Origin of the sequence: Microcoleus vaginatus HSN003 (genome assembly GCF_022701255.1) — a bacterium.
Classification (GTDB): Bacteria; Cyanobacteriota; Cyanobacteriia; order Cyanobacteriales; family Microcoleaceae; genus Microcoleus; species Microcoleus vaginatus_B.
On sequence record NZ_CP031705.1, the window covers coordinates 3986714 to 4043855 of the forward strand.

Below are 57142 nucleotides of genomic sequence, written 5' to 3' on the forward strand. Positions count from 1 at the left end.
AGGAATTATCCTTAGTTGAGAGCGAGTTGCTGGGAAGTCTTCACCCGGAACCGAGAATTCACAGTTAAAAGCTAGGGGGATTTAAAGACTGTAAAATACAAAAAATCACTAATTTTACAGTTGCTCAAGTCAAAAAATAAATATACGTTGCAACTACCAATGAAAACCCAACATCTGGATTTTTTAATTCGTTCCTGGGAAACGCGCGATCGCGCTGAGGCGTTCTATTTAATTAGGGATGTTTTAGCAGAGTACGGTTTAAAATGCGAACCTCACGGGGCCGATCGAGATGTCTATGATGTAGAACTACATTATCATAATCAAGGCGGTGAATTTTGGGTTGTTGAACGGCAGGATAAAATAGTGGGTACAGCCGCTTACTATCCGATTGAGCGCGGTAAGAATGCTGTGGAAATTCGCAAGATGTATATTTTGCCAACAGCAAGGGGACAGGGTTTGGGGAAATTTTTACTGAAAGAATTGGAAAGTAAAATTATCGCTCGCGGCTTTGAGGAAATCTGGATAGAAACTGCGAGCATTCTCAAAGAAGCTGTTAAAATGTACGAAAATAGCGGATATATGCCCACCACTGGTGTGGAGACGCCAAGGTGCGATCGGGTTTACGTAAAATCTCTAGGTATAAAAAATCTATAATAAGGTTTGGTTTCTGTAAACAATGATTAATTTACTCAGTTTCAATCCCCAACAGCAAATAGTTGTTCGGCGAGGCATTTCTGCCTTAATCTTCTGCCTTACTTTTGTACTGATTGGTTATTTTGTGATAGCGCTGCCCCTACCGCTATTAAATACCCCAGAGTCGCGCCTAATTTTCAGCCTTCGCTGCCAAATTTTTCCGTTACTGATGTTATTTGCCGGCATAGTTGCTGTTGGTAATGGGAGATTTAGCAGCCCAGCCATCAACCCTTTAGCAAATGCCGAATCAGAAGCAATGCGGATTCATTTGCGTTATTTAAGCAACACTCTAGAGCAATTTGTGCTGTTTTTTGTAGGCAGTTTAATTCTTTCTACCTTTTTAGATACTTACAGCATCAAGCTGATTCCCATTTTGGCAACTTTGTTTGTTTTCGGAAGAATAGCGTTTTGGATAGGCTATCTCAAAGAGCCGATCGAACGAGCTTTTGGCCTGGGAGTTACTCTGTTTCCTATTATTGCCGTACTAATTTATGATGCTTACCGCGTACTATTTTTTCCTAGCTGAGGGATTTGAGAGTTTTGTAAAATAAGACTTATGCTTTCATTACTCCTGTGAAACCCTAAAACTAGGAGAAAAACAAATGACTATCCCCACAGAAAACTCTCACTCTCAAAATCATGCTACCAACAAATTGCTAGACGGCCCTAAAGACCCTAGATTTGTTCAGACAGTGCGGGGAATTTTAAATCCTCTGTATTATTTAGATAGTAATTATCAGCGCTACGGCGACCTTTTTACCAGCATCTTCAGCAACTTTCCACCCCAAGTAATTATTAGCAATCCTTTAGCTCTTCAAGAAATTTTTACCGCCGATTCCAAACTCTTTAAATCCGGTCCTGTAAATCAGATAGCGCTACCTTTAGTAGGAGGGAATTCGTTATTTTTATTAGATGGCGAGCGACATTTGCAGCAGCGTAAACTTTTAATGCCACCTTTTCATGGTGAACGCATGAAAGCTTACGGACAAATCATCCGCAATACCACCGAAAAAGTAATTAATTCTTGGACTCCTGGTAACTCTTTTGTCGCGCAATTAACTATGCAGGAGATTTCCTTGGAAGTAATTTTACACGCTGTTTTTGGGCTGAGCGAAGGAGAACGCTACCAGCAAATCCAGCAACTTCTTGTTAAAATGTTAAATTTTTTTAGTAATCCCTTAAGCGCTACCTTTCTGTTTATCAAGCCGTTGCAACAAGATTTAGGTGCTTGGAGTCCTTGGGGAGGATTTCTGCGACAAAGACAGCGTTTAGATGAACTGCTTTATCAAGAAATTCGCGAACGCAAAACTCAGTCTGAACCATTGGGCGAAGACATTTTGAGCTTGTTAATTTCAGCTCGTGACGAAGCGGGACAGCCGATGAGCGACGTTGAATTGCGGGATGAATTAATGACAATGTTATTCGCAGGACACGAAACTACAGCCACAGCTTTAGCCTGGGCTTTGTATTGGATTCATTACATCCCAGAAGTCCGTGAAAAACTGCTCCAAGAACTCAATTCTATTGATGTCGAAAATTGCGAGCCGGGGGAAATAACTAAACTCCAGTATTTGAATGCTGTCTGTTGCGAAACGCTGCGGATTTATCCGATCCTATTTTTTGCATTTCCGCGCCTTCTGCAAGCTCCCATGCAGTTAATGGGTTATAATATTCCCAAAGGAATGATACTTTCTACCTGCATTTATTTGGTTCACCACCGACCGGATATTTACCCGGAACCAAAGCGTTTTAAACCAGAACGTTTTCTAGAACGTCAATTTTCGCCTTACGAATATTTGCCGTTTGGGGGAGGGAACCGCCGCTGTATTGGCACGGCATTTGCAATGTTTGAAATGAAGTTAGTATTGGCGAAAGTGCTGTCACGATACTCTTTAGAACTTGCAGAAAATCGTCCGGTTTTGCCAGTACGCCGGGGTTTGACAATGGCACCCGCTGGTGGTGTGCGTTTGGTGGTAAAGAGTCGGATTTGAATCCTATCAAATCTAATCTATCGCTCGGGCATTAGATGATAGCAATGCAACGGGTTTTAATTTATGTTTTGTCGCATAGGAATTTCGATCGCAAATTCGGAACCTTCTCCCAATACAGAATTGCAAGAAAGCTTGCCGCCGTGTTTTTCTACTATAATAGAGTGCGAAATGGCCAATCCTAAGCCAGTTCCTTTGCCAATGGGTTTAGTAGTGAAAAACGGGTCAAACAAGCGCTTTTTTACATCTTCGCTCATCCCCGGGCCGCTGTCAGCTATCCGAATCGCAACGCAGTTATTGTCGGTTACTTCGGTGCGAATCGTAATTGCGAGATTTTTGGCGGTGCGATTGGATTCCTTTATCTCCATTTCCAATGCGTCTAGCGCATTGCTCAACAAATTCATAAATACTTGATTTAACTGACCGGGATAACATTCCACTAAAGGCAAATTACCGTATTCTTTAATCAGATTAATTGTCCGGTGATCGGTTTTATGTTTCAGGCGGTTTTGCAAAATCAGCAGCGTGCTTTCAAGGCCCTCGTGAATGTCAACTTGTTTCATTTCGGCTTCGTCAAGTCTTGAGAAAGTCCGCAGGCTCAAAACTATGTCGCGGATGCGATCGGCTCCGACTTTCATAGATGCTAAAATTTTCGGTAAATCTTCAATAAGATAATCAATTTCAAAGTCTTCCCTTGCATCTACAATTCTTGCGCTAGGCTGCGGGTATTCCTTCTGGTAAAGCTGCAGCATTTTTAGCAAATTTTGAGTGTATTCGCTGGTGTAGCTGAGATTGCCATAAATAAAATTAACCGGGTTGTTAATTTCGTGGGCCACACCTGCTACTAACTGGCCCAAACTCGACATTTTTTCACTTTGAATTAATTGAGTTTGGGTGCGTTGGAGTTCGTGTAAAGTTTGTTCTAGCTGTTGAGTTTGAGCTTGAGCTAATCGGGCCGCTGTGCGGGTTTGGGTGTAGAGTTCGGCGTGGTCGATCGCGATCGCAATTTGAGCGACCACCGCTTGCATCAGTTCGACTTCAGAGTCGCTCCAATTTCGCATGGACAGGGTTTGATAGCACGTAATCGCCCCAATATCCCCGGAAGCAGTATAAATTGGCAGCGACAGGACTGAATTAAAATTTGAAGCCTGGAAAACTTCGCGCAATTCTACATCTTCAAAAGTGCTGACATCATCAATTCGCAGAATTTCTCGCCGCAAAATCTGTCGCACTGCGAGACTAGATTTGTCGTCTACAGGATAAGTGCCAAGCATACTCGGCAAATCTGCATTCTTCGCTTCGTAAGTTACGTCCCAAACCGGAGGAGTCGTGTTGGGGCGATACCAAGTGAAGATGCACCAATCTAGGTGCATCAAATTGCGAATTTCTTGAACGGCGGTTTCTACAATTGTGTCTAAATCTAAAGAAGTGCGGATTTGGTTGGCGATTTGATTGAGCAGTTTTTCTCGCTGAGCTTGCTGTCTTAGCGCTTGTTCCGATCGCACTAAAGTTTCTTCTGCAAGTTTGCGATCCGTTAAATCTTGGATAACTGCTTGGATGATTTTTTCATTTCCAACCTCGATGATTGTCAGCACGACTTCTGCGGGAAAATCAGTACCGTCTAAGCGCTGATGAACCCAATCAAAACGGTGGTTGCCCCGCTCAAAGGCGATCGCCAGGATTTCGTTAACCAAGCTCACAGAATCTCTGCCGTTGGGTTGAAAAGGAGGGGACAGTTGGCCGGGGTTTTTGCCGTACAACTGTTGCGCGGTAGTGCAGCCAAATAATTTTAGGGTGGCTGTGTTGGCATCGGTGATGCCATTCTCATATAACATCAAAACAGGCAAACTGGTTAATTCGTAGAGCGATCGAAATTTGGCTTCCGACTGCTGCAATGCCGCTTCTGTTTGCTTGCGATCGGTAATGTCGGCAACCATTGCCAAAGCGCCCACATAGCGTCCCTGTTTGTCGGCCAAGGAATTAGTAGAAACCATCGCCCACAAGTCGCTACCGTCTCGGCGAAGAAACTTAAAATCGAGCTGTTCGCGAATTCCTTCACGGCGGCGTTCGAGACTGAATTGTGCGATCGCGATGCCTTCTGCATCCATGAAAGCAAATAGCGACTCTCCGATCATTTCCTCTGGAGTACAGCAGAGCATATCGGCCATTTTTTGGTTGACAAAAGTAGTTTTACCCTCCGTATCTACGATCCAAATTCCTTCGTCTGCTGTCTCGACAATACACCTGTATTTTTCCTCGCTTTCCCTGAGCGCTTCTTCTGCTAAGTGGCGAGCCGTAATGTTTTGAGTCATTAGCAATCCGCCGATAATTTCTTGCCGTTCGTTTCTGACTGGCAAAGCATAACCAAGGTAAACGCGATCGCTGTAAATAATTTCTGTAACAACTCTTTTTCCTGCCAGTGCTGCCCGATAAGTTGGTTCGAGAGTACCGCCAACCTCTGGCTCAAATACCTCCCAGATTGTCTTGCCTTCCATCAACTCTTTAGAAAGCCCCACTGCGGCTAATTCTGTACCTTCTACCAGCGTGTAGCGCAGTTCTGGATCGAACAAAACTACCGCACCGTTAGGAAAGTTGCTTGCCATAGTGCGGTAAAGCTGTTCGCTTTTTTGCAGCGCAGCTTCTGCTTGTTTGCGATCGCTAATGTCAACTACAACTGCACCGATGCCGAGAGCCTCGCCATCTTTGTCTAGCAAGGGAAAATAAGAGCCTGTCAGGTGTCGGACAAACCCAGGCTTTCTGGGATTGTCACCACTCATCTCGATATTAATTAAGGGTTGTTTTGTCCTCAAAATTTGTTCGTACCAAGGCTCTATTATGGGAGCCATATTCGGCAATATTTCGCGTACAGTCTTGCCGATGTGCGCTGCTGGACTCAGGCAATTTATTTCTGCTAAAAATTGATTAATTTGCACGTACCGCAATTGGGAATCCAAAATGCAAAGTCCCGCCGGTGCCTCCTTCAAAAAAGCATCAAATAGTGCTTGTCTCTGTGCTAATTCTTGTTCTAAAGCTTTGCAAATACTGAGATCTGTTAAAGAGCCAATCATCCCCACAACTTCTCCTCTTTTGTCTTTCAATAGCGAAAGCATCAGGTGCGAGGAAAATTTCTCTCCCGATTTATGGCGTGTGATAACTTCTATTTCATGCTCGCCTTTTTCTTGTAGCGGTTTGATGACTTGTTCTAACAAAAACTCGTGCTGTTCTGGCGGGTAAATTAGAGAAACGTGCTGTCCGATAGCCTCAGTTTTTTCATAGCCGTATAACTTTTGGCAGGCTTGATTCCAAATGGTGATCGAGCCGTCCATATCTGTAGAAATCACCGCTTCGTGAATTTGGTCGATAATTTGACTTTGGAGACGCAACTTTTCTTGAGTCTGCTCCAGTTCGGCGGTTTTTTCTGCCAGTAGTTTCTGAGTTTTTTCCAGCTCGGCAGTCTGCTTTGCCAGCAATTTTTCCAGATGGGAATTGCTGTGCGGCGGCGCTGATTGCAGCGGTTCGCTATTTTCTTGCCCAGGATTAAAAATTTCTTCAGCGCTCACCCAAATCGCGCACTCTCCCCCTGTTTCAATTGCCCGCTCGGAAACTCGCACGGGTACGAGATGGTTGTTTTTATGTTTGTAGGCTGCTTCGCACGAACCCGTACAGCTATGTTTTGCTTGAATTTCTAGATATTTTTCTCGGCCCGCGCACTGCGTTTGCTGAATTTCCCAGTAGTTGAGGTGAAGAGTTTCTGCAACTGTGCGGCCGATAATACTTGCAAAAGCTGGATTTACGTCGAGAAAATTCCCGTCCGTTCGGCACAATGCCAGCCCGATCGGGCACAGTTCTAACAATTGGCGGCGGGAGCGATTGCGCTTGGCTTTTCCTAACTGGCTTTGCATCTGACCTAGCTGGACGTGGGTGATTTAATTATATCTTTTTATCTTGTTTATTAAGTAGGTAAGCGGGATTTAATAGAGCTATGTAACAGTATGTAAACCGCCCTAACTTAGCCACGTTTAGGGCATTGGGATACTTTACAATCGTTTACATAATTGTGTTTTACATCGCCTACCTACTTACTGTGACTTTTATCCTTCATTAAGGAAGAGAGAAGAAGGAAGTTCGGCAACGGATTGTATAACGGATGTAACGGATGTAACGGATGGATGCTGAGGTTCGAGGGAAGAAGGAAGAGGTTGGAGGTTGGAGGTTCGAGGGAAGTTCGGCAACGAGCCCTGTACTGGATTTAACGAATGGATGTTGAGGAAAAAGACAGGATGGGGAAACAAAAATGAGTAATAATCAACGGGGAGGAGGAAAGAGGGAAGGAGAAGAAACCAGAAAAATCACAAGAGAAGAAGTACAAAACTGGTACAAAAACCATTAATTTATACATGGTATCTTCCCTCCAACCTTCTTCCTTCTTCCTTCTTCCTTCTTCCTTCAATTAATCGCGGGCAATACCTTCGGAGCGGGCGGCCAACTGCACTGCACCGGCGACAGCAATGGCAACTCTTTCGTCAAAAACAGACGGTATAATGTGCTCTTTGTCAAGCTGGGAAGGACTGACTAAAGAGGCGATCGCATAAGCTGCTTCCAAATACATAGTGGGCGTAATCGTGGTTGCTTTGCAGTCCAAAGCACCTCGAAATATCCCCGGAAATGCCAAAACATTGTTAATTTGATTCGGGTAGTCGCTGCGTCCGGTTGCTATGATTGCCGCATCTTCCATAATTAATTCGGGCTGAATTTCAGGAATGGGATTTGCCATTGCAAAAACAATGGGATTTTCGGCCATCGAACGCACCATGGAGCGGGTGACTACGCCTGGGGCGCTGACGCCTAAAAATACATCGGCACCGGCCATCGCATCTTCCAAAGTACCGCTTGATGGCACAGCAAATTCTAGTTTTTCTGGGTTCATATCCGTGCGATCTTGGGAGAGGACGCCTTTGGAGTCGCACATGATGATGTTTTCGGCACCTGCTTTACGCAGCAAGCGGGCGATCGCGACTCCGGCCGCACCGGCTCCGTTAATCACGATACACACTTCTTCTATGGTTTTTTTGACGATTTTCAAGGCATTAATTAATGCTGCCAAACTAACAATCGCAGTGCCGTGCTGGTCGTCGTGAAAGATCGGAATATCTAAGCTTTCCCGCAACCTTGCTTCGATTTCAAAGCAGCGAGGAGAAGAAATATCTTCGAGGTTAACGCCGCCAAAAACCGGGGCGATATTCTGCACTGTGCGAATAATTTCGTCGGTATCTTGGGTGTTCAAACAGATAGGAAAGGCGTCAATACCTGCAAATTCTTTAAATAGCATGGCTTTGCCTTCCATGACTGGCAGTGCGGCGGCAGGGCCCAGGTTTCCCAGTCCCAAAACAGCGCTACCGTCGGTAACAATGGCAACAGTATTTTGTTTGATTGTGAGGTTATAAACTTGTTGCGGGTCATTGGCGATCGCCGTGCAGATGCGGCCAACTCCAGGGGTGTATGCCATTGCCAAATCTGACTGGCGTTTGAGGGAAATTTTGCTAACTACGCTGATTTTTCCGCCGCGGTGCAAGTTGAAAGTGCGATCGTACACATCGATCACTTTGATATCCGGCAGCGCTTTCACTGCTTGCAATATTTCTTCGTTGTGTTCGAGGCTGTAAGCATCGACGGTGATATCGCGAACCGTAGTGGCGCGGGTTTGCTCGATCAAGTCGATTTGACCGAAGTTGCCGCCGACAGATGCGATCGCACTGGTGACGCTTGCCAGCATTCCCGGCCGATTCGGCAGAGCAACCCGAATTGTTAAACTAAAGCTAGGGTTCGGTGTCAGTTTTACCATGATTCCTTGATTTCAGATTTGAGAATTTCAATCTTAGATTTTATCCCCAATGTTAGGCATAAAATTTAATAATTCAAATTTTCAACTAAAATTTTTAACAAATTCTATGAGCCTGTGGTACGATAGCTCTGCACTGCCAGGGCTGTCGCTGTAAAACTGATCTTTTTTTGAGTAAAGCTTGGCTCTGTTTCTAGCTTGTGACTCTTCCACAAACAGCCTATTTTTTGTCAATTTCCCAGCGAACCGCGAATATGAAGCGCGGGGCTAGAAACCGGGTTTCTGAGGTCAACCTGCGGAAGTGTTATCTATTTTTGAGAATATTTCTGCTTATTCTGAACATGAGCGGATATTTCGCAAAACTTTATGTTCCAGCGATTCCGCGTAGTTCCTGCTGCTGTGTTTTGAAGCGAGACACCGAGGAGAGTTGATGCGGCTTTTTGGTGGCCTTTATTGGGAATGTAAAAAGTAGATGCACGGCTGTTTGAGCCGGCAGGTAAAAATTTGAGCGACTGACAAGCGGGCTTTTGATATATATTTTGTCTGCTTGTTTGACACTTGCCAAGAATTGCGAGTGCAACCTTGCCAACGATCGAATTACCTACACGCTTTGCCCGATAATTCCAGGGACTGTAACTAACAGACAATCCACCCCGCGCCACCACAGGCACAGGTTCAGCCGAACCGTGTTGAGTTGCTGGTTGCTAACTGTCAATTTTATCGATCGGCCGCAGCATCGGCCCATATAATTGTAAAGAATTTGCAAGCCAGACAATCTGGGGGAACTTTTTCTAAGTCTTGCAGATCGACCGGTTGCTCTGCTTCGCTGCCGGGGGGAACTATGCACAGGGCAACTTGTCCGACTCCAGCCATAAGTTCGGCAACTCGCTCCAAAATACTGTCCATTTTTTCCATTAGGTGCTCTGCTGCATCCAGACTCGGCGCGATGATGAAAAAGGTTTTGACTCCATCGGGACAAGGGGCGAAGCCGAGGGTACACTCTCGTAATAGTGCTTGGGTGGAGAGACTGAAACCGTCGTAGAAGCGATCGATTACTGCTTGATAAAAGACTTGGGTCAGAGAGCGATCGCCAAAAATAGGTTGAGATAACATAACTGCTTCCTTTCGTAGGATTTTTGGGTGCATTGAAAAAATTTTAACATACCTTAATGTAAGGGATTTAACTAAACGATCTAGCGATCGAGATCATGGACTTGATGTGACATTTTTTAATTTGTGTAGCGATCGCAACTGTGATAAAATGTACTCTGTGCTAGCACGGCAAATGATTTTGATCGCATCAGCAGCTCAAAGCTAAGTTCAAAATTTCCTAGTAGGTGAGGAGAGGGGGAGAGGGCCAGAGGGAGAGAACCAGAGGGAAATTACCTACGTAGTAAAAGTATTATTGGCAAAAAGTGCTTAATCTAGAGTTTAAAATAAACATCCAATCAAAATATTCAAGATGAACTCGATCGCCCAACAGTTAAAAGCAAAATTTGAAAAAGCATTCACCGCTGCATTCGGCGAAAGTTATGCAGGTGCAGATCCGATGCTAGCCGCCGCCAGCAATCCCAACTTTGGGGACTTTCAGTGCAACGCGGCGATGAGTTTGGGGAAAAAGTTAGGAAAGCCCCCACGGGCGATCGCCTCGACAATCATCGAAAACCTAGATATTACAGACATCTGCGAAACCCCAGAAATCGCCGGGCCCGGTTTTATCAATTTGAAGCTGAAACCGGCTTATTTGGAAGCGCAAATTAGTGCGATCGCGGGCGACTCGCGTTTGGGGATTGAACCGGCGAAAACGCCTCAGACAATCGCGATCGACTTTTCGAGTCCGAATATAGCCAAAGAAATGCACGTCGGACATTTGCGATCGACAATCATCGGAGATGCGATCGCCCGCATCCTCGAATTTCAAGGCCACGACGTACTCAGAATCAACCACATCGGCGACTGGGGAACCCAATTCGGAATGCTGATCGCATACTTGCGCGAAGTTCACCCCGAAGCCCTCACAACCGCTGACGCCCTAGACTTAGGCGATTTAGTCGCATTTTACCGCCAAGCAAAACAGCGCTTTGACACAGACGAAACCTTCAAAGAAACCGCCCGCCAAGAAGTAGTAAAACTGCAAGCAGGCGCCGAAGACACCCGCCGCGCTTGGAAATTGCTGTGCGATCAATCGCGCCGCGAATTCCAAGTAATATACGATTTGCTCGATATCAAATTAACCGAACGCGGAGAATCGTTTTACAATCCTCTATTGCCCGCCGTAGTCGAAGATTTAACCAACTTAGGTTTGCTAGTAGAAAGTGACGGCGCGAAATGCGTTTTTGTAGACGGTTTCACCAATAAAGAAGGCGAACCACTGCCACTAATTGTCCAAAAAACCGACGGCGGCTACAATTACGCCACAACAGATTTAGCAGCAGTGCGCTACCGCATCCAAAAAGACAATGCAAAGCGCTTAATTTATGTCACCGATTCGGGACAAGCAAACCACTTTGCCCAAGTATTTGCAGTTGCGAAAAAAGCCAATTGGATTCCGGAAGATGTCGAGATTGTCCACGTTCCCTTCGGCTTGGTATTAGGAGAAGACGGTAAAAGAGCAAAAACTCGTTCTGGGGATACAGTACGATTGCGAGATTTGCTCGATGAAGCAATTGTCCGCGCCACCAAAGATTTGGAAGACAGATTAGTCACAGAAGAAAGACAGGAAACTAAAGAGTTTGTAGCTAACGTAGGTCGCGTAGTTGGTTTGAGTGCAGTTAAGTATGCCGATTTAAGTCAAAATCGCGCCAGCAACTATGTATTTAGTTACGACAAAATGCTGGCTTTGCAAGGAAATACCGCTCCTTATATGCTGTATGCTTACGCGCGCGTGCAGGGAATTCGCCGCAAAGGTGAGATTGATTTCGAGAATTTAGATGCTGGTGCGAAAGTAATCTTGCAGTCTGATGCAGAGTTGGTTTTAGCCAAACATTTATTGCAGTTGAGTGAAGTGATAAATGCGGTTGAGGGCGATTTATTGCCGAATCGAATTTGTCAGTATTTGTTTGAATTGAGTCAAAAGTACAATCAATTTTTTGAGCAGTGTCAGGTGTTGAAATCTGAGGAACCGTTGCGGACTTCGCGGTTGATTTTGTGCGATTTGACGGCGAGGACTTTGAAGTTGGGTTTGGAGTTGTTGGGGATTCAGGTGTTGGGAAGGATGTAATTTTTTACCGCTGATGAAGAAAGAGAAATCCCTTTTTAAAGATATGAGTTGAGCAACTATTGGCTAATTGATACTAGAAAAAACGTTCATAATCATCGTGGCTTCCAATCCAAAACCATGTCACGGTATCTCCTTGTAAAATCCCCACTGCTCGATAGCCCCGCGTGATTCTCGCAGACCAGATATTTTCTTCCTGGTTGATGCACTTGAAGTGCAAAGATCGATGAAAGGGATTTTCCAGCCAGAAACGATAAGCTTTTCTAGCTTGCTCTTTTACTCTACTGTCAAGAGAATTGTATTTTTCCCAAAAGGAAGGAAGGGTGGCAGATTTCATAACTCATTGAGTCTCATTTCCTGTGCCTTTCCTTCAGCAATTTCTTGTTTTGCGCGTTGGGCAGCAGCCACAAGTTGCGGTTGCGTTTTCTCGAAAGATTCTTCCCATTGAAGCTCATCTTTTAATTCTGCGATATACTCTTTCAAGTATTCTGCTACTTGCTGCTGTAAAGTTTCTGGCAGAGACTGCATCATCTCGATCGCTGCATCAATGCCTTCCCACAGTTCAGAAAGCGGTACAGTCTCTCCTGTCATTGCTTCGTGCCATCCTTGACGAAAACAGTCTTCGGCTGACTTCAGCGGTTCCTCATCCGCCAGAACAATAACGCGAACTCGGCGATCGGCAAATTTGGCTGATTGGGCGAGAATTTCTTCCCACGTTCCCTCTAGTTCTAGTAGTTGTGTTGTCATTTTTTTCATGGAATTGTGACTAAGTTTATTTTAGCGTGTGAAGAAGTGCGATCGGCCATTCCTGCGTCAAATTTCAGGCTAATGCGAGTATTTTTCGATGTTGCTAAAGAGAGTATGTTATACTTTTGGGTGGAAAGTATTGAAATTGATACTAGATAGCCGTAATGCCTGACGAAATTAAGCCGATTCAAAAAATTATCTTTGGTAGCCCAGGGACGGGAAAAAGCTACGAGATTCAGAAAATTGCTATAAATCAATTAAAAATTCCTTTCGATGAAGCTACCAAAATGCTTAGTAACACTGTCAAGACAGTGTTTCATCCAGAGTACACCTATGCTGATTTTATGGGGAAATTGTTGCCACTCACCCAAGGCAACTCGATTATTTATAAATTTTATCCCGGGCATTTTATCCGCATCTTGGGAATGGCATACAAAGGTTTAATTGAGGCGAATAAAGACCATTACCTGCTGGTAATTGATGAATTAAATCGAGGAAATGCGGCAGCTATTTTTGGTACTGTATTTCAGTTGCTGGATCGCGAAAGTGATGGCTGGTCGAGTTATGAAGTCGATATTTCTGAAATGGAGTTAGTTGGCTTACTGGAAGCAATGCGGCTAAAGCCAATTATTCAAGATGGAACAATTGAAATTAAAGAAGGAAACACTAAAATACCTTGTGAAGATTTTTGTCAACGAAGGAAAGGTGAATTAGCAGCAAATAATTCTGATGGTAGTAGAGTATTTAGCCTTCTACAGCAACGTCGAATTAATATTCCACCTAACTTGTCTATTCTCGCGACAATTAACACTTCGGATGAATCAATTTACTACCTCGATAGTGCCTTTAAGCGGCGGTGGGACTGGGAATATGTTAAGGCTCCAGTAAGAGGCGCATCTATTCCAGAAAAATTGCGAGATGTGAACTTAATAATTAATGGTGAGCTAGAAGGAGCATGGTCACATTATATTGTGGGAATTAATGAATTGATTAAATCAAATCATCAGGTGATTCGGCGGATTGAAGATAAACAAATTGGTTGGTGGTTCATAAAACCAGAAGACAATCAAGTCGATCTTGAGCAAGTAAAAGATAAATTAATGTTTTATCTTTGGGATAGTGTATTTGCGAGAGATAAACGACCCATAGAGGAGTTTTTATCGAATTCAGATAATTCGGTAAAATTAACAGCATATTCAGACTTTCTAGATTTGATGCAAGAATTTATGAGGAAAGTAGGTGAGCTGGGTAAAAAATAGTTGTTTTAGGATTGGCCAATTATGATTAACTTCAATTCCTTAAAGTTAATAGTCCCCGATAATTACTCGTTTGTTGGCATTCAAAAGCAAGATGACGAACTGTACTTTTATCTACCTAAAGGGTTTGATGCTCGACTATCTGAGCTTGACACATTTGTAGGTAAACGAGATTTGTTTTTCCTACTCTATAAAATTTTAGGCACTTTTAAAGAAATCTGTATTGAGAAAGGTTATATAGATGATATGGGTGAGTTGGGCACCCAGGATCGTGATGGTGTCATTAACAGTCATCGGGGTTCTGAAATTCAAAATGATGAAGACGATTCCGAAAATATATTTTACTCGAAGCTGGACATTATTACTCACTTTTTGAAGGCTTATGAGGAACCCAAAATTTTAGCCCTTGCTTATCGATTGGGCAAAAGTAATAAGTTTGATGTCAGCCAGATTCATCGCTACTTACACCAAGCTGTGTATTTACCTAATCATGCAGCTTATGTCGATGAAATGCTATTTCCACGACGAGTAATGCAGTTTGAATCTACTGATATTGTCACGATGTATTGCTATATCTTTTGCGAGATTAAGCAGCAACTTGGAGAGGTAGTAAATGCTGAAATTACAGCACTAGCTGAGCAATTCCGTCAGCACCATCTCGGAAATCAAGACAGTCTTTTTGATGAACAGAGTTATGGGCAGGTTTTAGATATACTTAAGGATGCCTTAGAAATAATTGACCATAATACACCGATCAAAGATGTTGATTATTGGCAATATTACGAAGTAATTAACTTATTTCTTTATGGCAATTGGCATCAAGCAGAAAATGGTGAAATTTGGGGTATTAAAAATTTTCATAGTGTTTGGGAGTCGATGTGTTTGACTTATCTAGTACAAATAGTCAATCCCTCATTGTTACTGTACTTGGATGATCGCTATCTAAGTTCTCGGACAGTGGAAAGAGCAAAAGCATCTGCTAAGCTCATTGACTTATCGAATACTTTTAAGATCAATGGTTCTTCGATGATTCCAGATGCGATTGTCTTTGAATCAATTATCTATAAAATTAAGGGTGATAAGACTTATACAGAGTGGCCTAATAATTGGTGGGATTACGTTGATAGATTCAATAGATATTCTACCACCTTTGGCGGTTTCTATAATAAAATAAAAATTGGTTATCTTGGCCAAGAAACGAATAATCATACAATCAAAAAATTACAGGAATTATATAAGATTGATAGTTCGGGGTATGTGATTATTGATGCTCCGTTACCCACTAATTTCTACTCTTTTTGGAAAATTTCTTGTCCCCTTGATTCAGAATATCTTCATAAGATGTATTACTTCAATCATTTCTTTTATTTAGCCATAAAAAAACAGATTATGGACTGGGATAGATTTAATAAAGAAATTCTTCAACCCTTGGGTATATTTTCTGGACCTCTCTATAAAGGTTCACGATCTGATGTTTTTAATGCTTCACTTTTTAGCGAATGGGATCTTAAAGATATAAAAACACAATTTAATAATTTTATTCGACAATTTTTAAATCAATATGAAGAATATTTTGAAATAATCGACATCAAATACTTAGACGCTAAATACTTCCGAGATCCCAACAAAATTGAAGAAATTAAACGTAGAAGTATCCGTAAACAGTTTGTCTATGAGCACTTGCTTCAAAGGACTTTAGAGAAGAGAAACGATCCCTACAGTAATTTGAGTATTCAGAGTAGTTTTTGGCTCCCTAGCTACCTACCTGATGATTCAGAATTGTTACAAGATGACTCGACTTTTATGGATGGCTACATTAAATTAAAAAATGTGAATTTTAAGTTATTGGCTGAAACCTATTTCGCTTAAAGCCTTTCAGCTAATCTACACCTTACACCACCTTCATCTAAATACGATCGACTACATTCAAATCGAGCATTTACGGCTTTTTGTTAACAATCAAGGTTTCCAAGATGCCTTTAAACATTGTTACGACAATTTGGCGATCGTTGCGATCTCTCACAAAAATTTCCAAGTTGCGCGCGGATTTTAGTTAAGTTTAATATTTTTTTTACACAACTATTGCATCGGCAACAAACTTATAGTAAATTTACAATTTATCGGGGAATGCACAGCCATTACCTATTAAGGCCTCATCGATAAAAATTAAAAACATGAACGAAACAAAAGTTTTCGGGATGCCAGCAGAAAAAGGCCGCTGGTTGTTCGTTCCGCTGGGAATCACGGTCTTGCTTTGTCTGGGTACAGTTTATTCTTGGAGTATCTTTAGAAAGCCGCTAGAAAAGCAGCTCGATATCGGTGCAACGGATAGTTTATTGCCGTTTACCGTATTGTTAGTAGTTTTTGCCGTACTGATGCCAATTACCGGCTTTTTTATCGATCGATACGGTGCTCGCACCGTGACCGCAGTCGGCGGCGTCGTGACGGGAATCGGCTATATTTTATCGGCATTTGCACCTAATATTACTGTCCTGGTACTCACCTATGGAATTATCGGCGGTGCCGGGGTGGGAATTGCTTACGGCGTACCGCTAGCAGTAGCAGCCAAGTGGTTTCCCGATAAAAAAGGATTGGCAGTTGGGCTAACAGTAATCGGGTTTGGTTTGTCGCCTTTAATTACCGCACCGATTGCCAAATATTTAATCGATACCTATCAAATACCGCAAACATTTCTGATTTTAGGCATCGCTTTTACCGTCATTATTTTGGCAATTTCGACCGTTTTGAAAATGCCGCCAACTGGATGGACGCCTGCGGGATTTGCGGCCGCCCGATCGGGAACAGCGGTAAATAGCCAGATCGCACCGATGATGAAATCTCCCGCATTTTACGGGCTGTGGGTGTGCTACACAATTGGCACGCTGGTGGGATTGGGCGCGATCGGAATTTCTTCTCCCGTGGCGCAGGAAATTATTAAATTAGACGCGGGAACTGCTGCGGCAACGGTTTCTCTGTTTGCCATATTTAACGGTATGGGGCGTCCGATGTTTGGTTGGATAACCGATCGATTTCAGCCAAAATATGCCGCGATCGCCAACTACATTCTCATCTTAATCGCATCGATTATGATGACTCAGGCTGGCGAAGGACAAGTCGCAACTTATATCATTGCGTTTTGTTTGTTCTGGCTGTCGTTAGGAGGATGGCTGGCGATCGCGCCCACGGCAACTTTAACTTTATTCGACCCCACAGACTACGCGAAAAACTACGGCATTGTGTATACAGCCTACGGAGTTGGAGCGTTTTTCGGTACAATTGCTGCGGGGAAAATTCGCGATACTTTTGGCAGCTATACCAACGCTTTTTACCTTACGGCAATTCTTGCGGTTGTTGGCATCATCACCGCCGTGTTTGCGCTGAAGCGATCGGTTAAAATTGCAGCCGAAGCCGATGTTTCTTAATCGGGACTTGTGCACCCCCGATCGAAAAAACCGGGTTTTTTAGGAAAATATGGGATTTGAGCCGTGAATATCGGTGAAAAACCCGGTTTCTCGGCTTTTCCAATTTTCTAAGATATCTTTAAACATCTTTACAGCAATTTGGCGATCGTTATCTCTCACAAATATATCGTAATTGGGACTTGAGTTAATTTCAATCAACCAATATGCTCCTTTTGTATCTAGCGCGATGTCAAGCCCCGCATAATTAATCGCAATTTCAGCAAAAACCGGTTTAACAAAATCTTCAATCTCCGACATGAGATTGGGGTTAATTATATGTTTTGCTGTTGCACCTTCCCAGTGCAGCGGGCTTAAATTCCCCGCAAATTTAGCCTGAGATTTGTCTTTCTCGTACAGTAAAACTAGCTTTTCTTTGCAGAATACAGCCCGATATTCGTGGGCTATTTCGATATATTCTTGAGCTAGCGCCACATAGTCATAATCTTTGCTGTTGACGTTAAATATAATTTCTAGGGCTTCTTTAATTTGCTCTCTAGTTTTACATAAAAAAACATTGTTGCCACCAGCACCGCGATTTCTTTTGAGAATCACCGGGAGAGCGAATTTTTTGTTTACTTCTAAAACTATTGATTCAATATCTGGGAAACTCAAATACTTTTTATACTTCTCCTCGCAGTGAGGTGAGACAAAACCGAGAGTTCTGGGAGTATTTATTTTGCCGTTTAATAGTTGATAGGTATATTCTTTGTCTTTAAAAATCTCTGCTACTGACGCGCTGTTAAATGGCGTCATGTAATTGACAAAATAATATTCTTCGCCGCCCTGTTTGAGTCTAATCAAGTTTTGGGAAGAATGCAGGATTTCGTAAGGGATATTTAATTCCTCACAAGCGGCCAGCAGGATTTCAATATTGGTTAGCATAAAATGTAACTTAATTAGAAATTAATTTTAAAGATTTGAGATTAGAGAATCGCTTCCCAATCTCAAACCTCAAATTCGTTAGCGCAGCCCTCGAAGAGGATCGCACTTTTATCCAAACAACCGCTGCTGCCCGTTTGCCGCATCTTTGCCGGCATAAATCTCGCGAGTTCCCTTGGGAATATAAATCCAATCGAATTCTTGCAAGCGGTTTGTCAAATTGGAAATGCTCACTCCCAACTCATCTCTCATTTTGTATAAATGCGACCACTTTGTTAAATCGCGTCCCTGTCTTTTTTCCTCCAAAATACACCGAGGCATCAACAAACAGCTTGCAAAATATTGCGCTTGCCATTCGATCGACAAAACCTTATTATCAGCACTCGCACCCCGGCAAACAAACGGTTCCTCGACATCAGACGCCGTTTTTCCTTCATTGCCCAAGTTTAATTCCAACTGTTCCACAGTGCCGTCTGCTTCGTCTTGATTGACGTGTAGCACCCAGTGTCCGATTTCGTGGGCGATCGTCGATTCGATGAAACCCGGCGGTTTTTCGAGAATCTGTTCGTTGATTTCGATTAACCGCTGCTGCGGCAAAATCCTCGCCGCGATCGCACCTTCTTCATCCGGCTCAATGCACTCCCAAACTACGCCCAAATCCAGAAAATCAGCAACCGTTGTCGCATCAAAAGGCCATCTCGGAGCAAAATTTTGCGTTTTCTGCATCTGCATCAAGATGTCATTTGCCAAACGCTCGATCGATTCTTTGGGATAGAAGCAATACGGCTTAAAAATACTCACTATGAGGGGCCTCTCTTACGCTTCAAAAGACTGTTTGAGCCAATCAGGATTTTCTTGCATTCGGCGGAAAAGAGCCTGCATTTCCTTCGGATTCTGCTTCAGCAGCGCTTCGTACTGTTGCGGCAGCCTCCCCGCCAAGAAAATCAATTCCTCTTCGTTTATGTCTAGATTCCGCGCTAATGCTCGGATTACCTCCTCTTTTGGCGCATAATCGGCTCGATCGTTTTCCAACTTCGACAAATAAGTAAAATCCACACTTAGCATAGCTGCTAGCTCACGTTGTGAGTAAGCTTTGTCCTTGCGAGCTTGACGGATCAGTCTTCCAAATGTTTGTTCCACGGTTTTTCGCCTCCTGACAAGCATTCTAGCCTGTTTTGATGAAAAGTTCAACAAAATACTTGACGGGAAAATCAACCCGCGCTACCATGAGGTTAGTTGACGGTTTAATCAACCCCCAGAGCCTGACTGGTAGGGTTAAGGGTGCAAATTAGCCTAGCTCACACTCTACATATAGAGTCGTCAACTTCAGAGGAGTGAGAAGCGCTGGGCGTCAAAACGCTTGTACGCAGCAAATAAGGAGGAGCAGATCGCAAATGCTGAGAACCTGGACAGACACGCATTACAAGCTCGAAGACGATGACTGGCTATACATCGCCACCCACGAAGAACAAAGCTCAGCCTCACTGGTTTGTCCCGGCTACGCGCGGGATGGCGAAGGCTTCAGCATCCACTTCACCCCAGCGCACCTAGAAACATTAGAGCATTTGCTCGCCGCGCTGCGGATTATCAAAGCTCAACAAGAGGCGATGCTTGAGTATACCTATCCTGAACCAAAAGCGACAACACATCTCATTAGGTAATCGAAGTTCGGCTACGAGCAATGTACGAGATTTAACGGATTACCAATTGCCAATTCCCCGTAAAGCAGCAATAAATAACTAAGGAAAAACGAACAATGACTACTAAAACACAAGAAAGACCTACATTTTCAGTATTTGGTGCCAAACCGAGCAATGCTTTGCTAGTACCAGAAATCCCGATCGCAGTGCGTAACAATTGCCAAAGTGGCCAATGGACGATCGGCGATACAGACTACGGTTCCAAGTGTTCCATGACAATCCTCAAATTTTCCAAATTCTTCGGTTCCCTCGGTCAAACTTCCCACACACTGTGGGGTCAACTGTGGTTTGTCGCAGAAACAGGCGAACTGCCACAAGGAGTTGTCATGGTGACATACATCAAAAACCGCAGCTTGAACGATTTTAACCGTTTGGTAGCATCAGTTCAATCTCGCGGCGTAGAACCGGCGACCGGGATTTTTGTTCCCGAATTTGTCAAGCATTCCGGTCAGAAACCCGACGACAGCGGAATAGTAAAACCAATCAACTACTACAGCTTGAAATGGTCTTGGAACGAGCGGAAAGATTGGGCGGTTATCGACCAAGCCGCAGCAGTTTTGTCAGATTCTAGCAATCAATCGCGGATGATTGACTTAGAAGGAACAAAAGCTATGGTGTGTTTAGATAACCTGCCGGCGCAGCAAGTGGCTTGCTTGATGGCTGCTCACGCTGGCGGTGAAAGCGATGCTATTGCTTTGAATTCCAACGGCGGTATGTCGCTACCGTCAGCGGAAGACAAATCTACTGCTGACTTGTTCTAATTTTGTTGTAAGGCGCGATTTAATCGCGCCTTTACCATAACTGTTACAACAGAGTGAAATGAAGAAATTAACAAACCTGAAAACCCAACCCAACCTGCAAGAAAGCCGTTTGAAAGAGAATCTTGAGCTGCTCGACCAAATTCGAGCCGACGCAGTTAACGACATCGAAAGTCTCACCGAAGACTTCCAGCACATGACTTTAGTTGCCGAATCTGTGCAGCGGAATTACCGAGCTTTGCTAGCCGAAAATCAACTGCTAAAAGGCACACTTTTAAGTATAATTGATGAGTGCGGCTGCGGGCAAGGAAATCGGTGCGATCGCTGCTGGAAACTTCTCAAAATTCTAGCCAGCGATAATCCAGAAGAAAAACCCGACGCAGCCAGAAAGTACCGAACCATTCTCAGCCAACTCCGCAACTTAGAATAACTGAAAACGTCTCACTAAAAAGTCTCGCCAAGTTATAATCAGGAGAAGCAAGCATTATGACAATAGCAACTGGCAAGGATAGCAAAGTCAAAATTTTGCAAAACTTTCAGCAGATTTTAGCCGACAAGAAAAAGATCGAATCCAAAGTAGAAACCAAAGAAGAGTCAGCCGAAAAAGCCAAAAACAAACAACTCCTCGAAGTCGCTTCCACCTACACAATTGACAGCATCGTCAAAGGCTTGGCTGACTTGCAATTAGATTTCGGCAGCATCATCAGCGGACTTTCCGAAAAACTGAAAGCGGAATCTTCCAAATTAGACGAATTAAAACGCGCGATCGAAATAGAAGCCCAACAATTGCAAGAGTTGCAGCAAATCAGAGTTGTAGCAGACGCCCTCCACATTTTAACTCAAGAGCACCGAGAAAAATTGACCCTGCTGGAACAAAACGCTGCTAACCAACGCGAAATTCTCGAAAAAGACACGACCCAAAAACGCAAGGTTTGGGAAAAAGAACAGCAAGAATTTGAGGCTGCAGTTCAAGAAGAGGCTGCACACATAACTAAAAAGCGCCAGGAAGAAACAGCAGATTATCAATACGAATTACAGCGCACTCGCAAAATCGAAACCGACGAATACGAAGAAACGAAGCGTAAACTAGAACGGGATTTGCAAGAATCTACCCGCGAAAAAGAAAAAAATTGGGTGGAACGGGAAAAAGTCCTCAGCGACAATCAAGCGGAGTTTGAAGAGAATCAAAGAAAAGCCGCCGGATTTGAAGAAGAACTCAAACAGGCTTATGTTAAAGCCAAAGAAGAAGCAATTCAAGAAGTTTCCCGCGAAGCTAAAGTCAAGGCAGATTTAGTGGAGAAAGAGTGGGAAGGAAGCAAGCAAGGATATGAATTGAAAGTCCAATCTTTACAGCAGACAATTGGGCGACAAACCGAACAAATCGCCGAAATTTCCGCGCAACTGCAAGCCACGATGAAGCAAGCGCAAGATTTGGCAATGAAAGCTTTTGCCAGCAAAGCTTAAAACCCAGTAAGGTGTGCAATACACACCTTACGAAAAAATGACAGAAATTTTCCCCGCTATTAAGAAATGAAAAGTCATGAACAAAAAAGTTAGCGACAAAAGCACCAAGGCTGAAATCTTAGAAGCGTACAAGGAAGCAGCGCAAGAAAAAGCGCAGTTAGAAGCGCAAATCCAACTGTTAAACGCTTCCCAAAAGCAAACAGCCGTCCCCGAGAAACCTATTGTGGAGGCAAAGAAACCCCTGCCATTAACTCAAAATCCACAAAAAATGCAGTCCACAATTGATAATTTGATTTTGCTGCAATTTAGCTTTGGTGGCGCTGTCAGCGAGTTGTCGGAAAAATTAACTTCAGAAGCTGCTAAAGTCGAAGAATTGCGGCGCACTGTGGGCGAGGAAATTCAACAACTGCAAGAGTTGCACAGTTTAGAAGATGTTGCAGAAGATACACTGGACACTTTAATTCAACAGTACGAAGAAAGCGCCAAAACTTTTGCTGGCGAACTCAGCGAACAGCGCGAAACTGTTGAACAGGAATTGTTGGAACGCCGGCAAGCTTGGGAAAAAGAGCAGGAACTCCAAAAGTTGGCCGTTAAAGAACGCAATGAGAATCACCAAAAAGCTCGTGAGCGGGATGAAGAGTTGTATGATTATGATTTGAATCTTCAGCGAAATCTGGACATCGAAGAATACGAACAGCGCCAGAAAAGGCTGTATCAAGAAATCGAAGAGTTTCAGCAAGAACAGGAGAAACAGTGGGCGGAATGTGAAAAATCTCTTTCGGAACGAGAAAAAGTTTATGCTGAGGTTAAAGCTAAGGTAGAAGCTTTCCCGAAAGAACTCGAAGCTAATATCAAGAACGGGAAAGATAACGGCCGCAATATTGGCAATTATCAAGCTAAAGTTAAGGCTGATTTGTCTGCTAAAGATCTCGAAGGGCAAAAGCAAAACTATGAACTGCAAATTCAAGGGATGCTGCAGACAATTCAAAATCAAGATGCGCGCCTTGCTAGCTTGTCGAAACAACTGGATTCTGCTTTGAAACAGGTTCAAGATTTGGCGGTGAAGGCAATTGAAGGTGCATCGAATTTGAGTTCTTTGCAAGCAGTCAGGGAAATTGCGATCGAACAAGCGAAGACTCAGCAAAAAAATAAGTAGATCAGACTCGGCGGTTGAAACCGGGGTTACACAAACAAAGTAGATAAGAGTCGGCGGTTGAAACCGCTGCATAGAATCAAACGCAGTCTGCGGAGGCAGACTGGGAGAAGTAAGGTGCTCTTCGGCGCACCTTACGCTATTTTGAGAAAAAACTAGCTTTCCTTAGTGGAGTTTTCAAACTGTCCACTCGCTGCGAGTCTTCCTTGAGCCTTAAACCCTATCTACAGCGTTGAAATATTTAGTAAAAAGCCCGATCGCACTGTTCACTTATCGAAACTGTCCCTTCCTCTCCTGACCGCTTCACTCACGCTATCTATTCTTTAAGTTAATCAACCAAAAGATATATTGGACTTAGAGGCACTATGCAGAAACAAATCATACGCCAAAAAGATACTAATGCTTGGATACTTCAGTGCTGGGTTTCTTTTATTCTTGCCATTTCCGCAACTACTGTAGGTATCATTTATTTACAGGTAGACCCCTGGCAGAAAGCTTTTATGGGTATGGGTTTAACTTTTTCAATCGGCTCGTCTTTTACTTTAGCAAAAACCATTCGCGATAACAACGAGGCAACAACATTAACTGCCAGAATCGACGAAGCTAGAGTTGAGAAAATTCTCGCTGAGCACCATCCTCTCAAATAAATTTGACTATACAATGTATATAAAAAACAGCCCGCGCGGGCTGTTTTTGTTGTTTGAGCCACAGGTTTCAAGCTGTGGATGGGAATTGGGGATTTCAATGGCTACCTTTGAACTTACGATCGCGCAACTTATTCTTTTGGCGCTGGCGAATACCGGCCTTAACTGTCGCCATATCCACCGGAAAACCAACGACAGGCATCACCTGATCCTTGCGTTCTTCTTCCAGAGTCTTGAGTTCGGTGTAATCAACCCAGTGAATGCAATTCACCGGACAAGTGTCCATCGCCTCAGCAATCAACTCTTCAGAATCCCCGTCTTGTCGAACTACGCGCGATCGACCGTAATCCGGTTCAATATAAAAAGTATTGCGAGCAACGTGAGCACAGTGCTTGCAGCCAATGCAGGTAATCTCATCAACATAGACACCTTTTTGGCGCAACACGCCGCCCAACTCCGGTTCCAAACCAGAGCGATCGGGCGCATCCCGCAAAAAACCTCCCAACTCCGGCTCTAAACCAGAGCGATCAATTGCTGTATCTATTCCGAGTCCAGAAAGCTCAGACATTTAGACCCCCACAATAGTAAATAAGTCCGCGCAGGCGGACTTTGATGAGACAAGATTGCAAAAATCTCGCAAAATTATTAAGCGCACCAGCGTTGCACCACCAAGCGGAGCGAACCGTCTTGATTTTGCTTTTGCTCAGAAATTTGGAAACCCTGCTTAGCGCTTTCATTCACCACAGTATGGTAAGCGTAGCGCTGAGTCACCTTATTCAGAAAACGGTCTACAGACCAAGCTTGCTGCCAAAACTGCAAGTCAGCCACCAATTCATACTCAGTCCCGTTCCAGCTAAAACCTACGTCGTAGCCGTTTTTTTGCTCAATTACGACCTCAGCGGTGCTGGTGAGGCCACGATAGCCACGCACCTCAGTTGGGCCCGACTTCCAGTCGATACCCAAGTCAGTTAAAGCAGCTTCCAAAGAATTCAAATTGCGGATCTGGGTCTTAATTTGGCTAAAGTGTGACATGGTGGTTCCAAAAAAAGTAAAGTGAACTCAACAAAAAAAATTACCAATCGCTAAAAGCCACTTGGGCCGTCGCTTCTGCTGACTGATGCAGCGCTTGCGTGAAATATTCCGATGTTGACTCTTGATGAAGCACCACGCCGAGCTGAGCTTCAATTGCAGCCGTTACCTCAGCACAGGAAGCACCGACAATGCCGGTGACTGTTTCCTGTACGCGGCCATCTGGATAGATCACAAACTCTAGTGTTTCCATAATGCGGGCTGACTGAATAGGAATATTGAGAACAGACACCGACACCAGCAAGCCAGGGACGATGCCTCCTGAAGTAGCTTCTTGAGAGTTGGCTGACTGACAAAGCGCTATATCAATTTTGACGAATTGATAGGTTTTGAGTCACAACTTAACAGAACTTATTAATAGGTAGAAGCAATACATCAGTTGTATGTAAAGTTTCGCGTAGATCGTGACAGCAGTCAAGTCAGTCTATTTGATGAGATTTGAGATTTGAGATTTGAGATTGGAGAGTGAGGAAGAAGGAAGAGGGGATGAACCGCAGAGGGCGCAGAGGACGCAGAGGGAAGAAGGCAGAAGGTAAAAGGCAGAAGGCAAAACGCAAAAGTATAAATTCCCCCACTCCCCCTTTAATTCCCTCTGGGATCTAAAACGTCTCGTAGGCCATCTCCCAAAAGGTTGAAACCCAAAACAGTCAACGTAATCAGCAAACCTGGAAACACGATCGTCCAAGGAGACGAAAGAGCGTATCCGCCCTTAAAAGCATCAGAAAGCATCGTCCCCAACTCAGGAACCGGCGGCTGTGCGCCCAAACCCAAAAAACCCAAACCAGCAGCTTCTAGTGTCGCCGTACCAGTCGAAAGAGTTGCTTGTACAACTAGAGGCCCGAGACTTGCCGGCAAAATGTGGCGAAAAATAATCCGTAAGTCGCTGGCGCCCAAGGCCTTGACAGCCAAAACAAATTCTTGTTCCCGCAGAGACAGCACCATACTACGAGTTAAGCGGATGTACATTGGAATTTGCACGAGGCTGACGGCGATAATTACGCTTTGCAGGCTCGGCCCGGTGACGGTAACAACGCCGATCGCCAGTAAAATCGAAGGAAAAGCTAGCAAAATATCCGCCAAAGTGCCGATCGCCATTTCCAGCAACCCCCGAAAATACCCCGCCACCAGCCCCAAAAGCGCTCCTACAATTAAACCCGCACCCACAGAAACCAGGCTGACAAGTAAAGATATTCCCAATCCGTGCCACACCCGCACCAACAAATCTCGCCCCAAACCGTCGGTGCCCAACCAATGTTTAGCGCTAGGAGCCACCAAGCGCGACAAATAATCTCGATCGACGGCCGAATCGTAAGGGGAAAGTAGGGGGGCCAAAAGTGCCGAGATCATCAGCGCTACAGTCAAAATTAAGCCGATTTTCCCCGAAGTCGATCGCCAAAATCGTTGAAAAGCTGCTTGTGGAAATACTAAGTTGTTATTCAATCTTCGATTTTCCATCGAATGCTGTCACCAAAAAAACTGAGGACTTGGGCAACTATTAGGATAAATTAACGATCGCGATCGCAGAAATACGTTAACAGGACGTGCTCCAGGGAGACGAAAAACTCGGTGCGTGCATTACTGTCCATATCCAATTGCATTTTTCGCCCCAAATGCCCAATGCCTGAGCTCTTCCTTAAAGACCCTTTAAGATATAGAGAACAAGATAAATTTAAAAGCGCAATGACATCAACCCTGCTCAAAACCTCCGCCCGATCGCCCCTCAACGCCCCAACAATCCGCCATTTCCCCAACGGCCTCACCGTTATAGCCGAACACTTGCCGGTCGATGCTGTTAACCTCAGCGTGTGGCTCAATTTAGGCTCAGCCGTCGAACCAGACAACATTAACGGCATGGCTCACTTTTTAGAACACATGATTTTTAAGGGAACTCCGAGCATTCCCAGTGGCGAATTTGAGCGCGCGATCGAGCAACGTGGCGCTGTCACCAATGCTGCCACCAGCCAAGATTACACTAACTATTACATCACCACAGCCCCTAAAGATTTTGCCGAACTAGCTCCCCTGCAAGTCGATGTGTTGCTCAACGCCAGCATTCCCGACGACGCCTTCGCTCGAGAACGGCTGGTAGTGTTAGAAGAAATTAGACGATCGGAAGACAATCCCCGCCGCCGTACCTATCAGCGATCGATGGAATTAGCATTTGAAGTCCTGCCCTACAAGCGACCGGTACTCGGCCCGACTGCGGTAATCGAACAGTTGACAGCGCAACAAATGCGGGATTTCCACACCAGCAGATATCACCCAGGGGCCATGACAGCCGTAGCTGTCGGCAATTTGCCAGTCGATCAACTAATAGAAATTGTCGCAGACAGTTTTGCAGCAAAAAGTACAGCACAAAACAACAAAATAAATGTGCCTGCTGTCGGCAACTTTCACCCAGAACCCCAAATCCTGAACTACGGCCAAGAATCGCCCTTTACAGAAACAGTCCGCCGCGAATTTGTAGACTCTGCTCTTCAGCAAGCCCGACTGATCGTGATGTGGCGAGTGCCTGGTTTCATGGAAATGTCAGAAACTTATGCCCTCGATGTTTTGGCGACAATATTGGGTCACGGCCGCACAACTCGCTTGGTTCAGGATTTGCGCGAAGAAAAAGGGCTAGTTTCGTCAATTTCGGTCAGCAACATGACTCAGCGACTAGGCGGCGTATTCTCAATTTCCGCTCAACTAGCAACAGAAAACTTGGCAGCAGTGGAAGCAGCCATCGTCCAACACATCCGCACTCTCCAAACCGAACTGGTGACAGATGCCGAAATTTCCCGCATCCGCACGCAAGTAGCAAATCGGTTTATCTTTGGTAACGAAACTCCGAGCGATCGAGCAAGTTTGTATGGTTACTATCAATCGATGGTAGGAGATATCGCTCCCGCCCTCAACTATGCCGGCTGCATCCAAGCTCAGACTGCCGAGGATCTCCGAGAAGCCGCCGTCAAATATCTGTCTCCCGACGCGATGGGTGTTGTGGTAATTCGCCCCGACGAAGCATAAATCTGACTTCGCCTCAACAGGGGAATTCTGCCATCCCTCTGGTTTTGAGGCATCCAACGGCATTCGGCATTCTGCCGAAACAATGTCAACGGGTATCAGGGATTTTTAGTCAATACTGCCTGAAATTCGATCGGCCCGCGCCTTGAAGGTTTTGTATCAAATAATTAATATGAAGCCTTTAAGGTACGTGCGATCGGCAAAATTACCGTAATTTTATGAGACCATAAACGGGGAATTATTGACGAGCAAGCAATTTAGTCTAGGGAAACCGGATTGATTGGCGATCGTAATTCTAAAATCTAAAATCTAAAATCTAAAATCTAAAATCTAAAATCTAAAATCGATTGCCCGGCAAAATTACCGTAATTTTATGAGACGATAAACGGGGAATTATTGACGAGCAAGCAATTTAGTCTAGGGAAACCGGATTGATGGGCGATCGTAATTCTAAAATCTAAAATCTAAAATCTAGAATCTAAAATCGATTGACAGGGGCACGCAAGCATGAAATTACAAAACTTTCTCAACTCAAACATTAGGTACGATGCCAAAGCAGTTGCTGCCGACGACGAACTCAGCCACCAAATTCAAAGCCGCCTCATTGACCTGGGTTTACTGAAACCTCCCGTAGACGGGGAATTTGGCCCTCTCTCTACTGCTGCTCTCCACCGATTTCAAACTCTGACTAAGTGCGGCGAAGCGGGTTTTTTAGGAGCAGTCACAGCCAAAAAGCTGATCGAAACCAAACCAGAGGAGATTCCCACACATCCCCTGATCCTGAAAACGCTCAGAGACACCATTTTTAAATCAAAACCGCTGGCGTCTTCTCAACTTCAGGACTCGGAAAAACAAGTAATACCAGCAGGAAAAGAGTTGGAGATCCTGGCTTTTGCTCCCACTCGCGGTCACATCAGAGTTGCTCTCCGCAACGAGTCTTTCAAAGATTCAGGGATTTGGTATGTTTTTGGAGGGCACGCTCAAATTACTCAAGACGGCATTCTGCTTTTTCCGAAACCCAATCCTCCAACAGTCAGGCTTGGCATTCCTTATCGCTCGCAACTGGATAACTTGCACAATCCTACAGGTTCTTGCAATGTAACTTCATTAGCGATGTGTATGGACTTTTTGAGGGTGCCACGGCGCAAACAAACCGGGCAATATGAAGACGAACTCTACGAATATGCGATCGCCAAAGGTTACAGTCGCTGGGACCCCTACGATTTAGCAAAGATTGTTAGAGATTACGGCGCTCAAGATTTCTTTACCGAGAATGCAACTGTTGATGACGTTCAAGATTGGCTCGCCACTGGAAATCCCGCTGTCATCCACGGATACTTCACGTCTTTCGGTCACATTATAGTTGCATCAGGCTACGACAGCGAGGGATTCTTCGTCCACGATCCCTATGGCGAGTGGTTCCCAAGTGGCTACGACACAAGTCTCAGCGGTGCTTACTTGCACTATACTTACCGCTTAATCCGCAGCCTCTGTATGCCTGACGGGAATTTTTGGGTTCATTTTATCTCTAAGTAATTGGGAATCGGGAATTGGTAATTGGGAATTGGCATTGTTACTACTGACTAATGATACTAAACCCGGGGTTATTAACTTCTTTATCACTAAGCGCTTGAAACGGCTAGCAAGGCGAGAAGATAAACGAAGTCCCTCTCTAAGAGACTAAGAGATAAAGAAAGTATTTAACCCGCATTTGATATAACAACAGTCAACAGTCAACAGTCAACTAACTATTAATTTTCATACTCAAATCGAGCCAAGTCGATCGCGTAATCGGAGCACTGGTAGAAATATAGTCAACTCCGGTTTCCGCTACACTTCTAATTGTTTCTAAAGTAACATTGCCGGAAGCTTCAATTTTTACGCGATCGCTCTTTTGGCGAATTATGGCCACAGCCTGCCGCATCAAATCAAAGGACATATTATCTAACATGATAATATCGGCTTTGTGCTGCAAAGCTGTCTCTACTTCGGCGAGAGTTTCGGTTTCGACTTCGATCGTCAGCGGATAGGGGATAGAATTGCGAATTAGGGCGATCGCCTCTGCAATTCCCCCAGCCGCCGCAATGTGATTGTCTTTAATCATCACCGCGTCATCTAATCCCATCCGGTGATTGCAAGCACCGCCGACTTGAGTTGCGTATTTTTCCAACAATCTCAACCCCGGCGTTGTCTTGCGCGTATCCACTAATTGCACTGGCAAATCAGCAATTTTGTCAACATATTTGTGAGTTAAAGTAGCGATGCCACTCAAACGCATTGCCAAGTTTAATGCTACTCTTTCTCCGGTTAGCAGCGCATCGAAATTGCCGGAAATCTCGGCAATTACTTCTCCTTTTTGGCACAGTTTCCCTTCCGGTACTTGCGGGATGAAACTGAGGCCGCTGTCTAAAAGTTTAAATGTGCGATCGGCAATTGGCAATCCGGCTATGACTCCAGCTTCTTTGACAATCCATTTAGCCGTACCCTGGATGCTGTTTGCAGGAAATAAGGCCGAGGTTGTGCGATCGCCCCTACCGATATCTTCTAGTAGCCAGTTGTGCAATAGGGAGTCTAAAACTATCCAAGGCGGTAATATTGCTGTCATGTTTTTGTTGTTGTTATATTAAGTTCGGCGTTATAGGATTCGGCGGTTGAAACCGCTTCTACACAAACGAAGTCCGCCTTCGCGGACTAAGAGATGCAAGGATTTGGGATGATATCTATTAGGAACAATAGTCGATCGGATAATTTTAGGCAAGTTGCCAAATAATCTGGCCACGCGGATGTCCTTGTTGGCTTAATTACAGTTTGCTCAACAGGCGCAGTTTTGTAGTCAATCACCTGTTGACAAAGTTGGGTGTCGCTGATTTAATAGAGTGAGTTTGCTTTGTCGCAAGGAAAATTGGCGCCAAAGAAACAAGCTCATCTGATTTATGAGCAAGCACAGGCTTTGGGGTGGGCTACTAGGGCTAAGGGTAGGTTTGCTAGTAAATTTGGAAGTAACGAACTTGATAAATTAGAGTTCGGATTTGATTATTTCGCATAAAAACTACATTCAAGCTACAAATACTCAGTTATGACTCACCTAAATATTTCTCCTCTCAACCGTCGCTCTTTTCTTAGTTATGTTGCTTTAGGTACTTTGGGTTTATTGACAAAAGACTTGCTTGATCCAGCTAGCGCTATGGCTGATAGCGAGGGATTAGGCAAAAATTTCTCTACCTTGGAGAACTATCATATTTTTGTTCCTTATACCACAGCCCGAGTAGGAGGAAAGCAAACTTTTACAGCACTTCCGGATGTTATGAGGTACAGTAGCAGCAATTAGTAAACCAGTTTTTGAGATGTTTCGGATTAATTAAGTCAAGAGCCACAGCAATTATCGTGTCAACCATTTTAGTGCTGGTTGGTGAAAACTGTCGCAATAAAGATTTAAGTTGCGACCACCATAATTCAATCGGATTAAAATCAGGAGAGTATGGGGATAAACATAAAATAGAAGCACCCACCACGGCAATCATCGATGTAATTGAATCTACTTTATGCGCTGGTAAGTTATCCATCACTACTACGGCTCCGGGCCACAATTGTGGCACTAAACATTTCTCGATAAACACCTCAAATGCTTTGCTATCCATCGAGTTGTCCAGGGTCATTAATGCCACTACTTTCGTGAGGCTAATTGCACCAATTACTGTGACTTTCTTGCCTCGATAAAAAGGTTTGACCGCATAGGCTCTAGTTCCTCGTTGCGAACGTGCATGAGTTCTGGTTAAACCTAGCAATACTCCAGTCTCATCTAAAAATACTAGATTTTTTGGCTCGATATCCTTGACTTTTTCCCAATAGTCTAACCTTAACTTCATCACTCTTTCTGTGCCTGCTTGGCTACTCCTGACTGTTTTTTTTTACGATTTAATCCCAACTTCTGTAAGGCGCTACACATGGCTGTTCTGCCTACCCAATTTCCTGTCTTTTGGGCGAACAACTCACACAATTCTACCAAAGTTGCATCGGGATGTGTGACCACTATTTCTCTTAACTCTTGTGACGCATTATTCAAATGACTGAATCTGGGTTTACCCCTCGGTTTAGGCTGTAAATTCCCCTCTATTTTTTGTTGCTTGACAAGTTTTTGAACTAAGCTTTTACTGCAGGCAAATATTTCTGCTGTTTTTCTGATCGACAGCTTCTGCTCGACATGGGCTGCTACTATTTTGGATCGCAAATCTACTGAGTATGCTTTCATTGGTATATTATTTTTAGTCGATTCTATTGTACCTCATAACATCCGGAAGTGCTGTACTTTGCGATCGGGAGAACCTTGCCAGGTGGAAATTCCCTCCAAAGCTCAAGATAGCCAAGAGATTACCCTCAAAGGGCGCGGTCAAGACGGTAAAGATATTACTGTAGTTTTGCATACCTTATACGATCGACAACTCGGAATAAAAGAGGAAATTTATCAAGAAATTGACAAAAATACGCAATTTGTCGAAGAAGCAAGCAAAGCGAAATGCAAATTTGTTTACGAGCAAGTTGAAGATGGTGAGTATATTGACGATCTGATCGCCTTGGATTTTCTTGATTATGTGATATCGTCCTCAAAGCTAGACAACAAAATTAAAGAGCGCTACCAAATCGCCAGTACCAATTCACGCTTACTCGGAATTGAGCAAGCCATTGAATCGACCTTGGCTCAATCTAAACTGACTGAGGCAAAGAAGAAACTAATCAGAGGAACTTCTGCATACGTCCGCGCCGGCGAACCTGTTCCTGACTTTAAGGCACTCACAGATATTTACTCAATTGTTGCCGCTTCTGCACTGCCTTTAGAAATCAAGCAGAACTACTCTTTAGCCATTGCCAACTCAAGAGCCTTAACAGTTGATTTTATTCTGGTCAAAGAGATTACTGAAAGCCAATTGACTGATGAACAAAAGAAAAATTACCAGTCAACTTATCAGCAGGTGCGCGATGGCAAGACAGTAGAAGATACAGCAACCTTGAAGTCGCTAGACTCCTTCATTGACAAAGCCAAAATCCCAGAAAATGCTAAAGCTGTTTACTCGATAGCAAGGAAACAAAATTTAGATATAGCATTTCTTAGAAAGATGAGGTATAATATAACTGACTTAAACGGAGTGAAAAATATAGAACTTCAAAATGTTATACAGCTCTAATTAAATAGGGCGATCTTCGAGCAGTAGTCCCTCGACCCGCAGCAGTCACTAGAATGACAACTATCTCAAATTTTAGCAAGGATCACGCATTAGTAAAAATGAAAACTTATTCGATTGATTTTAGACAAAAAATTATGGATGTGTACCATAATGAACCGCTGTCACAAAGAGCAATAGCTAACCGTTTTTGTGTAGCCCTAAGTTTTGTCCAAAAATTGGTTAAACAGTATCGTGACACCCAAAACATTGCTCCTCGCACTGAGCGATGTGGAGTCAAATTAAAACTGAATGCAGAACAACTGCTAATTTTAGCGGAATTGATTGAAGCAAACAATGATGCAACTCTCGAAGAACTCCGTTATTTACTGTACCAAAAAATTGGTTTTACCATCAGCGTAGCAACGATGGGAAGAATGGCAAAACTCTTAAACATGACTTTGAAAAAAAAACTCTTTTCCCGTCAGACAAAGGCACTGACAGGGTTCAGAACCTGCGATACGAGTTCTGGCAAAAAATTAGAGAAGTTTGTTTCAAAGACTTAATATTCATTGATGAATGTGGAGTAAACTTGGCAATGGTTAGGTTATATGCTCGATCTCTAAAAGGTTCAAGAGCCAAGGGATCAAAACCGAATAAACGCGGAAGAAATGTCTCAATAATTGGAGCTATATCGGTCAAAGAAGTCCTAACATCAGTTAATTTAATAGGTACAACTGATGCAATTACATTTGAGGCTTTTATTATCCGAAAATTAGTGCCAAAGTTATGGAAAGGTGCTTGTGTAGTCATGGATAATTGTACTATTCATACCGGAGAAGAAGTAGAAAAAGCCATCCAAAAAAAAGGGGCTAAATTAATATACTTGTCGCCCTATTCGCCGGATTTCTCCCCAATTGAAAATTTATGGTCAAAACTTAAAAATATTCTCCGTTCTATCAAGACACCTAATTATAAAGAGTTAGCAAAAGCCATAGAGTTTGCATTTAGTGAAGTTACATCAGCAAATATTTGGAATTGGTTTACTCACTGCTGTTATTGTACCTCACCTTTGTAAGAAATGCTATAGTCAAATGGCTTCTGCTGAAAAAGCCTATGATTTTGTCCAAACTGTTAAAGTATTGAAAAAGAAACTGACGGATGCTAAAGACAAAGGAGCAGCAATTGTTCCACAAGCTACGAGAGTGTTTAGTACACTTGGAGTAGAAACAGCTACGGGTGTTAGTATTAGTAGTTTATCAGGAGCGGCTGCAACCAACGCGACTTTAGCTGTTTTAGGTGGTGGTTCTGTCGCATCTGGTGGTTTAGGAATGCTAGGTGGTTTAGCAGTAGCAACAGGAGGAGCAGCGCTAATAGGAGCCGCAGGACTGCTGTCTATTGCGTTAGTTTCAGAAATGGATAGCGAAGACCAAAAAAATCTGGGAATTGCAATTGGTACAGGAACAATCGCCGGTGCTGCAACTGTTTTAGCTGCTTGGACTGCTGCGAGTGCTTTGGGAGTAGCCGGTACATTGTCCGGTGCTGCTGCTATTACTGCCACTATTTCGGCTCTTGGTGGACTCAGTTTAATCACGGGCGGTTCTGCTCTTGTTGCATCGGGTACTGCATATATGATTTGGTTATTGCTCAACAAATCTGAAAAGACTCGCGATTCATCTGAAAAGACTCGCGATTCATCCGTGCTGCACCAGTTAGAAACTCGAACCTACACCTATACTGAAGATATAATTCCCGGTTATTGGGGAGAATTTTTTTCACAAAAGAAGGATGTAATTCCAAAATATGGCATTAAAGATGGATTTTCTGCTCCTAATATTCCATTAGATAAACTGTCAAACGCGCTGTCTTCATGGCTCTCTCTTGACTCGGGAGAAAAAGTAATCGCTTTGATAAACAACAGTGCTTTTAAGGATGCAAAAGAGGGGGTTGTATTTACAAACGCAAAAATGGCTTGGAAAGTATTTCTAGTTTCCAAATCTGATTCAATTAACTATGAAAACTTAGCAAAATTTGTCAAGGCGGAAAGCAAATTAACTTCACTGCTATCAGACCCGAACCAGAAACAGGAATTGTCTAAGTTGAAAAAAATAGTAGATATTTTGTCAGACGAGAAATACTCTACCAATTTATCTAAGTTGCAAGAGTTAGTAGCTATAGTGGGGAGTGACCAAAACTTATCGGATCTGGTTTCTAATGAGAAGTATAAAAACAAGTTGCCAAAATTAAAAAATGCAGTAGCTATTTTATCAGACGAGAAGTACAGTCAGAACTTGTCTAAGTTGAAAGATGTTGTAGATCTCTTATCTAATGAACCTGAGTTAGTAAAATTTTTCTCGTCGCAATTGGTGTCACAGCTATCTGACAAGAACTATACCAATGACTTGTCTAGGTTAAAAAAGGTAGTAGATACGTTTCAAAACGAATCTGACAAGGACAATTTCACTAAATTGCTTCGACAAATTGGTCAAGAATATAGCACAGTTTAGGCAGCAACTTTTGCCCGCGATTCTGGCTATGAGGAAGGCAGAAGGAGCTCGCCCACTATTGACTGCTAAAATTAAGGGCGATCGCTTGTTATGATTATATTAAAATCAAGATGACTAAAAGAGGCAATTCTTATGAATATTCGTGAGAGTGCGATCGCCAAATTGCTGCCATTTCCAGAATCCATCTTGCCATAAGTTAGCAACTTTATCGACTTTGTGATCCACAATCACCAAAATAGAATAGCTGAGCCCAAACTCCCAGACGATATTGCCAAAGCTTGGGCAAAATGGTTCGAGGAAGTCGATCGCTTAGAGGTAATGACTAATGGCCCGATAGCGAATTTAAGCTACACTAAAAGCTATAGCACTTCATCTAACTCAAGAGCAGGCGGAGACTTTACTCTGGGTAAGTAGCGCTGACGGGAAGTTTGCACGAAATTTCAGCAGGTAGAATTCGGATAGTTGTGCTAATTTAGAATACAAAAAAGATGTTCGGCGTTTGCGGGTAACATGGGAACGGGCGGGGTGACGATCTACTGCGGGGTTCTCCACGATTTAGGTAGAGCCTTTAGAAAAGCGTAAATTCAAGACGTAAACCCTGTAAGGGAAAACCTATCCTAAACATAGGAGTTTTCCGTTTTCAAACTTAAAGGCTTAAAATGAGCAAATAGGGGGCACTCGGTCAAGCAAATCTCCTGTAGGGCTAGAGAAGGTTATATGGTGCGCCAGAGTTTAGGACAACGGTTATCCAGTCTCAGAGTTGGGCAAAAGATCGGTTTAGGATACACCCTTGCTCTAGGCATTGCTGTGTGTGGAACAATTGCTGGTTTTGGAGTTGGGGATCATTATCAACAAGAGACTCAAGAGCATGAACAACACGCGCGTAACGAAGTGGAACTTCTGCAGCGTCTGCAATCTCGTGTTCTCCAAGCCCGAACCCACCAACAACAACTCATTCCTTTAGCGCAATACCCAGAAAAATTTCAAGATGAATATGCTCACTTGCTGAAGCATAAAGCTGAAATCCAAACAATTTGGGCTGAACTTAAGGCATTTGTGGCAAAGTATCATAGTCGGCAAGATAATGTACACCACGCAACGATTCTAGCCTTCTTGCAAACCTATGACCGTGTACCACAACTCTACTCACAGGAATTAGAACGCCGAGTTGAACGAATTCGTAGTCTGGATCTTGCGTCACCCACTGATGTTGAGCAAGCCCAAGCCCTGATGTTGGAATTTACCAACAGCGATTTGGCGCTTGAATACGATGGCATCTCCGATGATTTGGTGGGTTTTATTGACCATGCTTACCAAGAACTGGAGGTAGCAACAAGGTCATATCAACAGGCTAGTGAAGTTGCTGAGAAATTGGTGGTTGCAAGTATCGGATTGTCTGTTGCGATCGCCATTCTCTTGGCAATTTTGACCAGCCGAGCAATTGCCCAACCCATTCAAGCTCTTACCAGCGTTGCCCGACGAACTACTGAAGAATCTAATTTTGAGTTACAAGCAACTGTTGAGCAAGATGATGAGATTGGAACCCTTGCCAATGCTTTTAACCAATTAATTCGCGCTGTTCAACAACTGTTACAGCAACAGAAAACAGCCAACGAACAACTGGAAAACTACAGCCAAACCCTTGAATTTCAAGTCGAGGTAAGAACCCAAGAACTCAGCGACAAAAATATACAGTTGCAACAACTCTTAGAGGAACTGCAACGCACTCAGGTTCAAATGGTGCAAAGCGAAAAGATGTCTGCTTTGGGGCAAATGGTGGCAGGGGTGGCACACGAAATCAACAATCCAGTCAACTTCATTCACGGCAACTTGACTCATGTGCAGGAATACGCCCACAATTTATTAGGTTTGGTGCAACTCTACGAGAATTACTATCCCGACCCAGCACCGGAAATCCAAGCTGAGGCAGAAGATATTGATATGGAGTTTATCCAAGCCGATCTACCTAAAGTCCTCGACTCCATGAAACTCGGCACGGATCGCATTCGCCAGATTGTTTTGTCACTCCGCAACTTTTCACGAATGGATGAAGCTGAGTTCAAAGCCGTTGATATTCATGAGGGCATTGATAGTACGTTGTCGATTTTGCAACATCGCTTGAAAGATAAACCAGAGCGTCCAGCGATTCAAGTAATTCGTGATTATGGTAATCTACCGCTAATAGAATGCTATCCTGGTCAAATCAATCAGGCGTTTATGAACATCCTGGCAAATGCCATTGATGCGCTGGAAGAAGCCAACGTCAAACGAACCTATCAGGAGATTAAGGAAAATCCCAACCTGATTACCATTCGGACTGCCATGATTGATTCAAAGTGGGTAAAAATTGCAATTTCTGATAACGGAACGGGAATGTCTGAATCTGTTCAGAAACGCCTCTTCGATCCATTCTTCACCACAAAGTCTGTCGGTAAGGGAACGGGCCTGGGGCTGGCGATTAGCTATCAGATTGTCACTGAGAAACATGGCGGTAAGTTAGATTGCTTCTCAATATCTGGTAAGGGAACGGAGTTTGTGATTCAAATCCTTGTCCAGCAGCAAATCCGTGATCCCGTCTAACCAGGTGCGCCCCACCACTGAAAGTTTTTCTGTTAGGCTTTTGAGGTTATCTGCTATGAGGTTTTAGTTGTAATATTCACTTTCTTTTTTAGCCATTTTTCTGCACTTTGTTTAACAGCTTCTATTTCCTCGCAATCTACCCGCATCACAGCCGTTTCAAATTCTACCCCCAAAAATGTGATAACTTCGAGGATTTCTACAACGCTGGCAGATTAGACATCTGCAACAATTCTTGTGGGGAGTAGGGGTTAAGCATCCTGCCGGCCCAAGACTTGCTTTTCTGTAGATGAGTAATAACTCCCCCAAAAACTAAAGCCCTTTTCCGTTGTTGCGGGAAAAGAGCTTTAATTTATTATTAACCTGGCACTGAGCTATTTTACCGGGCAGTGACCCGCCGAGTATCTTCGCCATAGCAACATTTAACAACCGAGTTCGGGATGGATCAGAGTGGTTCCATTACATCCTCAGCACGATGTTGTTATGATTTTGTTAAAATAAATGACGACTTAAAGAGCCAATTATTAGGACTCTAAGATTTTGCATCAAAAGTACGGCTCATTTTTGCACTCATCCTTACTTACACCATATTCCAGGTTTATTAAGTACAGTAGCAGCTATATTGTGTGGTACGTGTTATGTAGGTGCCCCGCTGTTTTATAGTTCAATGGAACTTGCAGATTGTTGATGGCAACGCACCTTACTTACAACAAAATTGTGTGTACCGCATATAAATGGAATATGCTGTATCTACTTCAATCTCATCCAAAGCTGGTTGAAGATATTTCCGATTCCGCAATAATCTTTGGGATTTCCTAGGCTGATTTCTTTGATAAATTTCTTTCCCATTCCTATTGCTAAAACGAATTTTACCCCTGATTACCTATTTTCCTCTGCTTAGAGTGACAGAAGAGCGCTAATCGGGCTATCTTGTATATTCCTAAAAATTGCGGTGTTTGAAAGGTTTAGGCTTAGTTTCTCTCTCGAAAGCGTACTGGCATTCGATCTGACGGATAAATTAACAGGTTTTGCTGTAATTCTTCGAGAGAAGAACGACCGTTGACTAACTCCCAATCGAAGTGGCGCACCAATAATGCTAACATCATTGTTCCTTCCAGCATTGATAGATGCTCTCCTAAGCAACGATGCGACCCTGAGCCAAAGTCTATCATTGGCAGTGAACTTGTTTCCTTATTCTTGTCTAGCCAACGTTCGGGCAGAAATTCCTCTGGGTTAGCATAAACTTCTGGATCTCTTCCGGCTGCAAGCATTGACCAGGATACTCTCGTCCCACGCGGAATCACTGTACCCTCAATTAGAGTATCCCGTTGAGCCTCTAATGTAGTTGAGCCGGAGGCAACTGAATAAAGCCGCAGTGTTTCTTTGATAATGGCACGAATATAAGCTAATTCTTTGAGGTTTTCTAGGTTAATCCCACTTTGTTTTTGCCAAACTTGGTCAACGATGTCCCGTGCTTGTTGAAAAACTCTTTGATTTAAGCTCAACTCTCCAAGTGCAAAGGATAAAGTATGGGCTGTGGTGTCAGTCCCAGCTATTAATAGTTCAATCGATTCTGATATTAAAGTTTCGCGGTCATATTTTGGTTCTTTAGTCGCAATTTTGACTAACATTGATTCCCTAAACAAACTACTGACTGGTGGGAAATCAGTTTGATTTTGTTCTCTCATCTGTAAAGCTAAGTCTACCCGGGGAGTAAGAAATTCGGTTAAATATCGCCTTGCTGCCCAATAATCCCGTGAATTCTGAGTTGGCAAATATTTCATCCATATTTTCTCCCCCGTAGCTTGTCGCAGGAAACGATAGCCTAAAATAGACATCGCTTCATACACCTTACTAACTTCCAGGGGGGGCCTTCCTGACTGGTACTATTTCTATCTACAGGAATACCTAGTACCAAAGAGGAAATCACCCGCATTGTTAGTTCCACAAACAGAAGATCTACCTCCACTTCTTTTGGAGGTGCAACTTGTTTGAGCGTCTCAATGACTTGTTCGCAAGCTTGGCTAATTATTTCTAGATATTTGGAAAGATTGCTCGAAGTAAATTCTGGATTCCAAGCCTTGCGTCGCCACTGCCACTCCGTTCCAGTTTCTCCGAGCATAATAGAACCACTGATATCGTTCCATGCTTGGCGTAATTGCTTGGGTCTAATTAAGCTACCATCTCTCATTCCATTGATAATGGTATCTTCAATTACTTTTGGTTTACTTAAAATCACAAAGGGACTCCTGCCATTCCAGATGACATACATCGGCCCTAACTGCTGGCTCCAATCAAAAAATAGCTGAAATAATTTCTTCTGTTTTACTGCTGCTAATACTTGTGGTAGATTTCCTAACACCCAATATTGGGGAGGCGACGGGAGAGATTGTAGCGATTTATACGTTTCCTTGCCTTTCCACCATCGCCAACTCAGTATAGACGCTATGCTAGTAACGCCTAATACTATTACTAAATATGACAAGAAGGAAGAAGAACCATTTATTGGAGAAGTAATGCTTTGAAACATAAATCTGCCCAAGTCCATAGTTTTTTATTACCCATATACTAGCTTGAAATGGAGATTAAGTAAGTCAACGTAATTAAATATAAAACGTTCGACTTGGTAATTGCCTGATGTGGCTCTAGCATTAACTCCTTTTCAAATACGCAACAAGCTCTGGACTTACGCACTTGTCATATTACAAACATCTGTAACTCACCAAAAAACTAAAGCCCTTTTCCGTTGTTGCGGGAAAAGAGCTTTAATTTATTATTAACCTGGCACTGAGCTATTTTACCGGGCAGTGACCCGCCGAGTATCTTCGCCATAGCAACGTTTAACAACCGAGTTCGGGATGGATCGGAGTGGTTCCATTACATCATAAGCACCAGGAAAGCTTTGAAAACTTTTTATCCTGTGTCTGCGTTAAGCTTGAGCTAAGTTTGATGCGCTGCATCTCTTTCGCTCGACTTAATTACCTTATCAAGTTTTCCTTTGTCTGTCAACCCCAAAGTCAAAACTTTTTTTAGCTCGCCCGAAACAGCCCCCCATAGCCGAGTTTGACGTATTTTGCCAGTGTTGCCGCTCGACCTTTAACTCACAAATCCAAAAAAGCCGCATCGACACCCTGCTCTCTGCGGATCTTCCCGTCCTTCACAAACCACGCCACGACCTGCTTAACTGTTAATTGTTCGATCGCCATGGAGGCTTCTGTAGCAATTTGCCTCAAAGGCCGCAAAGACGCAATTACCAAATTCGTAAAAAAGTTTTCACAACTCGCATCAAGTTCGATCGACCCAAAATCTGCTCCTAGCGGAGAATATTGAGATTTCTACAAAACTCGCACGTTAGACATCTCCAACAATTCTGCTGGGGAGTAGGGGTTAGGCATCCTGTCGGCCCAAGACGAGCTTTTCTGTAGATGACTAATAACTCACCAAAAAACTAAAGCCCTTTTCCGTTGTTGCGGGAAAAGAGCTTTAATTTATTATTAACCTGGCACTGAGCTATTTTACCGGGCAGTGACCCGCCGAGTATCTTCGCCATAGCAACGTTTAACAACCGAGTTCGGGATGGATCGGAGTGGTTCCATTACATCATAAGCACCAGGAAAGCTTTGAAAACTTTTTATCCTGTGTCTGCGTTAGGTCAGATGCGCTGCATCTCTTTCGCTCGACTTAATTACCTTATCAAGTTTTCCCCTGTCTGTCAACCCCAAAGTCAAAACTTTTTTTAGCTCGCCCGAAACAGCCCCCAATAGCCGAGTTTGACGTATTATTTGTCAGTGAGGCCGATCGACCTTTAACTCACAAGTCCAAAAAAGCCGCATCGGTTCCCTGCTCTCTGCGAATTTTCCCATCCTTCACAAACCACGCCACGACCTGCTTAACTGTTAATTGCTCGATCGCCCTTTCGCCTTCTGTAGCAATTTGCCTCAAAGGTCGCAAAGACGCAATTACCAAATTCGTAAAAAAGTTTTCCAAACTCCTAGCATCAAGTTCGATCGACCCAAAATCTGCTGCTGGCGGATAATATTGAGATTTCTACGAAACTGGCACCCAAGACATCTCTAACAATTCTTGTGGGGAGTAGGGGTTAAGCATCATGTCGGCCCAAGACTTGCTTTTGTGTAGATGAGTAATAACTCACCAAAAAACTAAAGCCCTTTTCCGTTGTTGCGGGAAAAGAGCTTTAGTTTATTATTAACCTGGCACTGAGCTATTTTACCGGGCAGTGACCCGCCGAGTATCTTCGCCATAGCAACGTTTAACAACCGAGTTCGGGATGGATCGGAGTGGTTCCATTACATCATAAGCACCAGGAAAGCTTTGAAAACTTTTTATCCTGTGTCTGCGTTAAGTTTGATGCGCTGCATCTCTTTCGCTCGACTTAATTACCTTATCAAGTTTTCCCTAGTCTGTCAACCCCAAAGTCCAAACTTTTTTTCTATCGCCCGAAACCCCTCGAATTATCGGGGTTTGAGGCCTGGTTTGGGGGTGCGGACGATCGACCTTTAACTCACAAATCCAAAAACGCCGCATCCACACCCTGCTCTCTGCGAATTTTCCCGTCCTTCTCAAACCAAGCCACGACCTGCTTAACTGTTAATTGTTCGATCGGGATCTCGGCTTCTGTCGCAATTTGCCTCAAAGGCCGCAAAGACGCCACCACCAAATTCGTAAAAAAGTTTTCAAAACTAGCATCAAGTTCGATCGACCCTTTAATACTCTCATCATTCTTAATCCAATCCATCACCTGCCCATTAGTCACCTCAGCCACCGGCAAACCAGTCTCCCCAGAAATTTGCTTGAGCACCCTCAAAGCATAAATTGCCACCCGCGCCGAAAACTTCTCCTTCGACGACAGCAGCGCCATATCAACTTCGGCACACTCTTCCGGCTTTAAAAAATCTGCTAGCGGTTCCATATATTAAAAATTGGTAATTGGTAATTAGTAATTGGTAATTAGTAATTGGAATTTAGGATTGGTAATTTGTAATTAGTAATTCTTATCCTTCTTCCTTCTTCCTTCTTCCTTCTTCCTTCTTCCTTGCAATCAAATAACCGCAGCGGTGTTCCCCATCAATAATCCAGTGAGTCCGATCCACAATACAGTCCGGCAAAACCGCTGCAAACATTTCCAACTCATTGCCACACACACTCGGAAAAGTTTCAGCAACATTAGAAATGGCGCAGTTGTGTTCCATCAACACAAATCGATCGCCCTTAACGTCGCGATCGCACATCCCAACCTCTACAGATTCTACAGGATAACACTCAGCCATATAACCTTCAGCCCTGCGGAGTTCCACCAACTTAGTCACCCGTTCTTGCAGCGAACCCGTACCCACTAGCCGCCGGTAGTCCGTAGCCTTGCGCTGCCACTGTTTTCGCAAGATAGTAATCACTTGCTCGCGGCCGACGGTTTCCGCCAACGTATCCAGGAAAGACACTGCAAAATCACCGTAACGATTCGGGAATCGATCGCGCCCCAGACTGGTAAGCTCATAAATGTGCTGCGGCCGCCCCATCCCAGCCTGAACCGACTGATACTGAATCAGCCCCTCCGCTTCCAAATCCTTCAAGTGACGGCGAATCGCCTGCGGGCTGATATCCAAAGACTCCGCCAACTCAAGAGCCGTCCCCTGCCCCCCCTTGAGCAAATATTCCAGGATGTCTTGTTTGGTGGAAGTCTGCTGAGTAGTCTCCATCATCTTCACAAAAAATTATTAATTTGACTTTGACAATATCACTGTTGTTAATGTAGCTTAAAATATACTAAAGCAACAAATCAGTTGTTTTACTTCCTAGAGCAGCCCCCAGAACTCGCCGGGCCCCCGACAGTTCAGCGTCTGCCATCTTTGAGAGACTTATCCAGAACACTCGAAAGCGCAAAATTAATGAGCTCTACAGTCACAACCCTAGTCAACCAGCCCTATAAATACGGTTTCGTCACCGACATCGAATCAGACACCATCGCCCGCGGCTTAAGCGAAGATGTAGTCCGCCTGATTTCCTCCAAGAAAAACGAACCGGAATTCATGCTGCAATTCCGCCTCAAAGCATACCGGAAGTGGCTGACAATGACCGAGCCCACCTGGCCCCACGTCAACTATCCCGCGATCGACTACCAACAAATTATCTACTATTCCGCGCCCAAACAAAAGCCCAAAAAGCTCAACAGTTTGGACGAAGTTGATCCGACACTGCTAGAAACCTTCGAGAAACTCGGCATTCCCCTATCCGAACAAAAACGGCTCGGAAATGTCGCCGTTGACGCCGTTTTTGACAGCGTTTCAATTGCCACAACATTTAGAGAAAAGTTAGCCAAAGATGGTGTTATTTTCTGTTCCATCTCAGAAGCCGTCAAAGATTATCCCGAACTAATAGAAAAATATCTCGGCAGCGTCGTACCAGTCGGCGATAACTTTTTCGCAGCCCTCAACTCCGCCGTATTCAGCGACGGTTCCTTCGTTTACATTCCCAAAGGCGTCAAATGCCCGATGGAATTGTCAACCTATTTCCGCATCAACAACGGAGATTCCGGCCAGTTCGAGCGCACCCTAATTGTGGCAGAAGAAAACAGCTCAGTGTCTTACCTCGAAGGCTGCACCGCGCCCATGTTTGACACCAACCAACTGCACGCCGCCGTCGTGGAATTGGTAACAATGGACAATGCGGATATCAAATACTCCACCGTGCAAAACTGGTACGCTGGCGACGCCAACGGCAAAGGCGGCATTTACAACTTCGTGACGAAACGGGGTTTGTGTCAGGGAGTTAATTCTAAGATTTCTTGGACACAAGTAGAAACCGGTTCCGCGATTACTTGGAAATATCCCAGTTGCGTGTTAGTCGGCGACAACTCGGTGGGTGAATTCTACTCAGTAGCGCTGACAAATAACAAGCAGCAAGCTGACACCGGCACCAAAATGATCCACGTTGGTAAAAACACTCGCAGCACGATTATTTCTAAGGGAATTTCTGCGGGTAATTCATCCAACAGCTATCGCGGCTTGGTGAAAATGGGGCCTAATGCTAAAGGCTCTCGCAATTACTCTCAATGCGATTCGATGCTGATTGGCGACAACGCTCAAGCGAATACTTTCCCTTATATTCAAGTGCAGAACCACACTGCTAAAGTCGAACACGAAGCTTCAACTTCTAAGATTGGGGAAGAGCAATTGTTCTTCTTCGCACAGCGGGGAATTTCCGCAGAAAATGCTATTTCGATGATGATTAGCGGTTTCTGTAAAGATGTTTTCAATCAGTTACCCATGGAATTTGCAGCGGAAGCTGATAAGCTGTTGAGTCTGAAACTGGAAGGAAGTGTCGGGTAGAAGGAAGAGGGAAGAAGGAAGAAGGAAGAAGGAAGAAAATATTTTGGCGGGCGAGAAACCCTCGTTACCAGGCTCTGCCTGGTAACGCATATCTAGAGGCTCTGCCTCACATTTCTCTCTCCCGTTTCCAACGAGGCAGAGCCTCGCGACACGCATTCCTAGGCAGAGCCTAGGAAAGAGAAGAAAAAACTGTAAAGTGCATTGAGGAATGAGGACAAAAATAGATGATTGTTGAAAATAGTCAAGTGGTGCTATCCGTCCGCGATTTAACTGCGAATGTGGAAGATACCCAAATCCTTAAGGGTTTGAATCTGGAAATTAAATCGGGTGAAATTCACGCGATTATGGGGCCGAACGGTTCGGGAAAAAGCACTTTATCCAAGATATTAGCCGGCCATCCTGCTTATACGGTAACGGGCGGAGAAGTTACTTTTTTGGGTCAAAATTTGCTGGAATTACCGCCGGAAGAACGTTCTCTGGCGGGCGTATTTCTGGCTTTTCAATATCCTTTAGAAATCCCCGGTGTTAGCAATCTGGATTTCTTGCGCGTGGCTTACAATGCTCACCGCAAACATCGCGGCTTGGAAGAATTGGATGCTTTTGATTTCCAAGATTTAATCGAGGAAAAGCTGGATATTGTCAAGATGAATGATTCTTTTTTAGGCCGCAGCGTTAATGAGGGTTTTTCCGGCGGCGAGAAAAAGCGGAATGAAATTTTGCAAATGGCGCTGTTGGAACCGACATTAGCTATTTTAGATGAGACTGATTCAGGTTTGGATATCGATGCTCTCAAGATTGTCGCCGGCGGTGTGAATCAGTTGTCAACTGCTGAAAATTCGATGTTGGTGATTACTCACTATCAGCGGTTGTTGAATTACATTATTCCTGATTTTATTCACGTCATGGAAGCCGGCAGAATTATCTTGACTGGCCCGAAAGAGTTGGCGCTGGAATTGGAAGAACGCGGTTATGACTGGGTTGTGGAAGAGGAAGCAGCAGGAGTAGGCGCGCGATGATGAATACGCAAGTTGCTAGTAGGGAAATGTTTTTGACTGAGTTGGTGAATCAGTGCGGTAAGTTGGAGGCTGCTAATAGCAAAAGTGCGGCTTACGGGTTGCAGGATTTGCGGGATGCGGCGACGGAATACGTGCTTGCTTCGAGTTTTCCGACGGTGAGGGATGAAGAATGGCGCTTTACTGATTTGTCGTCGGTGTTGCAAATTCCTTTTCATATACCCCAGAGCAATCAGTCAAAAGTTAAGCTGGCTGATATCATTATGCCAGTGAAAAATCGGGATGATTTACCATTAAGATTGGTATTTGTCAACGGTTTTTATGCACCGGATTTGTCAACGGTGGAGTCGTTGGTTTTGCCGAATTTGCCGTTAGCGGAGCCCTCGAAGAGGATCGACTTTTACGCAGGTAATCTATCCAATGTACCCGAAAAATATCAAGAGCGCATCAGCGATGTTTTGAGCAAGCACAGACAGCAAACTGAGGTGTTTACGGCGCTGAATACTGCGGGTTTGGCGGATTCTGCGGTGGTGTTCGTGCCGGCCAATATGTCGATCGACCTTCCGATTCACTTGCTGTTCCTGACAGCGCCAGGTACATCTCCCACGATGTCCCAGCCGCACTGCTTAGTCATAGCTGAGCCTGGAAGCAATGTCACGCTGGTTGAGGATTACGCAACTATCGGTAATGTACCAGCGTTTACGAATGCTGTAACCGATGTTGTTGTCGGCGAAAACGCCACTGTGAATCACGTTCGGCTTCAGCGGGAAGGTGGGGAGGTTGTTCATATCGGCAAAAGTGCGATCGAGCAATCTCGCAACAGCCGTTACACTTGTCATGCTATCAGCTTGGGAGGCAAAATATCGCGGCACAATTTAGAAGTTTTTCAGCGCGGCGAAGCCACTGAAACAACTTTAAACGGCTTAAGCGTAGCCTTTGGGGAACAGGTGGCGGACACTCACAGTTTAATCGATTTTAATCACCCTCACGGTACAAGTCGCCAATTGCACAAGTGCATTGTCGGCAACAAAGCTCGCGCTGTATTTAACGGCAAAGTTTTCGTTCGCAAAGCCGCACAATTAACAGATGCCGGACAATTGAGCCGGAATCTGTTGCTGTCGCCGAGAGCTCGCGTAGATACCAAACCGCAGTTAGAAATTGTCGCCGACAACGTTAAATGTTCCCACGGTGCAACTGTCAGTCAATTAGAAGATGATGAACTTTTCTACTTGCAAAGTCGCGGTTTGGATTTAGAGAGAAGTCGCTATTTGCTAATCGATGCTTTTGCGGCAGAAATGCTCAATCAATTACCAATTGTTGGGGTAGCAAAAATGCTTTCTACCTGTGTGGCTATCCAAGGATAAAAGAATCACCAACAGCGGCGAAGCCTGTTCCACAAAAATAAATATTCTTGTGGGGTGGGCTTCTAGCCCGCCCAGAATCAGGCACAACGTCGAAGCCGGTTCCACAAAAATTAATTTTCCTGTGGGGTGGGCTTCTAGCCCGCCCAGAATCAGCAACAATACTAACTTCTGAAATTTATGACACTTATTCAAGAAAAAACACTCGCATCAAAAGTTCGCGGCGACTTCCCTATTTTGAATGAAAAAGTCAACGGAAAACCGCTAATTTATCTAGACAATGCAGCTACTTCTCAAAAACCCCTAGCTGTACTCAACGCTTGGCGTGATTACTACGGACAATACAATGCAAACGTGCACCGCGGCGCTCACACTCTCAGCGCCAAAGCGACTGATGCTTACGAAGGTGCTAGAGACAAAGTTGCTGCTTTTATAAATGCCGCGTCGCGGCAAGAAATTGTTTACACTCGCAACGCCACGGAAGCGATTAATTTGGTTGCTTACTCTTGGGGTTTGAGCAATCTACAAGCCGGAGATGAAATCATCTTGTCAGTGATGGAACACCACAGCAATCTCGTTCCGTGGCAAATGATGGCTCAAAGAACCGGTGCGGTGCTAAAGTTTGTCGAGTTAACGGAAACTCACGAGTTTGATTTGGAACAGTTTAAAACGCTGATTTCCCATAAAACAAAATTGGTGTCAACCGTTCACGTTTCTAATACTTTAGGCTGCATTAGTCCTGTCAAAGAAATTTGCGAAATTGCCCACAGTTTCGGCGCGAAAGTTTTAATAGATGCTTGCCAAAGCGTGCCGCACATGATAGTAGATGTGCAAGCAATAGATTGCGATTGGCTGGTTGCTTCAGGCCACAAAATGTGCGCTCCAACTGGCATCGGTTTTCTGTACGGTAAGCTGGACTTGCTGAGAGAAATGCCTCCGTTTTTCGGCGGCGGTGAGATGATTGCTGACGTATTTCTCGATTATTCCACCTATGCCGATTTGCCGCACAAATTTGAGGCCGGCACGCCTGCAATCGGCGAGGCGATCGCCCTTGGTGCAGCAATCGATTATCTTAGTAACATTGGCATGGATAAAATTCACGCTTGCGAAGCAGAATTGACTGCTTATATGTTCCAACAATTGCGGCAAATTCCCGAAATCAAAATTTACGGGCCACAACCAGACAGCAACGGCGAAGGTAGGGCAGCTTTGGCGGCATTTACTGCGGGAGAAATTCACCCTCAAGACTTGTCTACCATGTTAGATCAGGAGGGAGTCGCGATTCGTTCCGGGCATCACTGCACGCAAGCTTTGCACCGCTATTTGAATATTTCATCGACTGCGCGGGCGAGTTTATATTTTTACAATACTCGCGAGGAGATTGATGTGTTTGTAAAAGTGTTGAAAGAGACGATCGACTTTTTTGGTGGGATTATGGGCTAATTTAGTAGGGCGGGCAGTGCCTGCCCTACCAAATTACTTAAACCTTATTGCTTTTACTTAGGTTACACCGGAAGCAGAGGAGCTGAAGATTATCCCATATAGTTAAACCTCCTTTGCTAAAAGGGTAAATGTGATCGGCTTTTAGTTCATTAAAACCTTTAGGTCCTCGAAATACTCTCTTGCAACTAGGGCAAACATATCCCTTCAACTCTATGTTAAAGTGTAACCTAAAATAGGCTTCTTTCCACATTAAGGGAAAAGTTCTCGCTTGAGGATTGCATGGCTGCAAAGCTTCTGGAATATCAACCATTAAAACATCCTACTTCAAAATACTTCGGGCAATTTCAACGGCTTTATCGCACTGTTCTTTTTGCCCTCTTTTCCCATTCCAAATACCTTTTGGTTCCGGGTATCCATCGAAAGCCAGTATATTTTTACCAGTTTTTCGAGGTTTGCGAATGAAGTCACTAATTAAATTCCATTGTTTATCAGACACGTTACTGGGTGAGATTTTTAATTCAACAGCTCCCGCTATAAACAAAGCTAGCTGTTTGTATTTATCAACACTTACTCCTGACATTCCTCTGGATAAAATCACTTCCATCCATTCGGCAAATCCATTAAAGTAACGTTGAGATATTAATTCTAAATCAGCAATAACTTTTTGCTGATCTTTTTGCTCGATTTCTTGATACTTTAGCTGATGACAGTAAAGGTCTAGAGCATTTTCAGTCAAACCTCCAAAGTGCATTTGGAGATGATGTGGTCTTTTCAATAAGTTATTGAAATTATTGCGATCGAGACAAACTAGATACCATAAAAACATCAAAGATGGTGTTTGCCCTTTGACCCTTTCTTTTCCCTCCCACCATTGATACCACATATCTTTAGCATCAGGATTGCTATCCCAAGGGTTAGAAAGTCCTTTACTTTGAGCTAATTCAAGCATCCGTTGAGAGGGCTGCTTAATTTGGTCATATTTATCTGTTTCATCATCATCTTCATCTAACCTGTTAGGATCTTCGTGAATACCTACTAAACGAATAAAAGTAACAGCTTTAGATTGGCTGTAATAGGCTAGGCGAATATCCTGACCAGAAAGAGGAGTTCCTCCTTCATTGATTCTTCGGAATATTTCTAACTTCGTGGGCAACTCCAAATTTTTCGGAATATAAATTATAGTTAACGAGTAATCATTAAATATGTTTTGTAAGTCTCGATTGATTCAACTGACTAAATTTTTTACCACCATATAATGCAGACTGAGGTGCTATGTATTCAATATTTGAATCATTACTAATTGTAAAATTATCGTCAGCAAATTGCCAGATAGTATTAAGTCGCTGTTGGCCATCCACCACCTCATAGTTGCGATTTTCATCTTCACAGAAAAAGAAAGCGGGAATGGTGAGATTGTTTAACAGTGACTCAATAAATATAGATTTTTTTCTAGAGTTCCATTGTTCAGCATCTCTCTGATAATCAGGTATATATATACGCCCGTTTTTCAATCTAGACACAACTGTCTCTATGGTTTCGCTTTGGGCTTTTGTTGTGTCTTTTACTAAGGGTGAAAAGCTTTCAGTCATAGTTTGTTATTATTTATGTCAGGAGCGACCATGTTATATTACAACAATAATGGTTATTTGTCAATTCTTTAGTTGCTGTAAATACATTGTAGTAGCAAGGGATTGTTGCAATCGCCAGCCATGTCCGTGGTAAAATAAAACTAGAGTTTTCTCAGCTCAAGGAGATTTTGAGATGATTGCTACTACTTCAAGTTTAGCCGAACAAAGAACACTGCTAGAAAACATTAGCTGGCAGACCTTTGAAACGTTGCTCAAAGAAATAGGCGATAAGCGAGGTTATCGCATAGCTTACGATGAAGGGAGACTGGAAATTATGGCGCCACTATTTGAACATGAGAACTACAAGAGCAATTTCGGTAATTTCATCCTTGCTTTAGCAGAAGAACTCGACATAGAAATTAAAAGTGCTGGCTCAACTACTCTCAAACTCAAAAATGCCAAAAAAGGCATAGAACCAGATAACTGTTATTATATCCAAAATGAAGCAGCAGTTAGAGGCAGGCAAGAACTAGATTTAGAAACTGCCCCACCGCCCGACTTAGCAATTGAAATAGATATTACCAGCAGTTCAGTGGATAAGTTGGCCATTTACTCCGCACTTCGCGTCCCGGAACTCTGGCTATATAACGGGCGAGTTTTGAAATTTTATCAGTTGGTAGAAACTGAATATATTGAGCGCGACTTTAGTATTGCTTTTCCCTTTGTATCGGTAGCAGAAATGGCTGGGTTTTTCACTCGCACTCAAACGATAGGAGAAATTGCTTTGCTGAAATCCTTTAGAACTTGGGTTAAAGGGAAAATATAATATTCTCTAGCAAGGTGCGCCGTGCACACCCTACATAATTAGGTGCTGCGCCCAAGACTATTAAAACTCCCTAATCTCAGGATGAACAAACTGATAACCAGCCGCCTTAATCTTTAGATTCGACACCCTAGCATTATAAGGCCGCACACTAGGACTTCCATCCCAAGAAACTTTAGGCAAATTGTGAGTTTCAAAAATGCGATCGAGCAATTCGCGCCTGGATAGCGACACATCCCCGACTAAATTGTAAATTCCCTGCAATCGATTTTCCAAAGCAAAGGTTAACCCCCCAACAACATCATCCCGATGCACCCAATTAGTAGCATCTTCCCCCGCACCTGGACGAGTGCTCCCAGCCCAGCCTCCAAAGATTTTAACTAATTCTCGCCCAGACCCATAAATTCCTCCCAAACGGAGAATGCAGACGTGAAGATTGGGACTCGTTGCTGCTAATAAAACCCGTTCTGTTTCTGCGAGAATTTCACTGTTGGGATTAGCAGGCGCAACGGGAGAATCTTCATTTACCAATTCACCTTGGCGATCGCCATACACAGAATAAGTACCCGTATAAATAACCTGCTTTACTGTCGGTATCTGCTGTAAAACCGATACTAAAGTTGTCGCAGTATCTAAATAACTTTCCCGATAAGCATGAGGATTTGGAGCACCGACGCACAGCATAACAGCATCTTGTTCTTGCAGTACAGAGGCGATCGCATCTTTGTCATTTCCTTTGAGCACGGCTACCCGCTGTGCGACACCCTCCAACTCAACTACTCGCGTCGCCGTGGTAGTTGTCGCCGTCACGGTACAATCAGATTTGCCGCGTAAATGTTTGGCTGTCGCAGTACCCACATAGCCGCAGCCGACGATCGCAACTTTCATAAAAAATTCTCCATTGTGTCATACTCTCTAAAATTATTGCCGGTTTCCGCAGCCCTTGAATGCAGGTGCCGAAATCATTTCGAGCGGAGTTTTGTGGTAAAATGCAAAGCATCGTTATCAATCGGAGTAGCATCGTGTCCGAGAGAGATATTTTTGCCACCTCCTCAGAAAGCGAACTTTTAGCTTTTTATGGTTCTTTGTTTGCGATCGCAGCCGCCGATGGTTCCATTGATATTGACGAACTAGATTTGTTGTTTAAAACCATAAATTTAGACAAATTTTCTGACTCTGCAAAAACTCAAATCCAATCCTACACAGGCACTCCTCCATCACTCAGCGACTGTTTGCAAACACTCAGCCAGTCAGAAGAACCGCTGCGTTTGGGAGTCATGTATTTTTTAATTAACATTGCTGGGGCAAATAAGACGCTGCATCCCGGAGAAAGCGAGGCGGTCCAATCCGCAAAAACACTGCTGGCGGTTTCCGACTTACAAATCCAAGCCATGCAGGAATTCATCGCAGACATGAAACAAATACGAGAAGCCGCGCCCAATAAAAATCAGGCATCAGCCTCCTTCAATTCTGCTGTTTCCCAGCTCAAAAATAAGGGCATTCCTCTCGATTTGATAGATCCAAAAGGAACCACAACAAACCTCAGCAACCCCAAAATTAACTATTCAGATGAAAGTTTTTGGACTCAAATTAAAAACTTTGCTTTAACCGCAGGAAGAGAAGTAGTTGAAAAAGCTTTGATTCTCTACTAGACGGCTGAAAACCCAAACGTGCCTGCTTGGGCCAAAGGAGTTGTAGTTGGAGCTTTGACGTATTTTATATCTGCTGTCGATGCCATTCCCGATATATTAGCCGGTATCTGATTTACCGACGATTTGGGAGTCTTGCTGGCGGCAATAGCTACTGTGTCAGTATACATTAATGCTGATACTAAAGAACAAGCAAAACAAAAAATGAAAGATTGGTTTGGCTAATAATATTATGTCCGGTGGAGCGTTTTGTTTGGGTCTGCATCGGAATAATATAATCTAAATAATATAGCAGTTGTCAATCCGATGAAATACAGGACACGGCAGTGCCGTGTCCCTACCCAATATCTGTAATTGACTCAACTGAAAACTTGATTATTGTGGATTCTCAGTCTTTAATCGGCTTGCCATCTCGATTGACAATACGGCTTTCACCATCCTTAGCCGTGACATTTTCATAAACCCCTTCATCCCGCTTCACGTACTTGCTGAAACCCGAATTTTTATAATCGGTGTCGGATGTCGGCTTCATCAACCTCGGAGCGCTCAGCAGTCGGCGTACCGGAGCATCTGCCGGAGTGTCCCCGGGTTCGCACTTAGCTAACTCGCACAGTTGGCCCCAAGTCGAAACTTCCAGGTTCATGCTGTGCGAAACTTCTAACTGCTGGTTGTTTTTGGGACAAAAATAATCGTATACAGGCATACTAAGAATCTCGTTTGCAACTACTAAAATTACTAATTGCACGGTAATTGAGAATATTATAGCTCAACATTACTAATAATTCAAGCCCAACAATCAAACTTTACTATTTTTAACGGTTGTTAAAACCTTAAATCAGCTATATTATTAACCCTGTGTGCTTGCTCCCGGATGCGATCGAGACAAAGCCCAAAACTACGCTACCCTGAAATCCTCTGAATCGATCCAACGATCGCACGATCGACGGCTAGCAAATGCCCGCAATACTTCCCTCAATGCCGTCACAGGATTGATCGTCATTTTCAGACTGTACGCAAATCACAGATTCTAAGTTTCAATTTTATTTATTTACTCACCAGCGAGGATTTACCGATGAGCGATTTCAAAGTTACGCCAGAAGTAGAGCTGAACACAGCTCAAATGTTGGAGCGATACCAACTGCAAGAGGAGACAACTCTGCGGCGTTGGGCAAAACTGCACGGCATCAACAGCACTCGCGGTTTCTTCTATCCCAGTGAAGTAGATTTGATGGATCACGCTCACCACCATCTTTACAATTTGGGAATGAGCATTGCTGACTACCAAAGTCTTTTAGATCGACGCCGCAGCCATTCCCAGACACCAGGCGACCACAATAAAACAGTAGCAAGTCAAGTTGCTGACGAAGCATACGATGCCATAGAAACGCTGACCGATCAGTATGCTGAAGCTATTGATTTAATGGGAGAACGTATAGCCGACCATTTCATAGATGAACTCGATTTATCTGTGATGCGGCACCTTTCTAAAAAAGTGCAAGACCGCCGCACTCTCAATGGTCAAGCTAAAAAGCCTAACCGTTTTCTCCAAGTGATTAAAGCCGTGTTGCAACCGAGCAGCGAAAATACGCTTCTGGTTCCCAAAAAAGAGAATGACTCTAGTTTAGAATTAGAACAGCATCATCGGCTTGGCTAGTCGCCGATTTTTGTGAAAGACTAAGAGACTTTTTGTCAAATTTACTGCTCAAATTTACTGAAAAGCCCCCGCGCTCCCTCCCCTGGTCAAGGGGAGGGAGCAAGAGTCAATTTTATTATATTATGAAGGACAATTGAAGAGAATAAATTGAGGTTTCCCAGAAGTCTAAATTACTTTTCAACTGATGTTGGGTTTCCCGACTCAGCCCAACCTAATATAACTGGGGACTGATTGCGCGATCGCTAAAATTAGAGATAATATCTGCTGAATTGAACCTGTCAACCTCGCCCAAGGTAAAAAAATGATTAAATCCTGGATGGTAATTGGAGGCGTCGCCTTGATAGTAGCACTAGCTGCTAACATAATCCCGCCCAGCGACATCCAATGGTTCAACCGCTTGCGGCGTCCGAGATGGCTAGTATTTGAAAGAGCAATTCCCCTAATTTGGACAGTAATTTTTATTTGTGCAGCTTGGTCAGCAGTGATTGTTTGGGAAAAAGAACCGGGAACTCAGGAGACTTGGCTGAGAATGGGTTTGTACCTGCTTTTAGAAATAGTAACTATGTCTTACACCTCGGTTATGTGCAAAGTTAGGAGCCTAAAAGTCGGCACAATAATCGGCGGAACGGGCGCTATTTTAAGCGTAATGCTAGCTTTAAGTGTGTTGCAAGTTTCCGAGCCTGGCGCCCTGTTATTGCTGCCTTACATACTTTGGAGTCCGATCGGCACTTACACCACTTGGGTCATGATGCACCTCAATCCGGCGGATGTTTAGGCTCTGGAATTAGTCCTTTTAATGGGATTGCAAGCATCCGGAAAAAGCACCTTTTTTCGGTAGTATCTACCTGCAACGCAGGTTTTAGTCAGCAAAGACTTGATGCGAAATAATAGTACAGTTGCACAACTGGAAGCTTATGATATCGGTAACCCAAGCTGCATGAACCAAGTGTGCTTGTCTATGTAACCGCGTTGAAAATGGATTTTGCCATCAACAACATGAAAGAAGCCACAGCCTTGCAGCGTAAAACTTTTGCCAGTTGGTAGGTTGCCACCAAACTCACCTAGAAATGTGCCGCCACCAGTCCACTCGACGATCGCCCACTCGCCATCCTTAAACAAATTCTCAACGTGCGTGTAATTGTCTCGAAAAGCTTCCAAGAGTAACAAAACTCTCAACCAATGCCTCACGCCCGTTTAGAGGATCGCCCAAGGCAACTTGATGGTTCTCTGCATCCTCGTGATAAAGCTCGATAAGGGTGTGAGGGTCACGAGCGTTATCAGCAGAAACCCAGTCTTGGATCACTTGCTTGGGCGTTTTCATTTTTGGTTCCCTAATACGGATAAGTAAAGATATTAGTTAGCCACTTCTCACCCTCAAATTTACCGACTCGGAGGGCTGCTCGGAGGCTCGGTTTCCGGGGGTTCGGGAGGGGGAGATTCAACATCCGGAGGATTCAGCGACTCCTCCCAAACTTGGATTTGCGATCGAGCTTGCTCAAAAGCCCGAGTACCCGAGGGAATTTTCTTCAAAGTCGCGATCGCCCCAGCCAGATCCGACGACGACTCTTCCACACCAAGCGCCAAAATTCGCTGGCTCCACTCATCAATCGCCTCAGTCGCCTGCCACCGAAGCGAACTCGACTCCGGAACCTGAAGGGCCAGCCCAATTGCCGTTTGTAGCGCCTCTGCAGTCCCTGCTCGGGCGGCCTGACGGGCGTTCTGCAAATCTTGCTCGCCCTGAAATTGAGCCTCCCAAGTCCGAATGTTCGATCGAGCTTCCTCATAAAGCACCCGTCCCGATCGAATCCGGCGGGCCATCTCTATTGCCCCCGCCAAATTGCCACTCGCCGCTAGCTGCTGAGCTCTATCCAAAAATGGCTGGTCAACAAGCCGCTGTCTCCTCTCGATCCAAGCTTGAATTTTGGTTTGAGCTTCCACGTAAAGCGTTCTACCTCTACCGATCCGAGAAGCTTGAGCAACGGCCGCTTCCAGAGCATTCGGATCGCCCGTACTCGCCAAATCGTTCGCTCTTTGCAAATACGGACTGTCTTCCAGCAGCTCGATTTGACGAGTCAAGCTGCTAATTTGACTGCGAGCTTCCGAAGCGCGGGGATTTGATTGGGGGACTGTTTGCAATTGCGCGATCGCAGCCCT

General features: G+C 44.0%; 60 protein-coding genes and 4 rRNA genes (2 of these 64 cut by a window edge). 31 read left to right on the plus strand and 33 right to left on the minus strand.

The features are described from left to right. The 4 genes from D0A37_RS17225 to D0A37_RS17240 form a co-directional block, all read left to right on the plus strand. Positions 1–68: the final stretch of a MiaE family protein gene (locus D0A37_RS17225; RefSeq protein WP_242716161.1), read on the plus strand. 529 nt of this gene lie to the left of the window's left edge; the window shows 68 of its 597 coding nt (coding positions 530–597); the start codon falls outside the window, past its left edge; it ends in the stop codon at positions 66–68. A 91-nt stretch (positions 69–159) separates the two neighbouring features. Next, on the plus strand, positions 160–654 hold the full coding sequence (locus D0A37_RS17230) for a GNAT family N-acetyltransferase (RefSeq protein WP_242716162.1): 495 nt from the start codon (positions 160–162) through the stop codon (positions 652–654). A gap of 22 nt (positions 655–676) precedes the next feature. Next, the gene (locus D0A37_RS17235; RefSeq protein WP_242716164.1) at positions 677–1219 is read left to right on the plus strand and encodes an MAPEG family protein; all 543 of its coding nucleotides are present in this window, start codon (positions 677–679) and stop codon (positions 1217–1219) included. 76 nt (positions 1220–1295) lie between these two features. Continuing rightward, complete coding sequence (locus D0A37_RS17240; RefSeq protein ID WP_242716166.1) at positions 1296–2684, plus strand: cytochrome P450; 1389 nt, start codon at positions 1296–1298, stop codon at positions 2682–2684. Between the two features lie 56 nt (positions 2685–2740). Here D0A37_RS17240 and D0A37_RS17245 read toward each other — a convergent pair whose 3' ends face one another. From D0A37_RS17245 to D0A37_RS17255, 3 genes are all read right to left on the minus strand, one after another. After that, positions 2741–6583, minus strand: coding sequence for a PAS domain S-box protein (locus D0A37_RS17245; protein ID WP_242716168.1), 3843 nt, complete (start codon positions 6581–6583; stop codon positions 2741–2743). A 548-nt stretch (positions 6584–7131) separates the two neighbouring features. Further along, positions 7132–8523, minus strand: a complete 1392-nt coding sequence (locus tag D0A37_RS17250) for a malic enzyme-like NAD(P)-binding protein (RefSeq protein ID WP_242716170.1) — start codon at positions 8521–8523, stop codon at positions 7132–7134. A gap of 714 nt (positions 8524–9237) precedes the next feature. Continuing rightward, positions 9238–9633, minus strand: coding sequence for a hypothetical protein (locus D0A37_RS17255; protein WP_242716172.1), 396 nt, complete (start codon positions 9631–9633; stop codon positions 9238–9240). A 349-nt stretch (positions 9634–9982) separates the two neighbouring features. Between D0A37_RS17255 and argS the strand changes: the two genes are divergently transcribed. After that, positions 9983–11740, plus strand: a complete 1758-nt coding sequence (gene argS, locus D0A37_RS17260) for an arginine--tRNA ligase (RefSeq protein WP_242716174.1) — start codon at positions 9983–9985, stop codon at positions 11738–11740. A gap of 73 nt (positions 11741–11813) precedes the next feature. Here argS and D0A37_RS17265 read toward each other — a convergent pair whose 3' ends face one another. Next, positions 11814–12074 (minus strand): ParE family toxin-like protein, encoded by a 261-nt coding sequence (locus D0A37_RS17265; RefSeq protein WP_242716175.1) that lies wholly within the window; start codon positions 12072–12074, stop codon positions 11814–11816. Then, complete coding sequence (locus D0A37_RS17270; RefSeq protein ID WP_242716176.1) at positions 12071–12484, minus strand: hypothetical protein; 414 nt, start codon at positions 12482–12484, stop codon at positions 12071–12073. Before D0A37_RS17270 ends, D0A37_RS17265 begins: the two co-directional genes overlap by 4 nt. 164 nt (positions 12485–12648) lie before the next feature. On the opposite strand from D0A37_RS17270, the gene D0A37_RS17275 reads away from it, so the two are divergent. The 3 genes from D0A37_RS17275 (at position 12649) to D0A37_RS17285 (ending at position 17162) form a co-directional block, all read left to right on the plus strand. Then, positions 12649–13743 (plus strand): restriction endonuclease, encoded by a 1095-nt coding sequence (locus D0A37_RS17275; RefSeq protein WP_242716177.1) that lies wholly within the window; start codon positions 12649–12651, stop codon positions 13741–13743. Between the two features lie 21 nt (positions 13744–13764). Continuing rightward, positions 13765–15609 (plus strand): hypothetical protein, encoded by a 1845-nt coding sequence (locus tag D0A37_RS17280; RefSeq protein ID WP_242716178.1) that lies wholly within the window; start codon positions 13765–13767, stop codon positions 15607–15609. Between the two features lie 305 nt (positions 15610–15914). Next, complete coding sequence (locus tag D0A37_RS17285) at positions 15915–17162, plus strand: L-lactate MFS transporter (protein WP_242716179.1); 1248 nt, start codon at positions 15915–15917, stop codon at positions 17160–17162. Positions 17163–17201: 39 nt separating this feature from the next. Here D0A37_RS17285 and D0A37_RS17290 read toward each other — a convergent pair whose 3' ends face one another. The 3 genes from D0A37_RS17290 to D0A37_RS17300 all read right to left on the minus strand — a co-directional run bounded on the left by D0A37_RS17290 (position 17202) and on the right by D0A37_RS17300 (position 19220). Then, positions 17202–18083, minus strand: coding sequence for an ATP-grasp domain-containing protein (locus D0A37_RS17290; protein WP_242716180.1), 882 nt, complete (start codon positions 18081–18083; stop codon positions 17202–17204). Positions 18084–18191: 108 nt separating this feature from the next. Continuing rightward, positions 18192–18881, minus strand: a complete 690-nt coding sequence (locus D0A37_RS17295) for an ImmA/IrrE family metallo-endopeptidase (RefSeq protein ID WP_242716182.1) — start codon at positions 18879–18881, stop codon at positions 18192–18194. 15 nt (positions 18882–18896) lie between these two features. Next, complete coding sequence (locus D0A37_RS17300) at positions 18897–19220, minus strand: helix-turn-helix domain-containing protein (protein ID WP_006634885.1); 324 nt, start codon at positions 19218–19220, stop codon at positions 18897–18899. 254 nt (positions 19221–19474) lie between these two features. Between D0A37_RS17300 and D0A37_RS17305 the strand changes: the two genes are divergently transcribed. The 6 genes from D0A37_RS17305 to D0A37_RS17330 all read left to right on the plus strand — a co-directional run bounded on the left by D0A37_RS17305 (position 19475) and on the right by D0A37_RS17330 (position 23802). Continuing rightward, a complete protein-coding gene (locus D0A37_RS17305) occupies positions 19475–19741 on the plus strand; it encodes a hypothetical protein (RefSeq protein WP_006634886.1) in 267 nt (88 codons plus the stop codon). A gap of 95 nt (positions 19742–19836) precedes the next feature. Continuing rightward, positions 19837–20541 (plus strand): hypothetical protein, encoded by a 705-nt coding sequence (locus D0A37_RS17310; protein ID WP_242716184.1) that lies wholly within the window; start codon positions 19837–19839, stop codon positions 20539–20541. A gap of 58 nt (positions 20542–20599) precedes the next feature. Continuing rightward, a complete protein-coding gene (locus D0A37_RS17315) occupies positions 20600–20968 on the plus strand; it encodes a hypothetical protein (protein WP_242716186.1) in 369 nt (122 codons plus the stop codon). 56 nt (positions 20969–21024) lie between these two features. Continuing rightward, complete coding sequence (locus D0A37_RS17320; RefSeq protein WP_242716187.1) at positions 21025–22002, plus strand: coiled-coil domain-containing protein; 978 nt, start codon at positions 21025–21027, stop codon at positions 22000–22002. A gap of 76 nt (positions 22003–22078) precedes the next feature. Further along, entirely contained in the window at positions 22079–23158 is a 1080-nt protein-coding gene (locus tag D0A37_RS17325; protein ID WP_242716189.1) for a hypothetical protein, read from the plus strand. 362 nt (positions 23159–23520) lie between these two features. Continuing rightward, positions 23521–23802 (plus strand): YiaA/YiaB family inner membrane protein, encoded by a 282-nt coding sequence (locus D0A37_RS17330; RefSeq protein WP_190739554.1) that lies wholly within the window; start codon positions 23521–23523, stop codon positions 23800–23802. 94 nt (positions 23803–23896) lie between these two features. Here D0A37_RS17330 and D0A37_RS17335 read toward each other — a convergent pair whose 3' ends face one another. The 4 genes from D0A37_RS17335 to D0A37_RS17350 all read right to left on the minus strand — a co-directional run bounded on the left by D0A37_RS17335 (position 23897) and on the right by D0A37_RS17350 (position 26328). Further along, on the minus strand, positions 23897–24367 hold the full coding sequence (locus D0A37_RS17335; RefSeq protein WP_242716191.1) for a ferredoxin: 471 nt from the start codon (positions 24365–24367) through the stop codon (positions 23897–23899). A gap of 77 nt (positions 24368–24444) precedes the next feature. Then, complete coding sequence (locus D0A37_RS17340; RefSeq protein WP_242716193.1) at positions 24445–24831, minus strand: DUF1257 domain-containing protein; 387 nt, start codon at positions 24829–24831, stop codon at positions 24445–24447. Positions 24832–24871: 40 nt separating this feature from the next. Further along, positions 24872–25081, minus strand: a complete 210-nt coding sequence (locus D0A37_RS17345) for a DUF2997 domain-containing protein (protein ID WP_015176940.1) — start codon at positions 25079–25081, stop codon at positions 24872–24874. A 389-nt stretch (positions 25082–25470) separates the two neighbouring features. Next, a complete protein-coding gene (locus tag D0A37_RS17350; RefSeq protein WP_242716195.1) occupies positions 25471–26328 on the minus strand; it encodes an ABC transporter permease in 858 nt (285 codons plus the stop codon). A gap of 240 nt (positions 26329–26568) precedes the next feature. On the opposite strand from D0A37_RS17350, the gene D0A37_RS17355 reads away from it, so the two are divergent. Both D0A37_RS17355 and D0A37_RS17360 read left to right on the plus strand, forming a co-directional pair. Beyond that, complete coding sequence (locus tag D0A37_RS17355; protein WP_242716198.1) at positions 26569–27897, plus strand: M16 family metallopeptidase; 1329 nt, start codon at positions 26569–26571, stop codon at positions 27895–27897. A gap of 504 nt (positions 27898–28401) precedes the next feature. Beyond that, positions 28402–29430: a C39 family peptidase gene (locus tag D0A37_RS17360; RefSeq protein ID WP_242716200.1), complete on the plus strand. Its 1029-nt coding sequence runs from the start codon at positions 28402–28404 to the stop codon at positions 29428–29430. 208 nt (positions 29431–29638) lie between these two features. On the opposite strand, the gene nadC is transcribed toward D0A37_RS17360, so the two are convergent. After that, the gene (gene nadC, locus D0A37_RS17365) at positions 29639–30499 is read right to left on the minus strand and encodes a carboxylating nicotinate-nucleotide diphosphorylase (protein ID WP_242716202.1); all 861 of its coding nucleotides are present in this window, start codon (positions 30497–30499) and stop codon (positions 29639–29641) included. Positions 30500–30970: 471 nt separating this feature from the next. Between nadC and D0A37_RS17370 the strand changes: the two genes are divergently transcribed. Continuing rightward, complete coding sequence (locus D0A37_RS17370; protein WP_242716203.1) at positions 30971–31222, plus strand: hypothetical protein; 252 nt, start codon at positions 30971–30973, stop codon at positions 31220–31222. Here the strand turns inward: D0A37_RS17370 and D0A37_RS17375 are convergent. Both D0A37_RS17375 and D0A37_RS17380 read right to left on the minus strand, forming a co-directional pair. Next, on the minus strand, positions 31197–31760 hold the full coding sequence (locus tag D0A37_RS17375) for an IS630 family transposase (protein WP_242715923.1): 564 nt from the start codon (positions 31758–31760) through the stop codon (positions 31197–31199). The genes D0A37_RS17370 and D0A37_RS17375 overlap by 26 nt on opposite strands. After that, positions 31760–32143: a helix-turn-helix domain-containing protein gene (locus D0A37_RS17380; protein WP_242715925.1), complete on the minus strand. Its 384-nt coding sequence runs from the start codon at positions 32141–32143 to the stop codon at positions 31760–31762. The genes D0A37_RS17375 and D0A37_RS17380 overlap by 1 nt, the downstream gene beginning before the upstream one ends. An 82-nt stretch (positions 32144–32225) precedes the next feature. On the opposite strand from D0A37_RS17380, the gene D0A37_RS17385 reads away from it, so the two are divergent. The 5 genes from D0A37_RS17385 (at position 32226) to D0A37_RS17405 (ending at position 38137) form a co-directional block, all read left to right on the plus strand. Continuing rightward, positions 32226–33074, plus strand: coding sequence for a hypothetical protein (locus D0A37_RS17385; protein ID WP_242716204.1), 849 nt, complete (start codon positions 32226–32228; stop codon positions 33072–33074). Between the two features lie 98 nt (positions 33075–33172). Then, positions 33173–34128 (plus strand): IS630 family transposase gene (locus tag D0A37_RS17390; protein WP_242715677.1). Its coding sequence is split into 2 segments (ribosomal slippage): positions 33173–33506 and positions 33506–34128, totalling 957 coding nucleotides; the frame shifts between segments, so codons are not numbered across the junction. Between the two features lie 16 nt (positions 34129–34144). Next, entirely contained in the window at positions 34145–35557 is a 1413-nt protein-coding gene (locus tag D0A37_RS17395; RefSeq protein ID WP_242716205.1) for a hypothetical protein, read from the plus strand. 216 nt (positions 35558–35773) lie between these two features. Further along, entirely contained in the window at positions 35774–35971 is a 198-nt protein-coding gene (locus tag D0A37_RS17400) for a hypothetical protein (RefSeq protein WP_242716206.1), read from the plus strand. Between the two features lie 303 nt (positions 35972–36274). Continuing rightward, entirely contained in the window at positions 36275–38137 is a 1863-nt protein-coding gene (locus D0A37_RS17405; protein ID WP_242716207.1) for a sensor histidine kinase, read from the plus strand. A gap of 358 nt (positions 38138–38495) precedes the next feature. Here D0A37_RS17405 and rrf (D0A37_RS17410) read toward each other — a convergent pair. The 10 genes from rrf (D0A37_RS17410) to sufR form a co-directional block, all read right to left on the minus strand. Next, positions 38496–38612, minus strand: a 5S ribosomal RNA gene (gene rrf, locus D0A37_RS17410). Positions 38613–39105: 493 nt separating this feature from the next. Continuing rightward, on the minus strand, positions 39106–39972 hold the full coding sequence (locus tag D0A37_RS29085; protein WP_278187079.1) for a cytochrome P450: 867 nt from the start codon (positions 39970–39972) through the stop codon (positions 39106–39108). Next, positions 39960–40682 carry a cytochrome P450 gene (locus D0A37_RS29090; protein ID WP_278187080.1) on the minus strand — a complete coding sequence of 241 codons (723 nt, stop codon included), beginning with the start codon at positions 40680–40682 and terminating at the stop codon, positions 39960–39962. The genes D0A37_RS29085 and D0A37_RS29090 overlap by 13 nt, the downstream gene beginning before the upstream one ends. A 231-nt stretch (positions 40683–40913) precedes the next feature. Continuing rightward, positions 40914–41030: ribosomal RNA gene (gene rrf / locus D0A37_RS17420) — 5S ribosomal RNA — on the minus strand. A gap of 205 nt (positions 41031–41235) precedes the next feature. Continuing rightward, the gene (locus D0A37_RS17425) at positions 41236–41391 is read right to left on the minus strand and encodes an NDH complex assembly factor CRR9 (protein ID WP_242716208.1); all 156 of its coding nucleotides are present in this window, start codon (positions 41389–41391) and stop codon (positions 41236–41238) included. 240 nt (positions 41392–41631) lie between these two features. Further along, positions 41632–41748: ribosomal RNA gene (gene rrf, locus D0A37_RS17430) — 5S ribosomal RNA — on the minus strand. 196 nt (positions 41749–41944) lie between these two features. Next, on the minus strand, positions 41945–42100 hold the full coding sequence (locus tag D0A37_RS17435; RefSeq protein WP_242716209.1) for an NDH complex assembly factor CRR9: 156 nt from the start codon (positions 42098–42100) through the stop codon (positions 41945–41947). A 243-nt stretch (positions 42101–42343) separates the two neighbouring features. After that, positions 42344–42460: ribosomal RNA gene (gene rrf / locus D0A37_RS17440) — 5S ribosomal RNA — on the minus strand. 196 nt (positions 42461–42656) lie between these two features. Next, entirely contained in the window at positions 42657–43064 is a 408-nt protein-coding gene (locus D0A37_RS17445; RefSeq protein ID WP_242716211.1) for an NDH complex assembly factor CRR9, read from the minus strand. 82 nt (positions 43065–43146) lie between these two features. Further along, positions 43147–43851 (minus strand): iron-sulfur cluster biosynthesis transcriptional regulator SufR, encoded by a 705-nt coding sequence (gene sufR, locus D0A37_RS17450; RefSeq protein WP_242716213.1) that lies wholly within the window; start codon positions 43849–43851, stop codon positions 43147–43149. A gap of 186 nt (positions 43852–44037) precedes the next feature. Between sufR and sufB the strand changes: the two genes are divergently transcribed. The 4 genes from sufB (at position 44038) to D0A37_RS17470 (ending at position 49294) form a co-directional block, all read left to right on the plus strand. Continuing rightward, entirely contained in the window at positions 44038–45477 is a 1440-nt protein-coding gene (sufB, locus tag D0A37_RS17455; RefSeq protein WP_242725587.1) for a Fe-S cluster assembly protein SufB, read from the plus strand. A gap of 224 nt (positions 45478–45701) precedes the next feature. Next, a complete protein-coding gene (gene sufC / locus D0A37_RS17460; RefSeq protein WP_242716215.1) occupies positions 45702–46493 on the plus strand; it encodes a Fe-S cluster assembly ATPase SufC in 792 nt (263 codons plus the stop codon). Then, positions 46490–47854, plus strand: coding sequence for a Fe-S cluster assembly protein SufD (gene sufD, locus D0A37_RS17465; protein WP_242716217.1), 1365 nt, complete (start codon positions 46490–46492; stop codon positions 47852–47854). Before sufC ends, sufD begins: the two co-directional genes overlap by 4 nt. A 177-nt stretch (positions 47855–48031) precedes the next feature. Beyond that, entirely contained in the window at positions 48032–49294 is a 1263-nt protein-coding gene (locus D0A37_RS17470; protein WP_242716219.1) for a SufS family cysteine desulfurase, read from the plus strand. 37 nt (positions 49295–49331) lie between these two features. Here the strand turns inward: D0A37_RS17470 and D0A37_RS29490 are convergent, their stop codons facing one another. The 3 genes from D0A37_RS29490 to D0A37_RS17480 are packed head-to-tail and all read right to left on the minus strand — an operon-like array spanning position 49332 to position 50883. After that, complete coding sequence (locus tag D0A37_RS29490; protein WP_445242411.1) at positions 49332–49604, minus strand: HNH endonuclease; 273 nt, start codon at positions 49602–49604, stop codon at positions 49332–49334. A gap of 9 nt (positions 49605–49613) precedes the next feature. Further along, positions 49614–50453: a hypothetical protein gene (locus D0A37_RS17475; protein WP_242716221.1), complete on the minus strand. Its 840-nt coding sequence runs from the start codon at positions 50451–50453 to the stop codon at positions 49614–49616. Positions 50454–50490: 37 nt separating this feature from the next. Continuing rightward, a complete protein-coding gene (locus D0A37_RS17480; RefSeq protein WP_242716223.1) occupies positions 50491–50883 on the minus strand; it encodes a DUF262 domain-containing protein in 393 nt (130 codons plus the stop codon). Between the two features lie 172 nt (positions 50884–51055). On the opposite strand from D0A37_RS17480, the gene D0A37_RS17485 reads away from it, so the two are divergent. Beyond that, a complete protein-coding gene (locus tag D0A37_RS17485) occupies positions 51056–51688 on the plus strand; it encodes a Uma2 family endonuclease (protein ID WP_242716225.1) in 633 nt (210 codons plus the stop codon). Between the two features lie 60 nt (positions 51689–51748). Here the strand turns inward: D0A37_RS17485 and D0A37_RS17490 are convergent, their stop codons facing one another. Beyond that, positions 51749–52573: an NAD-dependent epimerase/dehydratase family protein gene (locus tag D0A37_RS17490; protein WP_242716227.1), complete on the minus strand. Its 825-nt coding sequence runs from the start codon at positions 52571–52573 to the stop codon at positions 51749–51751. A gap of 134 nt (positions 52574–52707) precedes the next feature. Here D0A37_RS17490 and D0A37_RS17495 point away from each other — a divergent pair, with 134 nt between their 5' ends. Continuing rightward, positions 52708–53337, plus strand: coding sequence for a hypothetical protein (locus D0A37_RS17495; RefSeq protein WP_242716229.1), 630 nt, complete (start codon positions 52708–52710; stop codon positions 53335–53337). Here D0A37_RS17495 and D0A37_RS29495 read toward each other — a convergent pair. Next, the gene (locus tag D0A37_RS29495) at positions 53334–53504 is read right to left on the minus strand and encodes a hypothetical protein (protein ID WP_445242412.1); all 171 of its coding nucleotides are present in this window, start codon (positions 53502–53504) and stop codon (positions 53334–53336) included. The genes D0A37_RS17495 and D0A37_RS29495 overlap by 4 nt on opposite strands. 218 nt (positions 53505–53722) lie before the next feature. After that, positions 53723–54037 carry an FmdB family zinc ribbon protein gene (locus D0A37_RS17505; RefSeq protein ID WP_039887678.1) on the minus strand — a complete coding sequence of 105 codons (315 nt, stop codon included), beginning with the start codon at positions 54035–54037 and terminating at the stop codon, positions 53723–53725. A 154-nt stretch (positions 54038–54191) separates the two neighbouring features. Here D0A37_RS17505 and D0A37_RS17510 point away from each other — a divergent pair, with 154 nt between their 5' ends. The 3 genes from D0A37_RS17510 to D0A37_RS17520 all read left to right on the plus strand — a co-directional run bounded on the left by D0A37_RS17510 (position 54192) and on the right by D0A37_RS17520 (position 55763). Further along, positions 54192–54365, plus strand: a complete 174-nt coding sequence (locus D0A37_RS17510) for a hypothetical protein (RefSeq protein ID WP_158308010.1) — start codon at positions 54192–54194, stop codon at positions 54363–54365. Positions 54366–54406: 41 nt separating this feature from the next. Next, entirely contained in the window at positions 54407–54988 is a 582-nt protein-coding gene (locus D0A37_RS17515) for a hypothetical protein (RefSeq protein WP_006634919.1), read from the plus strand. Between the two features lie 301 nt (positions 54989–55289). Continuing rightward, the gene (locus D0A37_RS17520) at positions 55290–55763 is read left to right on the plus strand and encodes a TspO/MBR family protein (protein ID WP_242716232.1); all 474 of its coding nucleotides are present in this window, start codon (positions 55290–55292) and stop codon (positions 55761–55763) included. A 137-nt stretch (positions 55764–55900) separates the two neighbouring features. On the opposite strand, the gene D0A37_RS17525 is transcribed toward D0A37_RS17520, so the two are convergent. Both D0A37_RS17525 and D0A37_RS17530 read right to left on the minus strand, forming a co-directional pair. Next, the gene (locus D0A37_RS17525; protein ID WP_242716233.1) at positions 55901–56155 is read right to left on the minus strand and encodes an ester cyclase; all 255 of its coding nucleotides are present in this window, start codon (positions 56153–56155) and stop codon (positions 55901–55903) included. A 213-nt stretch (positions 56156–56368) separates the two neighbouring features. After that, positions 56369–57142 carry the end of a hypothetical protein gene (locus D0A37_RS17530; protein WP_242716234.1) on the minus strand. It continues 1290 nt past the right edge of the window, so the window shows 774 of its 2064 coding nt (coding positions 1291–2064); its start codon lies off the right edge, out of view; it ends in the stop codon at positions 56369–56371.

Coding starts and splice junctions, on each gene's coding strand:
- D0A37_RS17230 (WP_242716162.1), top strand. CDS start 160: ATGAAAACCCAACATCTGGATTTTTTAATTCGTTCCTGGGAAACGCGC.
- D0A37_RS17235 (WP_242716164.1), top strand. CDS start 677: ATGATTAATTTACTCAGTTTCAATCCCCAACAGCAAATAGTTGTTCGG.
- D0A37_RS17240 (WP_242716166.1), top strand. CDS start 1,296: ATGACTATCCCCACAGAAAACTCTCACTCTCAAAATCATGCTACCAAC.
- D0A37_RS17245 (WP_242716168.1), bottom strand. CDS start 6,583: ATGCAAAGCCAGTTAGGAAAAGCCAAGCGCAATCGCTCCCGCCGCCAA.
- D0A37_RS17250 (WP_242716170.1), bottom strand. CDS start 8,523: ATGGTAAAACTGACACCGAACCCTAGCTTTAGTTTAACAATTCGGGTT.
- D0A37_RS17255 (WP_242716172.1), bottom strand. CDS start 9,633: ATGTTATCTCAACCTATTTTTGGCGATCGCTCTCTGACCCAAGTCTTT.
- argS (WP_242716174.1), top strand. CDS start 9,983: ATGAACTCGATCGCCCAACAGTTAAAAGCAAAATTTGAAAAAGCATTC.
- D0A37_RS17265 (WP_242716175.1), bottom strand. CDS start 12,074: ATGAAATCTGCCACCCTTCCTTCCTTTTGGGAAAAATACAATTCTCTT.
- D0A37_RS17270 (WP_242716176.1), bottom strand. CDS start 12,484: ATGACAACACAACTACTAGAACTAGAGGGAACGTGGGAAGAAATTCTC.
- D0A37_RS17275 (WP_242716177.1), top strand. CDS start 12,649: ATGCCTGACGAAATTAAGCCGATTCAAAAAATTATCTTTGGTAGCCCA.
- D0A37_RS17280 (WP_242716178.1), top strand. CDS start 13,765: ATGATTAACTTCAATTCCTTAAAGTTAATAGTCCCCGATAATTACTCG.
- D0A37_RS17285 (WP_242716179.1), top strand. CDS start 15,915: ATGAACGAAACAAAAGTTTTCGGGATGCCAGCAGAAAAAGGCCGCTGG.
- D0A37_RS17290 (WP_242716180.1), bottom strand. CDS start 18,083: ATGCTAACCAATATTGAAATCCTGCTGGCCGCTTGTGAGGAATTAAAT.
- D0A37_RS17305 (WP_006634886.1), top strand. CDS start 19,475: ATGCTGAGAACCTGGACAGACACGCATTACAAGCTCGAAGACGATGAC.
- D0A37_RS17310 (WP_242716184.1), top strand. CDS start 19,837: ATGACTACTAAAACACAAGAAAGACCTACATTTTCAGTATTTGGTGCC.
- D0A37_RS17315 (WP_242716186.1), top strand. CDS start 20,600: ATGAAGAAATTAACAAACCTGAAAACCCAACCCAACCTGCAAGAAAGC.
- D0A37_RS17320 (WP_242716187.1), top strand. CDS start 21,025: ATGACAATAGCAACTGGCAAGGATAGCAAAGTCAAAATTTTGCAAAAC.
- D0A37_RS17325 (WP_242716189.1), top strand. CDS start 22,079: ATGAACAAAAAAGTTAGCGACAAAAGCACCAAGGCTGAAATCTTAGAA.
- D0A37_RS17330 (WP_190739554.1), top strand. CDS start 23,521: ATGCAGAAACAAATCATACGCCAAAAAGATACTAATGCTTGGATACTT.
- D0A37_RS17335 (WP_242716191.1), bottom strand. CDS start 24,367: ATGTCTGAGCTTTCTGGACTCGGAATAGATACAGCAATTGATCGCTCT.
- D0A37_RS17340 (WP_242716193.1), bottom strand. CDS start 24,831: ATGTCACACTTTAGCCAAATTAAGACCCAGATCCGCAATTTGAATTCT.
- D0A37_RS17345 (WP_015176940.1), bottom strand. CDS start 25,081: ATGGAAACACTAGAGTTTGTGATCTATCCAGATGGCCGCGTACAGGAA.
- D0A37_RS17355 (WP_242716198.1), top strand. CDS start 26,569: ATGACATCAACCCTGCTCAAAACCTCCGCCCGATCGCCCCTCAACGCC.
- D0A37_RS17360 (WP_242716200.1), top strand. CDS start 28,402: ATGAAATTACAAAACTTTCTCAACTCAAACATTAGGTACGATGCCAAA.
- nadC (WP_242716202.1), bottom strand. CDS start 30,499: ATGACAGCAATATTACCGCCTTGGATAGTTTTAGACTCCCTATTGCAC.
- D0A37_RS17370 (WP_242716203.1), top strand. CDS start 30,971: ATGACTCACCTAAATATTTCTCCTCTCAACCGTCGCTCTTTTCTTAGT.
- D0A37_RS17375 (WP_242715923.1), bottom strand. CDS start 31,760: ATGAAGTTAAGGTTAGACTATTGGGAAAAAGTCAAGGATATCGAGCCA.
- D0A37_RS17380 (WP_242715925.1), bottom strand. CDS start 32,143: ATGAAAGCATACTCAGTAGATTTGCGATCCAAAATAGTAGCAGCCCAT.
- D0A37_RS17395 (WP_242716205.1), top strand. CDS start 34,145: ATGGCTTCTGCTGAAAAAGCCTATGATTTTGTCCAAACTGTTAAAGTA.
- D0A37_RS17405 (WP_242716207.1), top strand. CDS start 36,275: ATGGTGCGCCAGAGTTTAGGACAACGGTTATCCAGTCTCAGAGTTGGG.
- D0A37_RS29085 (WP_278187079.1), bottom strand. CDS start 39,972: ATGTCTATTTTAGGCTATCGTTTCCTGCGACAAGCTACGGGGGAGAAA.
- D0A37_RS29090 (WP_278187080.1), bottom strand. CDS start 40,682: ATGGACTTGGGCAGATTTATGTTTCAAAGCATTACTTCTCCAATAAAT.
- D0A37_RS17445 (WP_242716211.1), bottom strand. CDS start 43,064: ATGGAACCGCTAGCAGATTTTTTAAAGCCGGAAGAGTGTGCCGAAGTT.
- sufR (WP_242716213.1), bottom strand. CDS start 43,851: ATGATGGAGACTACTCAGCAGACTTCCACCAAACAAGACATCCTGGAA.
- sufB (WP_242725587.1), top strand. CDS start 44,038: ATGAGCTCTACAGTCACAACCCTAGTCAACCAGCCCTATAAATACGGT.
- sufC (WP_242716215.1), top strand. CDS start 45,702: ATGATTGTTGAAAATAGTCAAGTGGTGCTATCCGTCCGCGATTTAACT.
- sufD (WP_242716217.1), top strand. CDS start 46,490: ATGATGAATACGCAAGTTGCTAGTAGGGAAATGTTTTTGACTGAGTTG.
- D0A37_RS17470 (WP_242716219.1), top strand. CDS start 48,032: ATGACACTTATTCAAGAAAAAACACTCGCATCAAAAGTTCGCGGCGAC.
- D0A37_RS29490 (WP_445242411.1), bottom strand. CDS start 49,604: ATGGTTGATATTCCAGAAGCTTTGCAGCCATGCAATCCTCAAGCGAGA.
- D0A37_RS17480 (WP_242716223.1), bottom strand. CDS start 50,883: ATGACTGAAAGCTTTTCACCCTTAGTAAAAGACACAACAAAAGCCCAA.
- D0A37_RS17485 (WP_242716225.1), top strand. CDS start 51,056: ATGATTGCTACTACTTCAAGTTTAGCCGAACAAAGAACACTGCTAGAA.
- D0A37_RS17490 (WP_242716227.1), bottom strand. CDS start 52,573: ATGAAAGTTGCGATCGTCGGCTGCGGCTATGTGGGTACTGCGACAGCC.
- D0A37_RS29495 (WP_445242412.1), bottom strand. CDS start 53,504: ATGTATACTGACACAGTAGCTATTGCCGCCAGCAAGACTCCCAAATCG.
- D0A37_RS17505 (WP_039887678.1), bottom strand. CDS start 54,037: ATGCCTGTATACGATTATTTTTGTCCCAAAAACAACCAGCAGTTAGAA.
- D0A37_RS17515 (WP_006634919.1), top strand. CDS start 54,407: ATGAGCGATTTCAAAGTTACGCCAGAAGTAGAGCTGAACACAGCTCAA.
- D0A37_RS17520 (WP_242716232.1), top strand. CDS start 55,290: ATGATTAAATCCTGGATGGTAATTGGAGGCGTCGCCTTGATAGTAGCA.